We start from the raw sequence: 43,034 nt of genomic DNA, 5'->3' as shown, positions 1-43,034 counted from the left end.
CGATAACAAATCTAAACAACCACCCAACTTCCGCGGGGTGGAGCAGCCCGGTAGCTCGTCAGGCTCATAACCTGAAGGCCGCAGGTTCAAATCCTGCCCCCGCAACCAAAATTCTATAGAAATATCAACGAATTAGCCCGCCAATTGGCGGGCTTTTTTGCGTCTGCAATACCCGGTCCGGAATCATATCGGAATCATCAGGGAGAAAAGTCTGGCGCGTCACGGCGTAGATGGCTTGTCGCGATGAGACCGATTTTCAGGATAGAAAAATATTGACGATGAACCGTCATCGCGGCGCAGCATCGAATCCTTCGGCAGGCTGCCGAAACGCTCGCTATTCGTCAATCCGAGCTTACCCGTTCGTAACGGCGACGATATTCGGCGGGCGTGACGCCGGTCCGGCGTTGAAAGGCTCGGCGGAATGTGTCGATATCGCCGAAGCCGCAAGCGGCGGCGGTCTGTTTAGGGCGCTCGCCGGCTTCAAGCATCCGCCGCGCGGTGTCGATGCGGACGTTTTCCACCCAGGCGGTGGGTGTCATACCGATTTCCTGGCGGAACAACCGCGCCAAATGGCGGGGGCTGAGGCCGGCGCGCGCGGCAAGCGCTGCCAAGCTGGTATCGATGCCCGGATTGGCGATCACCCAGCGCTGGATTTCTTGAAGCGCCGAACGGCCGACGGGATTGGCCTCGCCACGTCGACTGAACTGAAGCTGGCCGCCCGGTCGCTTGAAGAACATCACGAGTTGCGATGCAACTTTTTTGGCGATGTCGTGGCCAAGATCCTCTTCGACCAGCGCGAGGGCCAGGTCGAGGCCGGCGGTAACACCCGCGGCCGTTCGCACCGGTCCATCGCGGGCGTGGAGCGCATCGACCTCGATGCGAACCTCGGGAAAAGCTTGGGCGAGGTGCTCGGCGACCGCCCAATGGGTGGTGATGCGCCGCCCATCAACGAGGCCGGTGGCGGCCAGCAGCATGGCGCCGCTGCACACCGAGCCGAACCGGCGGCTTTTCGGCGCGTTCGTACGAAGCCAGTCGATGATGCGCGGGTCTGCGGGCACGTCGCCGAGATGGGGCGCTCCCGCGATCAAAAGGGTGTCGAAGACGGCAGGCCTATCGAACCCGATAATCTCGTCGGACAGGAGGCGCAGGCCGGAGGAACTGACGATCGGGCCTTCGGCCGTCGCGACGACGCGGGGGACATAGGCCTTTTGACCCGATTGGACGTTGGCTTCGGCAAAGACATCGAGCGGGCCCGCGACGTCGAGCATCTGCACGCCGGGCAAGGCAAGGATGGCGATGGTCCTGGGGGTGGTTGCGCGTTTCCCGGAGGCGTGTCTCATTGTCGGGTCAAATGTCCATTTTCATCGTAACACGACTATAGAGGACGAAGCGACGATTGCCTAGCTTTGGAGAAGCCGCAATCAAGGAGACGAAACATGACCAACGCCATCAAAATTCCCGACAGCAGGCTTGCCCGCGAAGTTACCGAACTCGTCCGCGACACGGAATCCGAGTTGTTGTTCAACCATTCGAGCCGGGTCTATCTGTTCGGCGCATTGGCCGGCGGGCATCGCGGCCTGACCTTCGATTCGGAGTTGCTTTACACGGGGGCGATGTTCCACGACATGGGCTTGACTAAGGCTCATAGCAGCGCCGACGAACGCTTCGAGGTGGACGGTGCCAATGCGGCGCGGGATTTCCTGAAGCGTCACGGCATCGCCCAGGCCGACGTCGACACGGTATGGACAGCGATCGCGTTGCACACGACGCCCGGAATCCCGCAACATATGCATCCGGTGGTCGCGCTGGTGACGGCGGGCGTCGAGATGGACGTGCTCGGCCTGACCTATCACGACTATTCTGATGCCGAGCGCGAGGCGGTGGTGCAGGCCTATCCCCGGACGCAGCATTTCAAGGAGGACATCATCCAGGCCTTCTACGATGGCATAAAGCACAAGCCGGAAACGACCTTCGGCAACGTCAAGGCCGATGTCCTTGCCGACAAGGAGCAGCACTTTCATCGCGGCAATTTTTGTAGCGTCATCCGCGGTTCCCACTGGCAGGACTGAGTTTCTGCGCAAATCGGATGGGCGGCGCATCACTGATCTCTGTCATCCGGTCCCGCGAGAAGCGCGGAGGATCGATCCGTCATGCTTCTTCGATCATCGATCAAGACCGGTGACGCATCATATTGCCACCTTTCCCACGTTCCAACGGGTCGCGTTATCGGACGTTGGATGCGCGTGCCGTGCTTCGCGTGTTGAGAGAGGTGGAGGTTCGTGGGCGCTATGAGTCTACCCGCCGCCTGCGTTCCACGATCGGTAGCGTGTTCTGCTATGCTGTCGGCACGGCCCAGGCGCCGAACGACCTCACCTTCGCCCTTCAGGGCGCCTTGACCAAACCGACCGTCACTCCGAGCAAACCGGGTCCATAACCTGGAGGCCGCAGGGCTCAAATCCCGATCCATCCGTCGTAGTATTCTCTGATTTGCACAGGGGGAGCGATGCTGTTTGCGGAGACGGTGATGGAGATCCGAATTTTGCAGAAACAGGGGAAGGGTGTTCGGGAGATCGCTCGACAGTTGGGGGTGTCGCGCACGGCGCCATCTGCGCGGGGTGGATGCCGGCTATACGCCGCTCCGGCGCGGCGGGATCAGCTGTCGGCATTCAGAACAGAGATTTTTGTTGTGATGGCGCGGTATTCAAGGAACATGTGAACTCTCCACCGTAATATCATCCCGAATGCAAGCGTAAAAAACAACGCGATCGTTTGTTCTGGTGAGAGAATGGTGATGAAATAATGTCTAGTAATAATCCGTATTATAACGAGAATTATCATCATAAAAATAAAATAATTTGATCGTTTTATTTTTATTTCTTTTCCTACTTTCACCAGCCGTGACGTTGACATCATGGGGTAAGCCAGTATGCCTCCGCCAATGACAAATGCAGCTACGGCAAATGTCCAAGAAATGCGAAAGGAAGGAAGAAGGAACATTGAGAATCCCGTCGCCATACCCAAAGGAGGCATGATGATGTTTTTGATTGATACCGTGCTGCGGCTTTCTCGAATGCGCCATGCCACAAGAACGGTCACGCCAATCACAGAGCCGACCATCGACATTCCATCAGGTGCTTGCATCGGGAATTCTCATCCGTTTTTGTGTCGCACAGCCAAGTTCTCGGCTGTCTCTGCTCTCTCTTGATCGTGGACCGGATCCATGGCCTGATCCCGTTACGGCGGTCTTGCTAGTGCCCCACCTGATCGGCCATGGGCACCAGATCCCGATAGACGGCATCCGGAACGTCGCCTTGCCAGTGATGGCTAACCCCGGCAAAAATAGGAATTGCCAAGAGCAGCAGAAGGCTGGCGAAGATCCAGACCGCGTTGCCTGAACGGCTGGGAGCTCGCACGATCCGTAAGGAGAAATTCAAGGCGCCTGGGTGCGGACAGGTGCTCAGGCAACGTAGGCAGGCCGTGCATTCCGCCGAAATGATTTTTGACGAACGATCCACAGGCAATCTGGCCGGACAGGCTCGAGTGCATCTGCCGCAACCTGTGCAGACATTGGCATTGCGGCGAATTTTCATGGGGCTGGCCAGAGACACGATCCCCATCAGGGCGCCATAAGGGCAGAGATAGGTGCACCAGAAATTCGGGATCACCACCGACAAAAACGCCAGGAGAGCCAGCCCTTCCAGCGTTTTTTCACCGATGTGCCGAAAGAAATTCAACATTTTCACATCGGCCAGAATGCCGAAAGGCTGATGCATGAAAATATCGATTCCGCTGGCCGACATGCTCCCGGCTAAGGAGAGAGTAAAGCCCAGCAATAGATATTTGCTCCCCTTCAAGATGCGATCGGGCCAGACTGGCAGGCGAAACGACTTTCCGAAGACTCGCTGGCCGAGCCGCCAAAGATGTTCCGACAAGGTTCCAATGGGACAAAGCCAGGAACAGAAGGATTTCTTCAAAAGAAGACTGATCGTCAGAAAGGCGACGAGAAGAAACATCGCGGCCGGATGAACCGACGGAACACGGCCGGTCGTCAGAAAATATTTCAGATTCAAAAGTCCAGCGATCGGCAACCAGCCGTCGACACCGGCCGGACGGACGGGCGGTGTGCCCACTCCTCTCGTTTCGAAAAAACGAACCCAAAAGTAAAATTGCGTACCGATATAAATATTAATCAATATGAAAAAATATTGGATTGCTGTTCTAATTTTTTGTGTTCTGTTTGGTGTTGCGGACACGGGGCTGATTTCCTTCATGACGATCGCTGACGGATGCCGTGCCGACGATCCATAGTATGTCTGTCCTTAAGAAACCAACGCCCGGCTGGAAATGGCAGGCAAGCCATCCGGGCGGCGGCCTCTTCTTCGGAAAGCCGGGGCGATGGTCTCCATCGATCGGAATGGGGAGCCCGGACCCCGCGATTTGCGGCATTTCGCGTGAGACTACCGACCAGCGATGGGCGGTAGGTCTTAGCTTTCGAAGGGGGCTCCAAGGAGGAGATCGCACACGTTGGGGATTTCGAGACCTGGCACCAAGCGGCGCCCGATGTCCGCCAGACCTGTGCCTATGGCGGTGTACGGCTTCTTCCTGGCGACCTCGGCGAGCGCCTCCGTAAACGCCCTCTTGAAGCCGAGACGCGGGTAGAGTGCGATCGTATCATCGATGAGTTGGGGCGATATCTCGTCCATTCGAAGCCCCATAACGTCGACATGGGCACCGAAATGCACGAGCGCGACTTCGGGTTCCCTGCGCTCGGCGATGTCGGCGGCCGAGTGAAAAGCAATGGCATCCCAGACGATGTCGGTCTTTGCCTTTGGATAGTCATGGGCATGCAGAAATTTACTCGCAGCGTCGGCTCCGTCGACTTCGAAGCGCTTGTCGCCAGCGTGATCCTGCGAAAGCCCCAGATCGTGGAGCAGCGACGCGAGATATACCAGTTCTCGATCGTATTTCATTTCCCGCTTCTTACCGATGAATTCCGCGAACCACCATGTCCGATGGACGTGATGGAGGAGCGCTTTCGAATGGGCTTGCTCGGCGAGCGCGGCGGCTTTGCGGGTGAGTTCCGAATCCGGCGCGATAATGCCTCCGATGGTGACCGGGGTGTTCATCTGTCTGTCCTCTAAATTCCGGCTCATCCGAGCCTGATTATCTCCAGAGACTCGCTCGCCGAATGTTTGGCGGCAATGACATTAGCCCCTCGTATTCTGCCAGCCACTTTACAGGATGCGCCCGAAGCGAAAGCGATGATCCTGTGGAGAGACGCCGTAAGCCTCCACCGCAAGGATGCGGTCGTGCTGCTCGCATCTCCCAATGTATCGGGTCGCGTTCGTTGCCATCGCAACGGATGACGCAGGCCGAAACGATATTGGCAGGATAAGAGGGCTCAGTGTCATTGATGCCAAAGACGCGAGCTTCCTACTCTGGCCACAGATGGCTTTGACGAGCCGGTCGGCTTGTCTGTGCCCGTTGCGGGCACTTTTAAATCCAAAGGAGCAGAGTTTATGACCGATCAAGTGAGTGCGGCGGCAGTCCCCGAGTGGCATATCAAGGGCGATTGGTTCGACGAATGCACATGTAATTCTCCATGTCCTTGCACCTTTGCTCAGCCGCCGACCGGGAACCATTGCGAGGTGTTGTGGGCCTACAGAATTACCGAGGGCCACTACGGCAAGACACCGATGGCGGGTCTCAACGTCGTCCTGCTCTCCGGCTTCGATGGCAACCTCTGGGCCGACACCAAGATCGACTGCGGCTTCTTCTTCGATGCCGCCGCCGATGACGATCAGCGGGACGCTCTCGTTAAGATCTTCACCGGCCAGGTTGGCGGCTGGATGTCACAGTTCGTGCCGGCCCATGTGAAGGGGGTTACCGGTATTGAATTTGCCAGGATCGAGCTTGAGATCGAGGACAATCTTGAACGCTGGAACGTTCGGGTGGACGACCGGGTCGAGGCAGGCGGTGCGCCGATGAGTGGTCCGACCTCCGATCCGACGAAGCTGCTGCAGAGCTTCAATCCGCCCGGAAGCGAGGTCGGCCCGACCGAGGCGCCGGTAACATGGGGTAAGGGCAACGGCGGGTACTGGTCGGCATTGGGCTTTCAAGCAACTATCCCGGCCGGGCAGGCGAGCAAGCATATCCCGTTCGACTGGTTCGGACCCGGCCGATGATAAGATTCGTATTCGCCGCTTCGCGATCGGCCGCGACTGCACTCGGCCGCGGCTCATCGACGCCGGGCTGGGCGATCATTGTGGTGGCGCTCAGCCTTGCGGCCTGGTTCGCTGTGTTGATTCCCATGGCTGACATGGACCATGGCCCAGGCACATCGCTTCACGATCTACCGATGTTTCTCGTCGGTTGGATCGTCATGCTGACGGCGATGATGCTTCCGTCGGAACTCAACTATATAGGCGCCTTTGCCGTGCTACTTCGGGGGCGCGGCAAGCCAACGATCGAGCGGCAAAGGAGGATGCTATCCTTCATTGCCGGATATGGCGTTGCCTGGATCGCTTATGGCCTGTCGGCCTATCTTCTGGACGCAGCAATTCGCGCGGCAGATCTGAAGGTAATGGCCTGGAACCGTGCCGGGCCTTACTTGGCCGGCACGGTGCTTATCGGTGCAGCTTTATACCAGCTATCTCCCCTGAAGCACGCGTGTCTGAAGGGGTGCCGTTCGCCCCTTTCCTTCTTCGCGCGTTATTGGCGAGAAAGCGATTTGGGATCGGTGGCGATGGGATTCCGGCACGGATTAGTGTGCGTCGGCTGCTGTTGGGCACTGATGGGCGTGATGTTCGCTGTCGGCGCGATGAGTCTGAGCTGGATGGCGCTGCTAAGCCTGTTTATGTTCGCCGAGAAGATGCTCCCCAAAGGACGAAAGCTCACCACCCCGATCGCAATCTTTCTTGGGGCGATGGGGCTGTGGATCGCCTTCTCGCCCGAGACGGCCCCTCTCCTCAAAGATCCGATGATGTTCGCCAGCATCTGCAACGGGCGCTGACGGATCGAGGGCCGCGGTACCAGGACCTGACCGGTCGCGTTCGTATCGATCTGGTACTCGGTGTCAAGGCTGGCCGAACGAACTCACTTTGGTTCTTGGGCGTCGGTCGAAATGTGACCCATCGATGCGCCGGGGTGGGGCGAGCCGTACCCCGGCGTTGAGCTTGAAGCGAAAGGCGGAAGTCCCCATTCGAGAGCTGGGGAGAGCCCGTGATCGGATTCGAGGCGCGGGTCACCAATAGGTGAAGCGAGGCCCGCTGGCGCGGCTCTTCGACCGCACGCTGAGCGCCCTGCCTTCATGACATCGCTTTACGCGGGCTTGTACCCAGAGTTGCTGCTCCCGTCGAGCAGACCTCGGACACGCCTGGCCACGGCTTCAACGCGCGCCAAGTTCGCCGCCATCGAGGGAGCCCGTTGGGCCGCCACCGTCGCATATATCTCGGTCGGAGCGATTTCGGGCCTGCCCGCATTGAAAGGCGGCTCCGGTGCGTATTCGAGGTTCAGTTGAACCGCCTGGGCGGCCTTGTCCCCCCGCAACTCGGCAATAAGACTGAGGGCGAAGTCGATGCCTGCAGTGACACCGCCTCCCGTAATGACATTGCCGTCGCGAACGACCCTGCGGCTGTCGGGGACCGCATCGAACAGCGATAGCATCTCACGCCAGGACCAGTGGCAGGCGGCGCGTTTGCCGGCCAGCAGGCCGGCCGCGCCTAGGATCAGCGAGCCGGTGCAGACCGACGTCACATAGGAAGCCGACAGACCCAGCCGTCGTATCTCGGCCATGAAGGTCAAATCCTCCATCGCCAAGTGGCAAGCGCCGCCCGGTACGCAGAGGACATCCGTCCGGTCGATGCTCTGGAGATCGTAGAGATCGGCGAAGGTTAGCCCTTCGGCCTTGATCGCCCTACCTCCCACCGAAGCCGCCATGACCTCGAAATCCGGCACGCGCGTGAAGAACTGGACGGGTCCGGTGAAGTCGAGCTGTGTTACCCCCGCGTAGAGGGGGATCACAATGCGAATTGTGTCGGACATGACGGCTCCAAGATCAGGTTACAGGAATCGGGAATGCGAACTACCCGTTGAAGGGAGGTGGCGCCTTGAGATCGCAGAAGTTCGGAGGGTTAAACCCCGCGACGGTCCGCTCGGCGATATCCTTCTCAAAGGCGAGGTAGGCGGTATGCGGCTTCCTGCGGAGTACGGCGCCGATCGCCTCGATCATGTGGGCTGACGAGTTCATACGCGGAAGCGCCTCGAAGACCTCCTGGAAGACGGCGGCGGGCAGCTTGTCGGCGTTGAAGCCGGCATCCATGAACGTTCCAATATGGACGAGGGCCACTTCCGGACACCGGCGCGCGGCAATCTCCATACTCGCATGAAGTGCGATTGCTTCCCAGACGACGTCGATCTTAGCTTCGGGGTAGGCGCGCTCCCTGAGGATGCGGACGGCTGCGTCGGCACCATCGATCTCGAAGCGCGCTTCGGCCATGTATCGCTCGGTGAGACCGAGGTCGTGCATCATGGCGGCGACGAACAGTAACTCCGAATCGAACGTCAACCCTTTCACCGCGCCCAATCTGCTCCCGAAGAGGAAGCTTCGGGCCACGTGATTGAACAGCGGGGCCGGGCTGACCTCGCGGACGAGCGTGGTGACCGCCTTCGCCAGCTCACTGTCCGGGATCCGGACGCCGCCCAGCTCTCCGGGCAATCGGAATTCGTGTTGCGATGCGCCGTTATCTCCATCGGGGGCCCCATGGGCCGAGTGTTTGCAGTGCGAGCCAGACAAAGTCGTTCTCCTATCGAGTTCGGATGCGGCGGGCCGGGCGATCTCCACGCAGCCGGCGCTGCATAGACGGCAGCCAATGCTTTGGCCCGGTCGCAAAGGGCCGGGACGGCGAGGGGCGATGACGATTAGCGGCTGAAACCGGCCGCAACCCCGTTGATTGCGGACGCCAGTTCTCCGGGCGCCTGGAGTGGGATGAGGTGGCCGGTATGTTCGATGACGACGTATTCGGTGCCGGGATAATATCGATCGAATGCCGTGCGCAGTGCCCCCTCGGTTTCAACGACGTCGTGACTGCCGATGACCACGACAATCGGCGCCACCACCTTCGGCGCCAGATGCGTGATGTCGTAATCCATGCCGGCTTTCAGCCAGGAATCCTTCGCGGCCGGGTCGCCGGCGAGCGAGTTCCTGACCACCAGGTCCTTATGCTCATCTTTGAGTTCGCCATGGGCCAGCGTGGGGAAGACGCTGTACACGCCTTCACGGGAGTCGAGGCACTCCCTTATCTGGGCGCGGGCCTCGGGCGGCGTGTGGAGTGGCGTCGGTGGCGCCGGGGCGACCAGGATGAGCCCAAGCAGGCCGCTTGGCCGCTGCGCAGCGACGATCTGGGCGACCTTGCCCCCCATTGAATGGCCAATCAGGACATAGTTGGTCAGTCCGATCTGCGCGATGAGCGCCAACGTGTCCCTGGCGAGGGCGTCAAGGCCGTAGTCCAGAAGCCCCTTGCCGGACTCACCCCACCCCCGGAAGTCGAAGGCGATGCAGCGATGGTTTTCGGAGAGATGATCGATCGTGTCAGACCACGTCTCCGTAGAGCCTCCCCAGTAATGCAGGAAGACAAGCGTGGGCTGGCCCTCGCCACGGTCCACGACGCTGAGATCCACGCCGTTCACGCGTATGGTGCTCTGCTTACCAATCATTTCGATAACCCTTGTCCTAAAGGTTGGTTCGGAGGGATCCCGGCGGGCCGTCTCTGGCTCAGCCCGCGGTCAGTCCCGGACGCTGTGCACGAAGTCGGCGGCCGCTTTCACGATTTTAGAGCCGCGCGACTCTTGCAGGAAGTGCTGGCCCCTGGGGGCGCCCGCGCGTTGCAACGCATGAACGCGCGGATGTCGGCGCCCGATCTACGCGGGTATGTCCTTCACCACTTCGGTCAGTTTTCCGGAATTGATCTCGTAGAAGAAGCCGTAGAGCTTGATGTTTTTCGGAACTGCCGGGCTTGCGCGAAGCAGCGCGACGTCATGCCTGATCGAGTCTTCGAAGTGTGTAATCGCGAGACTGTCATGATCGAACATTGTCGAGATATCGGCGTGATGGTGATCGTGAAAATCGCCGACGAGCGTGTCCGGTGCGAAAGCGGTCGCGCCGCAGAAGGAGTGATGCACCACGACGACTTTCTGCACCTGGAATAGATAGTCCATGGTGGCGACCGACTGCAGGGCTGAAAGTGCGCGTCCACCCGCGTTCGATAGGGCGAACAGCGTCCGTGTGTGGCCGACCCGATAACCGTCCTCGTTGAGAATGTTCTCTCCTGGGTAGACCTCATCCTCGAAATAAGCGGCGACAGCCTGCGGGATATCAGACGCCCGCGGGTCGAAGCAGTGAATCACGATGGTCTTCATCGGGATAAAGTGGTTGAATCCGTGGAAGTCGGCCCGATCAAACCAGGCGGGATCAAACCATGGCTGCGTTCTGAATTCGAATTCGCTGTATTTCGTCATTCCCTTTACTCCTCTGACCGGCAACTTGCTCTCTTGGGCCGGTTCCAGGACATCTACGAGCACCTCCGAGCATAAGTTTCTCGAGCCATGGCTGAAATGACATTACGCCCTCGATTTCTGCCACACTTCCACAGCCCGAAATCGAGATGAGCTATCTCGCCCGGAATGGCGATCGAGTCGTCTCAATGCCGGCTGCGGCAGCCGATTCAGCAACGCAAAACGGCGCGGCTGAACCGTTTGACGCTGGTGTTATCGGCTGCCAACGCACTGTCGCGTGAGCCGAACAGCACGCCAACGCGAAGAGGACCTGCCCCGTTGGAGACATCAGCCGCGCACGAACGCCAGAAGATCGGGATTGATCGTCTCCGCGTAGGTCGTGAGCATGCCATGCGGAAAGCCGGGGTAGAGCTTCAGGGTCCCATTCTTGAGAAGCTTGACCTGTAGCTCGGCGGCGCCCTTGTAAGGAACGATCTGATCGTCGTCGCCTTGCATACACAACGTCGGTACGTCGATGCTCTTCAAGTCCTCGGTGAGATCTGTCTCAGAGAATGCTTTGATGCCGTCGTAATGAGCTTTGGCGCTTCCCATCATCCCCTGGCGCCACCAATTGTCGACAACCCCGTCAAGAGGCGACGATCCCGGCCGGTTGAATCCGTAGAATGGCTTGGAGGCGATCTCCCGGAAAAATTGAGCGCGGTTGGCGGCCAGGCTTTTCCGCAAGCCGTCAAACACTTCGATCGGCAGGCCTCCCGGGTTATTCGGCGACTTGACCATGATCGGCGGCACGGCAGCCACCAGAACCAGCTTCGAGACCCGTCCCTTGCCGTGACGCGCGACATAGCGGGCCGCCTCGCCACCACCCGTGGAATGGCCAATATGGATCGTATTGTGAAGATCGAGATGTTCGACCACGGCGGCCGCATCGGCTGCGTAATGGTCCATGTCATGGCCTTCGGATATCTGACTGGAACGGCCATGCCCACGGCGATCGATGCCGATCACGCGGTAGCGATTATGGGCGAAGAAAAGCATCTGGGTATCCCAGTCGTCCGAACTGAGCGGCCATCCGTGATGGAAGACAATCGGCTGGCCCTGTCCCCAGTCCTTGTAGAAGATTTCGGCGCCGTCTTTCGTGGTGACCATGCCCATTGTCATATCTCCATGGCTAGCGTTGGAAATGATTGCGTTCGTGCTGGCATGTCCGGAGGCGATGGCAGGAACAGCGACGGCCATCGCAAACGCGATGCTCCCGACGACGACATCGCGGCGTGAGACATTGGCATCACCGACTGGACTATTCTTTTGCATTGCAGCACCTTGGAGCGATAGCCTTCACACGGGCATGCCTTTTCTCAAGTAACCGCAGACTCACTCGTCGAATGGCGCCCAATCCAAAACAACCGGCGCATCTACAATGGTAAGCGGTGATCTATTGTGCGCAATGCGAGAGCAGATGTGGAACCAGTGCGGGTATGGATCCTTGCAGTCCACCTCATGGTTAAGCATTTCGTTGAAGGCAAACTTGAAGTTCAGTCTCGGGTATCGCCGGACCACTTCGGCGACGTCGCCGGGGTCGAGCCGTGCGCCCTGTACGCCGGAGACGTCGTAAGCAAGGCCAAGTTGCATCAAGCGGCTGGTGTCGCCCCTGAATTGATTCATGTCCCAGGTGTGGAGTGCGATGTTGTCCCACACTCTCTGGGCCCGGTCCTCCGACACGCCCCGTTCCATGAGAAAATTCCGAGCCGCTCCCGCGCCTTCAATTTCGAAACGGTGGGGGCCGGAAGCGTGGTCAGTAAGACCAAGGTCGTGAAGCACGGCTGAAAGAAACATCAGCTCGCTGTCGACCTTCTTGCCTTCCTGCCGTGCGAACAGCTCGCCGAACCAATAGCAGCGCATGACGTGGTTGAAGAGCGTGTCATTGGACACCGAGCGTGCCAGCTCCTCAGCCTGACGGGCGATGCTGGAATCCGGAACCTTGATATCTGCGATCATTGCAATGCCTTACAAGGACGTTCATCTCGCTGGTTTCCCTCACGGTAGGAGCCGCCGGCTATCGGCGGCAATGACATTGAGACCTCGTATTCTGCCAAGTTATCGGTGGAGCCGACCGCTGTGCACGGCGGCTAAGATTTTGGCCGATCTTCGATCGACCCGATGTTGTCCGTGGACTGCATAGTTGGCACTTTCCTTTACCTTGCAGATTTCCTTTGATTTCAAGAACGCAGATGAGCGGCTGCTCTCGCCGGATTGTTAAGGATGTTGGCGGAATACGAGGTCTCAATGTCGTTGCTGACATAGGCATACGGCCCGTAGATTGCCGGCAAGTTACGCGGCAATCACTTTATCTCGGTGCACCGTGCTGTAACATCGAGCCGCTTCAGTAAACGCGATTGCGGCAAGGTCGCGCGTTCTATTCACGTCACGAGTAATGGCATGACCAATTTCTACGCAGCGTTTCCGAACGACCCGATGTCGGCGATAGAAGCGTTCCGAGCCGCGATGGTTGCAGGTGATGCCAAGGGGCTTGCTGATGCACATGTCGAGGGCGATGTTGCGATTGTCGACAAAGCGGCCCCCTTTATTTGGAAGGGACCGACTGCGGTGGCGGACTGGATGTTGAGCATGACGCTCTATTTCGAGGAACGCGACATTAGGGAGGGAAGCATTGTCTACCACTCCCCCATCACCAAATTGGTGGATGGCGATCAAGCCTACGCCGTCGTTCCTGCCGTCTGGTCTTACAAGTTGAAGGGCATCCCAATACGACACGCGGCAACGATCACCTTTGCGCTACGCCGCACGCCATCGGGCTGGAAGATTGCCGGCTGGAGCTGGAATCAGGGCGATTAGCGGCGGTTAAGTTCCCAACCTCCAGCCGCCCGAAACATATAGGGCCGCATCGGCCTTTACCTCTGAGCGAACGTAGCTGCGCAACAGCGGCGTGCGTCAATCGCCCGGTTCCAAACCACCTCCAACTGGCTGGACGAATTGCAGCCGGCGGCATAAGATGATGGATGCCCTCGAAAAATGCCACATGCACCGGGAAAATGCTACGCAAGATCGTCATTGTCGCTTACGACCGTGTAAAATTGATGGATGTCTGCGGTGTGGTGCAGGCCTTCAGCGACGCTCGCCAAGAAGATGGTCGTTCTGCTTATCACGTAACTGTTGTGTCCGAAGCCGGCGGCTTCGTCACCACCGATACTGGTCTGAAGTTGGACACCGCGCCGCTAGATCAGGCTGCCCTCCGATCCGTTGACACGCTGCTTGTAGCGGGGTTTGACCCGGCAATTCCGCCCACCTCCACTGCTTCGCTCCGATCTCGTCTCTCTGACTATCTGGACGAGCCGCGTCGGCTGGGCTCCATCTGCACCGGAGCGTTTATCCTTGCCGAACTCGGTGTTCTGGACGGTCTTGAGGCAACCACGCATTGGATCGTTTGTGACAAGCTTAAACAGGAATACCCAGCAATAAAAGTAAAGCCAGACGCAATCTTTATCACTTCCGGCCGCTTGTGGACGTCGGCCGGGGTGTCTGCCGGAATAGATATGTCGTTGGCAATGATTGAGGAAGATTTGGGGCACCTCGCGGCGCTCAATGTAGCCCGTGGATTGGTCCTGTTTCTCAAGCGACCGGGTGGACAATCACAGTTTAGCGTCGAGTTGCGTCAACAGTTGCGGGATGCACGCGGTCGGTTCGATGACCTTCATGACTGGATCCGGAGCAACCTCGATGCGGACCTATCCGTCCTGAGGTTGGCGGAAGTGGCTCGGATGAGCCCGCGTAATTTTGCTCGTGTCTATCTTCGCGAGACCGGGGAAAGCCCCGGGCGGGCTGTTGAGAGGCTCCGCACAGAAGCGGCAAGGCGCCTTCTCGAAGCTGCACACGAACCAATAAAGGTTGTCGCCCGTCGAACCGGCTTTGGCGACGACGAGCGCATGCGTCGCGCATTCGTTAGAGCCTATGGTGTCTCTCCACAGGATTATCGCACTCGCTTCGGGTATCTGAAGAATTAAAGCGTAATCTGCCAGAGATAAGCTCTCGACCTGGCGAGCATGCTACGAAAAAAAGCCTTTACTTGCGCCCAATCACACCATGATCGAGGGAAGCCAATCGGCACGGGAAATATCTGCAAAATAGTTTGTCTGAATTCGAGGGGTACTTGTCATTGCTGCCACACGCGGCTTGGGCGACTTTACGCAGATCAATCTTACGCAGATGGAGCCTCAATGGGGCAGAAAGCTGAAGGATTGCGAATGAACATCGGCACAGGTCCGGCAGATATCGGGCACCGCCTCGTGTCCGGTTTCGAAATTCAAAATGTGTACAACATTATTCTCGGCGCGCCGTTCGGTGACTAAAATCGGCTCCGGCCTATCGTGGCCTGAAAGATGCGTAGATGTCGTATCAAAGACATCTTTTTTGGAGAGTTCGAGCCGGGAAATCATTGAAGTAGAGACTTCATGACCATCGAGCTACGCGACCTTCGATGGGCGATTGTCGCCTATCAGCACCGAAGCCTGCGACGCGCGGCAGAAGCGCTCAACATTCGGCAGTCCACTTTGAGCCGCCGCATCCGAGAACTCGAATACCGTCTCGGGGCAGAGCTGTTTGAGCGCACCAACGGCGGTACCCACGCCACGCTCATCGGCCGAGAATTTCTAGAAATCGCCCGACGCATTGTCAAGGAAACCGATGCTGCCTTTACCCGGCTGAAAGCGATGTCGAACGGTCAGTTGGGCCGGCTGACAGTCGGTGTCTACGTCTCGCTCGCGACAGGAAATCTGAGAGCCACACTGGCCGAATATCACCGCCGTTTCCCTGATGTTGGTGTCCATACCGTAGATGGCGTCCACGATCAGCTGCTTTGCAACATGATCACGAGTACAATCGATGTGGCGATCATGACCACATATTACTCAGACTGGTATGACCGCAAACTGCCGCTGTGGAGCGAGCGGGTGATCGTCGCGCTGCCGGAGAGGCACCCACTCGCTGAGAAGTCAGTGCTTCTATGGACCGACCTCGTCGGCGAGCCGCTCCTCGTTCAGCAGCGCGGTGCAGGTCCGGAGATGCAGAGATTGCTGGCCATCAAACTTGACCCGCTCGGCGTGCAGCATTTTCTGCATCAGGATGTCAGCATTGATCGGTTAATGGGTTTAGTCGGAGCAGGTTTTGGTATCTGCTTGATCCTCGAAGGGGCGACAGGCGCGCGGTACGAGGGCGTGGCTTATCGTGAGGTCCATGATCAAGATGGTCCCACGCGATTCAATTTTGCTGCTTACTGGCGCGAGACGAACAGTAACCCCACCCTCCAACCATTCCTCGATCTCTTGCGTGAGCGTTATCCAGATATCTCTGGTGCCGCCGCTGGGTGAGCGCCGCCTGCTCGACGTGCTTTCGCAAACGCCCGGTCGGTCGCCATGAACCGCTCGATCATTGGCACGATCAGTTTAGCAGGGTCACCTTGTGTCCTGTGCCGCGCGATTTTCCCTGACTAGCAGAGATGCCTCGGTAATCAGCGCGCCAACCAGGTTGGCGAGTTTCGACGTATCGTAGAGGCCGGCCGTTCGGCCCGGTGTTTGTTAGCGCGTCGGTTCCTGGCCGGGGCCGGGGAGAGGTGTTCCGTTGTGGCCGTCGATCTGGAGCCTCAGTCATCAGGTGATCTCGCCGTCGTCTCTCCGACAACCATGCCGCTCAAGGCCGCTCGCAGAGCGGCCACATTTTCCGCACCGTTCAACTGCTGGAATTGTCGCTGGGCTTCCTGCCAAAGAAGGGCCGCTTCGTCGTGAAGACGGCGGCCGGCTTCAGTGAGCTCGATAACGCGGCTGCGGCCATCGGTGGATGAGGGCCGGATTCTGACCAAGCCGTCGCGTTCTAAGAAGCCAACCATCTTGCCCATCGCCGTCCGTTCGATGTCGAGCCGCTCGGCAAGAGGATTGACCGCGGCACTCCCGACCTCGTTGAGAGCCGCCAAGGTGAGGAATTGCGTGATGCGGACACCCACTGGTTCAAGATGGGCATCGTAGAAACGGGAAATCTGCCGGTTCGCCTTCCTCATGGCGAAGCAGTTGCATTGATCGATTGCTAGAGTCTGGCTCACCGGCAACATCCCTTTGCCCTTTCGATTTCTATTGAAGCCCTGCCGGCGGAGTGATGTAGCCGGGTATCTCGGCCGCAAGCGTGCTCTTCAACATCGCCGTTCCCTTGTCGGCCATGATCTCGCTCTTGCCGGCGATCAGGGCGTCGTAGGTCTGGTGCACCACGTCTTCGGGGTTGGCTTTGGGCACGTCAATGCCGTTGGTCAGGTCGGTATCCATGAACCCCACATGCAGGCCGAGAACCTGGATGCCGCGCTCTTGCAGATGCAGGCGAAGTTGGTTCGTGTAGCTCCAGGCGGCCGCTTTTGACGCCGCATAAGGCGTCAGATAGGGCCGCGGAAGCCACACGATATCGGAAAGCACGTTGATGATGGCCGCACGCGGCTTGGCCGATAAAATTTGCTCGAAGGCCTGCGTGACGCGCACCACGCCATAGTAGTTGGTATCGAACATGCGGGCCGATTGCGCTTCGACGTCGGCCGCCAGAGGCCCGTCGATCAGAGCGGCGATGCCCGCGTTGTTGACCAGCAGAGTCGTATCCGCCGCCAGTTCGGCGGCGGCGGCGATCGACGCCTTGTCTGTGACATCGATCCGGACCGGAACGATGCCAGGCTCTTGGAAACCGTTCGTATTGCGCATGCCCGCGTAAACCTTCGCTGCCCCACGGCGACGTGCTTCGCGCGCGAAGGCCAACCCCAGGCCGCGATTGGCACCGGTGATGAAGATGGTAGCGTTTGTGATATCCATGACAAGTCATCCTTCCAAAATACTGGGCTGCGGGCATCCGGCTGCCGCCGTCAGCCCAAGCGCGCCCGGTTCAAAGCAAAAGGCTCTCGGGGAGTTGCTGCGAAAGCGCTTCCCGCAGAGACGCGGCGAGAGACAGCACGGCGCCGAGCGGGCTCATACGAACGCTCACACGCGGTACCGAGCCGTCGGGGTTGTGATCAACGACGACAGCGGCATTCAGGTGTTCCCCGCTCATCAGAACGGCCTCGTATTCGAGGAAAAGCCGCGAATCGACAGTCTGAAGGAACGTGGGTGTCTCCGAGGCGTAGAAGGTCCCGACGGCGTTGACGACGAGCCGGATCTCATCGCGTCCAATGACAGGCCCTCGCAGCACCGAACTGACGAGTTCAGCGTCGGCGGTCAGATCGTCCAGGAATGGATGGCGTTGGCCTTGATCGTTCGACATTGTGCGACCCCCTGGTTTGTCCAAGCCGGTGCTCAGGCAAATACGGCTCGATTCCTGGCGATGAATTGCGGCACGGAAAGCGCCGACGTTCCGGTGATCCTCTCGACGGCATCGTTGGTGCCCGAAAAGATTCCGTCACGGTAGTTCTGGGCGACCTCGACAAGATGCTGCGTCAGGAACAGCGGAAACTTGTAGAAGGTCTCCATCTTGCCTCGGAACTCGTCGATGGACGTTGGTGCGTACTCGATCTTCGCGCCGAGGACCTCGCTCATGGCGGCGGCAATCTCGGTGTGGTTCATTTCGACCGGGCCGGTGAGCGTGTAGGTTTTGCCCGCATGGCCTTCCGGATTGGCCAGGACATGGGCGATGACACGTCCCTGATCGTCGGTTGCGATCGGCGCGTGACGCCCGTTCCCGAAGGGAAATTCGATCTTCCTCTTGGCCCAGATCTCCTTCGCGAAATGCGGATAGACGAGCCAGTCCGCAAAGAAGGTGGGGCGGAGATGCGTCGTCGCCACGCCCGACCAGTCGAACACCCGTTCGGAAATCCAGTGATCCTGGGCGGCATGGCTCGCCGATTCTCGCCGCGCCGAGATCTGCGACATGTTGACGATCGCGGTGACGCCGGCTTCCTTTGCCGCCTGGGCGAAATAGGCCGCGGCGCCGATGATTCCGGGCGCGATCGGGTGAAGGAAATAGGCCGACCTGATGCCTTCCATGGCAACGCGGATGTCGTCGATGTCGGTGAAATCGCCGACGGCGATATCGACCCCGCGTTTTCTGAGGGCGGCCGCCCGCTCGTCATCAGAGCGCACGTAAGCTCGCACGTGCTCGCCCATCTTCAGCAACTCGTCGATGGCTGCGCCCCCGGTCCGCCCGGTCGCGCCACTGATCAGAATGTCTGCTTCGCCCACGGGTTTACTCCTTTCTAAAATATAAGAGCATATGCTCCTAATCTCATATGAGAGTATATGCTCGTATCGTCAAGGGGCGGTGATGATGTCGTGTCCGACGATCGAACAAGCTATTGCATCGATAGCGGCGGGTCTCCAACTTGGAAAGCGCAGCGGTCAGCGATCCCAGCAAGCTCGCCGCCGCGATCAAGGACATCGAAGGGTTCGTCGACGATCCACTATTCCGCACCAAGATCGGCAAGGAATACCGTCTTGATCAGATCGACGAGGCCATGGCCTATGAGGCAGCGCCGGGCGCAAGGGCCGTGCTTGTCTCCTGATTGGCGCGGAACCGACCTTCACGCCGTTTAGCGACGCGCCCAACTCCTATGCGGCCAAAGGAACCTCCGCTTCCGGCTCTTTGGCTGGATAGGCGAGAGCCTGGGCTCAGGCGACCGGCCGAAGCGCTGAACATTCGATGGCCGAGCTGAATCTAGATCAGATCCGTGTAGGCGCCGAGAGGTCAGGGTAACGCTGCTCTCAGCATGTCGAGGAATGGCCGGAGAGTCGGCCGCAGATGGATTCCTGCCGGCGAGGCAACCAAGCCGCGAGCGATATCCCGCTGTGCGCCTAGCCCATGCTGCTTCCGCCATCGACCGCGTAGATCGAGCTGGTGATGAATTCGCATTTCGTAAGAAGCACGATCACCTCCGCGACCTCGTCAGCTCGCCCGACCCTGCCGACGGGCAACTTCGCAGCGTTGCTCGAGAAAAAAGCTTCTCTGGTCTCGGTCGGCATGAAGTCCCATAAAGGTGTGTCGATGAGCCCAGGGCTCACGGCATTTACCCGGATCGGAGCGAGCTCAAGCGCCAGAGTGGGGATGGCGGCCTCAATCGCGCCATTGACAACGGCAGGGCCTACAGCGCTGCGGATGGCGGAGCGAGCTGAGCCAGCGGACACAAAAGTGATCGATCCGTTGGGGCGCATGTGGCGAGCAGCGACTTGGGCGACCAGGAGTTGCGCGAGGGTTTTCTCCTCGAATGCGGCCCTAACCTCGCCAAGGTTGAGATCCCGGAACAGACCTATTCCCGTGCTTCCGGCTACGCAGATCACAACGGTGTCGACCAGACCCGTCGTCTCGAACACCTGCGACACGGCGTCAGCGTCCCGGGCGTCGGCCACCGCAGTCGTGACCTCGCCAATGCGCGTGGCGGCCGCAGCAAGTCTGGTCGCATCCCGCCCGACGATGGTTACACGGCTTCCAGTTTCTGTCAGCGCCCGTGCCGTTGCTTCCCCTATTCCTAAGCTCCCACCAAACACGACAGCGATTTTGGGCTCAGTCATCTCAGCGTCCTTTCAGCATTCGTGGCTACCGTGCTCAGACATAGCGGGCGATGAGGTTGAGCGAAATACGAAAGTCCGCCAATATATATCGAGATCTTGCCAATTCGTGGGAGCACGACCCTTTGCCGATCCTGCGTCAATTGAATGACCTGACTGACCTCATGCCCACGGTCGATTCTGCGCGCCGGGACGTCGTGACGGTCGGCGTCGGGATGGTCACTGACGAGCTGGAACTGGAGCATCATTCCCACCGGAAGGCCGAGCTCCTATTGGGGCTCTCAGGCGTCTTTCGCTGTGAAGTCGAGGGCGGCATCTGGATCGTGCCGCCGCAGAGCGCGCTTTGGGTTCCGGGCGGAATGGTGCATCGGATCGCGGCCTCCGGGAACATCGATAGCTATGCGGCCTTCGTCCAACCGGCGGCAGACGCGAACCTGCCGACGACGTGCTGCACTATCGCCGTCAGTCCACTGCTGCGCGAACTGATTGTCCGAAGCGCGCAGTTCCCGGCGGATCATGAGGTGGACGGAATAGAATCGGGTGTCGCGGCCTTGCTGCTTCATGAGGTTTCGACCGCGCCGCTCGGCAACCTTCACCTGCCAATGCCAACCGATCCCAGGCTTCGTTCGATCTTCCAGGACATGATGACGGATCCATCTGACCGCGGAACTCTCGAGTCGTGGGCAAAACGTGCCGGACTCAGTGTTCGCTCGCTCGAGCGCGTAATCGCCGCTGAGACTGGCATGAGCTTCGGCCGTTGGCGGCAACAGTTGAGCATCATTCTCGCGGTGCAATGGCTGGCGAGTGGCGCGTCCGTGAAGCAAGTCGCTGGCGACCTCGGATACGAGAACGTCAGCAGCTTTGTCACAATGTTTCGAAAGGCGCTCGGCGTCTCGCCAGCCCGTTATATGGCGGAACGCTCAAGCAGACATTGAGCACTCACCTGTCGTCGGAGAACCATCGTCGCGGATTATAAAATTGCGGCTCGGTGTGAATGCCGAGCGGCATTCGTCAAGGGGCATCGGACCTGCGGGTCGCATCGGATCGCGTCAGCCTGTTCAAAGCGCTGGGCGGCGGTTGGGACGAAAGCGGCGCGGCGGTCACGTCGGCCATCGGCACGGAGCAAACCGCTCTAGTGGATTTCGCGGTACGAAATTATTCATTTTATTCCTCGTCATTTCTGATCGTTCAGTCTCCTCGTAATCTGAACTCGAGATCGGATTGAAACACGCGCGCCGCAAGTGATTCTGCTGGACGTTCCTCGGCATAGGAACGGCGGCGCCGATCTTCATCATCATTTCAAGCGCCATCTTGCGCACCTGATCACCACGACTGAATTCGTTCAAGGCCAACGCCCAAATCTGGAGAGGGAAAACCGTATGACTATCACCACGCTTGACCCGAAAACTGCCCTGATCGTCATCGATCTGCAGAAGGGCATCACCGCGCATCCCTGCGTCCATCCAATCCCCGAAATCGTGCAGAACGCCGCAGCGCTCGCCAGCGCCTTCCGTCACCACGGTCTCCCCGTCGTGCTCGTCAATGTGGCCGGCACTGCGCCGGGCCGGACCGAGCAGGCGCTCAGCCAAGGACCGCGCCCCGCCGATTGGGCCGAGCTGGTCCCAGAGCTCAGCCGGCAGCCGCAGGACCATGGGGTGACAAAGCGAACGTGGGGTGCGTTCACCAACACCGATCTCGAAGACTATCTGAAGCGCGAGGGCGTGACTCAGGTGGTCGTCGCCGGCATCGCCACCAGCATCGGGGTCGAATCCACCGCGCGTAATGCCTATGAATTGGGGTTCAACGTGACACTCGCCGTCGATGCGATGACCGACCGGAACGCCGACGCTCACGCCAACAGCGTCACCTATATTTTCCCGAGGCTCGGCGAGACGGGAACGACGCAAGAGATCATCGGTCTTCTTGAGACAGGGGCGGCCTGAGAATGGCCTGGCGCGATGACATCTCCTCTGCGGTTGGCCGAATTTGTCTTGGCAAAGCAGTCCCAGCCGCCATCGCCACCAGTCAATCTCCATAATGTGAGGAAAGACGATTATGGATATCACGATAACAATCAAAGACCTGATCGAAGACGTCGTCGCCGCCAACCGTATTCTGGCCGCCGAAAATGTCGTCGACGCTTTTGGACATGTCAGCGCCCGCCATCCCGAAAAACCTCGCCATTACTTCATCGCCCGCGCTCTACCGCCGGAATTGATCACCGCGGAAGACATCATGGAAATCACCCTCGACGGCGAGGTCGTGAACGGGGATACGCGTAAGCCCTATCTTGAGAGACACATCCACGGTGCGATTTACGAGGCGCAGCCGGACGTCAAATCCGTTGTCCACAGCCATAGCCGCAGCGTCATTCCCTATAGCGTTACCGATGAAAGGCTGCGCCCCATCGTGCACAGCTGTGCGACCATCGGCGGCCATATACCAGTATGGGACGCGCAGGCGACGTTCGGCGACACCAACATGCTGATCTCCAGCATGGCAATGGGTCGGGATTTTGCGAAGGTCCTGGGGCAGAACAACGCCGCCCTCATGCGCGGCCATGGCTGCACGGTCATCGGCCGCTCGGTTCGCGAAGCGGTCTATACCGCGGTGTATCTGGAGGTGAATGCCGGGCTGCAAATGCAGGCAAGCCGTTTCCCACCGGTTAAATTTCTCACCGAAGGTGAGATCAAAATCATCTGTCAACGCCTGGCCGATGCCAAGCCCAACGAAGGCTACGACCGGGCCTGGGAATATTGGTGCCGTCATGCTGGCATTGAAGCCCGCACCCGCACACCGGATTCCATTTAAACCATGTCTAATATCGGTCGGCCAGACTTGGCCTATCGCCGCGTCGTCGCTCTGACGGGGACGCTGTTCCTATCCTATCTCGCGGTTGCCATGTCGCTCCCCGTGGTGCCGGTCTACGTCGTACAGGGACTACGCCTTGACAACACCTATGGCGGACTTGCCGTCGGGATCGCTTTTCTCTCGACAATCCTGACGCGCCCTCATGCCGGCGCGCGCGCCGACCTGCTGGGCGGCAAGGTCTCCATGCAGCGCGGCCTGATCGTGTATGCGGCGGCCGGGCTGATTTGTCTTCTGGCGAGTTGGCCCCGGTTGTCCGTGGCGGGTGACTATGCCGTGCTCATTGCTGGACGGCTGCTGTTGGGGCTTGGTGAGAGCCTGACGATGGTGGGGATGATCAACTGGAGTATCGGTCTGATGGGCCCTGCGCGCTCCGGCAAGGTCATGTCGCTCGTGGGAATGGGCATGTACGGCGCTTTTGCCGCAGGTGGACCGTTGGGTCTGGCGCTGCTGCACCGGTTGGGCTTCGCCGGGCTGATGGGCGTCTGCACGGTGTTGCCGTTGCTGGGTCTGATCGCCATTCATCGGTTTCCGGCCGTGGTGCCCCCTGCCGGTCGGCGCGAGTCCGTCTGGCGGATCATCGGTCGGATCTGGCGGGCGGGCGTCGTCGTTGGGCTCGGCGGAATCGGTTTTGCGGTTCTGGGCGCTTTCTTCGCCCTTTATTTCCTGAGCCGTGGTTGGCCGTATGCGGGGCTCGGGCTGACGTTCTTCGGCGTCGGCTTCGTTCTGGTCCGGCTGTTCTGCGGCCACCTGCCGGACCGGATCGGTGGAACACCGGTGGCCATCGCCTCCCTCTCCGTGGAAGCCTGCGGCCAATATCTGCTATGGCTGGCGCATGGGCCGTGGCCGGCGTTGGTGGGTGCCTTCTTGACCGGGCTCGGTTGCTCGATGGTGTATCCGGCCATGGGTTCCGAGGTCGTAAAGCAGGTGCCGGCGCACCTGCGCGGTACGGCGATGGGCGGGTTCGTCGCTTTCCAGGATCTCGCTTATGGCGTCACCGGGCCGTTGGTCGGTTTGCTGGCCGATCGCTCGGGATATTCGGCGGTTTTCCTGATTGGCGGCCTCGCCGCCACGCTCGGTCTCTTGAGGGCGATCCGGGCGCACCAACTTGCGCGGGCGATCCCTACCTGACGCAGGATCGCCGGCCGTAGATGTAGGGATCGAAAGCAGCCGAGGTGCCTACCCGCCCGTCAATTATTCGTACTGGTTCAGCGTCATGCGATCCGCCGCGATCAAGGAAGGTCTGCGCAAGTGAGAATTCGTTGCGTCTGGGCCCCTCCATCGACGGCAACCAGAATGCTTGTAATGGTCATTTAGCTCTTGCACAACACGTTGCAGACGGAAAGTACCAAACTGGCGCCCAAGGCGCGCGGCGCCGCCGTGGCACTGCTCGCGGCATCCCTCTACGTCGGCCAGGGTCTCGGTCCAATCATATCCGGTCATATCTCGGCCGCAGGCGGTTATGCCGTGATGTTCTCGGTAAGCGCGGCGGTCATGGCGGCGCTCGGCGTCACATCGTCCTCGCTGCTTCGACGGCACTGAGTACGCGGGCGAACGCCGAAAAAGCCTGCCTGGGACGCATCAGTGGCCGTCGGGGACGGTCAGGACCGGGCAAGTGGTCACGTCAAGGAGTTCGACACAGACGGACGGATCGAGCAGATGCGCCCAGAAGGATAAATATCGATGGCCGATGACGATCAGCCCGCAGTTAAATTCTTTCGCGGTCGATGCGATGATTTGAGCCGGGGAACCATCGACGACGTGGCCGGCGGCCTCAAGGCCGCTGGCGCCAAGAATGTCCTGGGCATCGTGGATGACCCTCTGCGCCTGATCCTCGATGGTTCTGAAGATCGGATCATCGGTCCCTTCCATCAGAGGGATATTGGCAACACACAAGACGTGGACAGCTGCCCCCAACGCCAGAGCAATCGTCGCTGTGCAAGACAGAATCCGTTGCGTCTGGGGACCCCCATCGATGGCAACCAGAATGCTTGTAACGGTCATTTATCCCTCCGCAGATGAAATTTCCCTCCGGTGACCGGCTGTCCCGAGTTTCCAGTATCCCTTCGCGCAGATGGCGCCAGGAGAAATGCGACGATCGACCAGGAGGTGGGTGAGGACGGCGCGAACCATGAAGGATTCTCCCGCCAGCCAGATCCGGCAGTCGCCCGGTTCGAACGACAGGGCTTGCACCGCAAGCTCGATTCGCCCGGTCGTTCCCGGCGCTTCCGTGCCGGAATGGAGCCAATGCACGCGGAGCGTTGCAGCGCTTGCAAGCGGCTGCTCCTCTAAGGAATCCGCGACTTCGGCGACGACATCCGCCTCGGCCGTTGCGGGCAGCGCCTCGGCGATTGAAGCAATGGCCGGAAGCGCGGTGGCATCGCCGATCAGAAGATAGCGGGGAACCTTCGGATCAATCGCATAGCCGCCTCGCGGACCGGCAAGCATAAGGATCTTCCCCGGTCTTGCGTGATTTGCCCAACGCGATGCGGGACCGGAGTCGCCATGGAGAACAAAATCCAGATCCATCCGACCATTCGTAGAGTCCAGATGGCGAATGCTGATGGCCCGCCCAACTCGTCTCTGGCCGGATGGAGCCGGGAAGAAGACCTTCATCCATTGCGCGGGAACGCCCCCGACCATGCTGCGTAAGCTGCCCGCGGCGACGGTGATCCGGCGTATCAACGGGCTTAAGGTTTGGATTTTGGTGACTTCGACCGGGATGGGGGAATGTTGGTTTTTTCGGGCGACCATGTGGCTCTCCCGCTTTCAGGATGCGTTGCGGGGCACGCTGGCGAACCAGACGATGGCCAACGCGGCCATGAAGGCGACGGCGGAGAACAGGAAGAAATCATTGAGCGACAGCATGTGGGCCTGTACGTCGAGCTGATGGGCAACGACACCCCACGCCTGGTCTTCGCTCACCCCCCCTTGACGCAACCGGGCGATGGTTGCCGCCGTCTGCTCGTTGAAGGGGGTCAGCTTTTCGATCAGGTGAGTCTGATGGAAGCGCGCCCGCTGGTCCCAGAAAGTCTGGGCCAGCGAGGCCAGCAGACTGCCCGCCATGGTACGGATGGCGGTTTGCAGACCGGTGGCGGAGGCGACCTTTTCCAAAGGAAGGCCGGCCAGCGAGATGCTGACCAGTGGCGTGAAGAACAGCCCAATGCCGACACCCTGGCCCAGGCAGGCCAGCGTGACGATGCTGGCGTCGATCTGGGTGGTCATGGTGGCGCGCCACCAGGCGACCACGGCGAAGGCAAGAAAGGCAACGCTGGCGAACAGCCGGGCATCGGCCTTACGGATCCATTGCCCGAGGAAGGGTGCGACCAGGACGCCGAACAGCCCCATCGGCGCGGTGACCAAGCCAGCCCAGGTCGGGTTGTAATCCATGTTGGTTTGAAGCCACAGCGGCGTTAAGACCAGCGCCGCGAAATAGAGCCCGAAGCCGACCGTCACGGCGACGGTGCCGACAGCGAAGTTTCGATAGGCGAGGAGCCGGAGATCGACGATCGGGTGCTCCTCGCCCAGTTCCCAGATGACCAGAACAATAAAGCCGATGGCGGAAACGATTGCGGTGGTGCAGATGAAGGGGGAGGACAACCAGTCCAAAACCCGACCACGGTCCAAGGTGACCTGCAGGCAGCCAACCGCCACCGCAAGGAGGAGGAGTCCTTGCACGTCGACCGGTAGCTTGAGCGTCGGCGTTTCGCGACCGCGTAAGAGAGCGAAGGTGGAGAGGACGACGAAAACGCCGACCGGGGCGTTGACCAAGAAGATCCACGGCCAGCTATAGGTGTCGGTGATCCAGCCGCCGAGCACCGGGCCGAATGCGGGGCCGGCCGTGGCCGTCATGGACCACATGCTGATCGCCAAGGCCCGACGCTGAGGGGGGAAGACGGCGACCAGCAGGGCCTGGCTGAGTGGCAGAAGCGGTCCGGCGACGGCGCCTTGCAGCACGCGGAAAAGAAGAAGGGACTCGAACGAACCTGCCAGCCCGCACAAGATCGAAGCGAGTGTAAAGGCGGCAACGGACGCGAGAAAAAGCCGAACCTGACCGAAACGACGTGACAGCCAGCCGGTCAAGGGGATGCAGATGGCATTGGCGATGGCGAACGACGTGAGGATCCATTCGCCCTCGTCCGTACTCACGCCCAGATTGCCGGAGATGGTCGGGATCGATACGTTGGCGATGGTAATGTCCACCACCGCCATGAAGGATGCCAGTCCCAAGCTCAAGGCAGCAAGCGCACGGGGAGTTCCGGAAAGCGGGACAACCGGCTCTTTCTCAGCGGCCATCATCGATCTCCGATGTTGGCCGCGATAATCTCATCCACCCGCGCGTCGGCCGCCGCTGACTGCGCTTCGTAGAGGGCTGCATCATCGTCCTTTTGCGGTTTCCGTTCGCTCGCGGCCCCGGGGTCGCAGGCACCGGCGTCGATCTCGACGGTGGTGGACATCCCGATGCGCAGTGGTGCACGGAAGAGTTCCTTGGGGTCGAGCCCGATGCGGACAGGCACCCTTTGCACCACCTTGATCCAGTTGCCGGTGGCGTTCTGTGCCGGCAGCAGGGCGAAGGCGGAACCGCTTCCGGCTTCGATGTCCTCGACGCGGCCGTGGTAGGCCACCTGGCTGCCATAGACATCCGCCGTCACCGTGGCCGGCTGGCCGGAGCAAACGCCCCTGAGCTGGATTTCCTTGTAGTTGGCATCGATCCACAACCGATCGAGTGGCACCACCGCCATCAGTCGGTCGCCCGGCGCGACGCGGCGGCCAAGCTGGACCGATCGCTGCGCCACCATGCCGGAGACCGGGGCGACAATGCGGGTTCTCTCCAGGGACAGCACCGCAGCGCGGACCCGTTCGGCGGCGGCTTTGACGGATGGGTGGGTGTGCAGCGTCGCGCCTTCGATCTGGGCGTGTGCGCGCGCCTTGCCCTGGATCGCCGATGCCAGCGCCGCCTCGGTGGCGGCGGTGGCGGCTTCGCCGATATGGACGGCGTCCTCGGCGTGGCGAACCTCCTCACCCGTGACGGCGCCCGTCTTGGCGATGGCCTGACGCTCGCGGAAATCGGCGCGAACTTTCGTCAGATCGGCGCGGGCCTTGGCCAGATCAGCCTGACGGGTCCGGATATCGGCGTCGAAGCGCGCATCGTCCGCATAGAGCCCCCTGACCGAACGGACCGCCTGGCCAAGCTGGGCTTTGGCCGCCGCCAGCTCGGTCTTGGCGTCGGTCGGGTCGATCTCCACCAGGAGTGTGCCCGCCTCGACCCGGTCCGTATTGTCGACCAGGACGCGGATGACGGTCCCGGAGATTTGCGGGGTGACGGAGACGATGTGGCCGCCGACATAGGCATCGTCCGTCGTGCGGATGGCGCTGCTATTCAGGAAGGTCCAGCCGCCCCAAACCGCGGCGGCCAGAGCGGCGGCGGCGGCCGTCCAGATCAATCGCCTGCGGCGGACGGCGGCACGATTGTCCGCGGGGGGAATAGGAGAAGGTTCGGTCATTTGATTTATTTCCCTTGTGCGAGCGTCGATCCGGTTGCGACGCGTCCGGCCGAAAGCGATGAGGACGGAGTCCAGGCGCCGCCAAGAGCGCGAATGAGGGTCGTCTGGGCGATGGCGACGCGCGCATCGGCTTCGGCGACGCGGCGTTCGCTCAGCAACAGGGCGGTTTCGGTGGCCAGGCGGTCCATGGCATCGGAAAGGCCGTGCCCTTCACGGATTTTCTGGAGGTCGACGACGCGACGCCAATGGTCCTTGGCCGCGTCCGCCTCCGCCTTGCGGGCATGTTCGGATTTCAGCGTGGCGATGCCGTCGGCGACTTGCCGGAGCGCAGCGACGATCGTTGCCTGATAAGCGCTGACCGCGGCGTCGTAGTCGGCGGCGCGGCCAGAAAGGTTGCTACGCAGCCGTCCGCCGTCGAAGATCGGCAGGGTGATCGCGGGACCGGCTCCGGCGGCCACGCTGCCGGGCCGCAGGAGATGGCCGAGATCGAGGCTCTCGAAGCCGGCGAAGCCAACCAGGTCTACATCGGGGTAAAAGGCCGCCCGGGCGACGCCGATATCGTGCGCGGCGGCCTCGACATGCGCGCGCTCCGTCGCCACGTCGGGGCGGTAGCCGAGCAAGGTGGCTGGAATGCCCGACAAGGGCGCGGGGTCGGCGATGGTGGCCAGCGCCGGGCGGGCGATGGTGTCTGCGAAGCCGGGGTCCTTGCCGAGCAGGGCGGCGATCTGATTGCGGCAGCGGATGATCTCTCCATCAAGCCGGGCGATCTCGCTCCGCGTCTCGGTGATCGCGTCTCTCGCCTGAACGGCATCGATGTCGGTGACGAGGTGGGCTTTCTCTCGGATCGCCAGCAGGTCGGTCACTCCCTGACGCCGGGTAAGCCCTTCGCTGGCAATGTCGCGCAGCTTATAAGCGGCATCGAGCTGCACATAGGCCTCGACCACGGCCGAGCGGAGGAGCAGCAAGGCGTCGGAGGCCTCCGCCTTGGCGGCGTTCACTCGCTCGTCGGCTGCGGCGGTGGCTTCCTTCCATTTGCCCCAAAAGTCGAGGTGGTAGCGTGTATTGGCCAGCAGTTCCCCCTCGTCCCCGGCGTCACCCGCATAGGGCTTGCCATAGACGTAATGATCCGGGAAATATTCCCCGATCACTCGGCCGGAGCCGGTGACCGACGGCCGCTCATCCGCTTTTGCGTTGCCTCGCACTGCTTCGGCATGGTGGATCCGCGCCGCGGCCGCCAAGACGGACGGGGATTCCTGGGCGGCGACTGCCATCAGCTGATCCAGTTGCGGATCGCCGAATACCCGCCACCAGTCCAAAGAGCGCGTTCGTAGGGTGGCCGGCTGAGCCGCTTCCTCGATCGTCGAACCCGCATTCAGGAGACTGAGATTGGGCGATTGCAGAGCCGGTTGGATGTCACCGCCGGTGGCGCAGGCAGACAAGACCAGCAGAACCCCGCAGGAGAGAAGCCGGCTGCGTAAGGGCAAAGGTGACGAACCGATCATCATGATCCCCGATTTAAATGTCGGGAACGTTATGACAGGTCGCGTAACCGTTCAGAAATGACGGCGATTCGAATAAATCATTTCAAAAAATGAAATCAACGTAACTCGGCGCAAATGGAGCGCACGCTTTCACGAAGAAAGCGATGGGCGGAATCGCTATCCAGACGAGGATGCCACGCCTGGGCAATGACCACCGTTTCTAGGGGCAATGGCAGCTCAAAGGTCTTCAGGTTCATGCCGAGATCGACGACTCCACGCAAAACATGCTTAGGAACGAGTCCGATGAGGTCGGACGTCGGCAAAGCGAACAGGGCCGATTGAAAGGAGGGAACGATCAGTGCAATTCGTCGCGTCAAGCCCAGGGTTTGGAGAGCCCGGTCAATGGGACCCGTCGTCCGGCCGCGTCGCGAAACGCCGATCTGGCCGAACTGAACAAAGCTTTCCGGCGTGATGGTGTCCGCGAGAATGGGGTGCCCAGAGCGAACGATGCCGACGACATGGTCACGAAAGATCGTTTGCACCCGAATTTCAGGGCCCATTTCTCGCAAGGCGGCAATATCGAGGTCGACGCGCCCTTCGCGCAGAGCGTCGTCATCTTTTTCGCCTTCGGGGGCGAAACGAAGGACGACTTTTGGTGCCTTGGCCGCAATCCTCGCCGTCAGTCCGGCGGCCAATGCGCCAATGACCCCTTCGCCGGCCCGAATGGTGAAACGGCGGTCCAGCGTCGAGAGATTCAAAGGGCCCTCCGGACGCAAGACGCTGGAGGCCTGCTCGACGGCGTCGTGGACTCTTTGACGAAGAGCCAGGGCCCGTTCCGTGGGGACGAGTTGCCGGCCGGCGCGAACGAGAACAGGATCACCCACCGTTTCCCGGATGCGAGCCAATGTCCGGCTCATCGAAGGGGAGCTTATCCCCATCCGCTCGGCGGCGCGCGCAACACTGCATTCTTCGATCAGAACATCGAAGGCGATCAGCAGGTTGAGGTCCGGGATCGTCATCTTGCATACGCCTTTCGTCGCTATGGGGATTGATGGATTTCATAATACGAAATTATTCATTTGATTCATCGTCATTTCTGATCGTGCACCCTCCTCGTAGTCTGAATTGGAAATTGGAAGCAGTCGGTTTCGGTCCTGGCACCGAAATGATTTGAGCAATCAAATGCTGGTGGTGAGAATGGAATTCGTATCAAAGGCGACGCTGAAATCGACTTTAGACAAGAGTCAGGGAAGGACAAGCATTAAGGTCGCCGTATTTTCGGCGACGTCGATCACGCCACATATACGACGGCTCACTTTTGTTGGAAACGCCCTGGAGATTTTTGCAAAAGGGGGGCCAGCACAGTGGGTCAAGGTTTTCGTTCCGGCTGACGGCGGCAGTCGTTCCATCGGACGAGCATATACTGTGCGGCGATGGGAACCAGAAACCCACACCCTCACCATCGATTTTACTCTGCATGAAAATCCCGGCCCGGTGTCGGCATGGGCCGCCAGCGCAGCTGCTGGGGATGAGGCGGAGATCGCGGGCCCCAGATTGAGTCATTTGTTGCGACCGGTGGCCGAATGGCGACTCTTTGCAGGTGACGAAACTGCCTTGTCGGCCATCGCATCCATCCTCGAAGCCCTGCCTCCAACGGACCAACCTCTCGTCTTCATTGAAGTGCCAACTCCGGCGGATCGGCAGTCCCTTACCGCTCCGCACGGTACCCGAATCCAATGGCTGATTCGCTCGGAACAGAGCGCGTCACCAGGCGAACTGCTGGTCGATGCCGTGTGCAGCAAGCTTTTTCCTTCTGGCGACGGACAGGTTTTTCTGGCCGGCGAGGCTCGATCCGTCCGCCTCATGAAAGATTACGCGGCCTGTCTGATCAGCTCAGACAGTATCGATGCCAAAGGATATTGGTCCATCGGGCGATCAGATTATCGAGATTAGCCATTAACATGATGAAAATTCGTTATAAAATTCGACAATAGAGGTCAATCATGCAGAGCAATCATTTTATGACTACTGCTTGTGTCTTGGTTCTTCTGGCTGTTTTGGGTGCATGCACTTCGACGCAGACGGCAACCGATGGCGGGATCGGTGAATGTGACAATGCCGCAAACCAAGGGCATGGCACCTGCTCTTCCCAGATCGACCCTGCAGCAAGGGTAGGGGCTGCCGCTGCCTATAGCGGGGCTCGCTGAACGTCTCTGACGTTAAGGCGTCCCCATCCGAAGGCAAGGCATCGAACATTTGGGGACAACATTGCTTCAATGGCGGTTTCGCAATGTTTGAGCTTCGCGAACTTAGATGGGCGATAGTGGCATCGCAATGCCGTAGCCTTAGGCAAGCGGCCGCTATTCTCAATATTCGCCAATCGACGCTTAGCCGATGCCTTCAGGATCTCGAATATCGAGTGGGCATAGATTTGTTCGAACGCACCCAGGCCGGCACCTTTCTCACGCCTGCGGGGCAAGAACTTATCAGGGCCGCTCAATGCATAATTGATGACGCAGACCGAACTTTTAGCAGACTGAAACTGAGGCGGAGGGGAATGGGTGGAGATCTTTCCATCGGTTTGTATACCGCCCTTTCCGCGGGAAATTTGCATGCCACTCTGGCCGATCATCACCGACGTTTTCCGGATGTTGAAATCCACCTTGTGGATGGTCCGCGACGTCACCTGCTGTCAGATCTTGCCGCTGGCATCATTGATACCGTGATTCTGACCACTGAAGGCGCCGCCTGGAATGACCAGACGCTTCCGCTGTGGAGTGAACGCGTCGTTGTCGCACTGCCCGACCGGCATCCCCTTGCCGCGCAGCCCCTGGTACAGTGGAGTGATCTACGGGAGGCGCATTTTCTCTTTAATCAACGTGAACCTGGGCCAGAATTTGAGCACCTCCTCGTGACCAAACTCGGATATCAGGATGGTTTGTGGATTACGCGTCACGATGTCGCTCTCGACCGTCTCCTGGGCCTCGTCGGAATAGGACTGGGTGCTACGTTGGTCGGAGAAGGGGCGACCGGCGCCGCCTTCACCGGTGTAACCTATCGGGTGGTTCATGAAGAGAGCCGTCCGACACGCATCAATTTCATAGCTTGCTGGCGACTGGCCAACAGCAATCCAACCTTGGCCTCGTTCCTCGCCATGCTCCGGGAACGTTATCCGGATTTGGCCGATCCGTCCGCCCCTGCCGATACCTGAGGAGCCACTATCCTGCGCAATTTCGCGAAAACCCGATCTGTTACCATGAAACGCTGCACCATCGGCACGATGAGCTTCGCTGGATCAGACACCGCTTGGCCTGTGGTTCGGCCGAGCACTTCGGCGTAAGAGGCCAAGTCGTGGAATACCGTCGCCGGTAGTTCGATCGTCACCTTGATCGGTTTGTCGTCCAGAATATTCGCCAGTTTCAATTTGGCCATAGGTCAACCTCCATATGACTCGAGTATCAAGTCGCGGGTTACGAGGACCCGCACCGGGAAGCCGGGGCGGATGGTCAGCGTCGGCTGGATATTGAGTTGGCGCTGGATGATCTGCTGGCCGGTCTGGCTGATGCTGTTGGAGGCGCCTTGGCGCAGAGCGCGAATGATGGCGTCATCCTGGCTGGAGGATCCCGACTCGGCGCCGACGCTTAACAGGGTCGAGAGCAAGGCTCCTTTGAACAGCGAGCCCCAATGGTAATCGACGTCGTCTTCAAGCCCAGCATAGCCCTCGGTGTCAGCACCGGGCTGGCGCTCCAGCACTATTGATTTGCCGTTGGGCATGATGAGGCGCGTCCACACCAGCAGCACGCGGGACTGGCCGAACGCTACCGAGCTGTCGTACTGGCCGATCAATCGCGCCCCTTGAGGGATCAGCAGGAACCTTCCTGTCGGGCTGTCATAGATGGTTTCGGTGACCTGGGCGGTGATCTGGCCCGGCAGATCTGAGCGGATACCGGTGATCAGCGCCGCCGGGATCACGGTGCCGGCTTGTATAATAAAAGGTGATGCTGGGGCTGTCAGACGGTCGGGGGCGAGGGTGCGCCGATCGACGGTGCCAGTCATGAAGGCCGTTTTGCGGTCCTGCATATTCTGGGCGGCGCCGGCATCGATGGGGGGCGTAGTTCCCGGCGTGGTCGCCGTGGTGCTGGTGGTTTGTGGTGACTGGACCGCGCTCTCCGCCTGTCGTCCGGTCTGGGCGAACAGCCGGCTGATGCGGGCGGCCTCGGTTTCCTGGGCGAGACGTTGTTCGGCTTGGTTGGGACCTTGTGTTGGCACCGTTACCGGCTTGCCCTGGTTCTGGGCATTGAGGATCGGCTTGCCGAGGTCGCCCGGCAGTGCCGGGCCGAGTGCTGGCGGCGAGCCCGATTTGGGCATGCCGGTGTAATCCTGCGGCAACCCGGCCAGGCCTTCGGCCGCCGGGCGGCTCTGGGTTCCCAGCAGTTCCTCCGGCGATGCGGAGTTTTTGTGGCTTTGCAGGCCATATCCCAGCGCGGCGGCGATGGCCAGGGCGGAGATCCCGCCGAGAGTCATCAACACTTTGCGCGATAGTCGAGTCACACGCGGACGTTCGGCCTGCAAACGCAGATTCGGTTCGGCGGTCGGTGGTACAGGCGCTTCCTGTGGCGCTGTGTTTTCTTCTCCGGTCATGATTTCGGCTTTCCGTCGGTGCGGGTTATGCGGATACGTCGCGCGCTATCCTCATCGCCCATGCGCAACTCGGCGGCGGGGAACAGTCGGTCGACGATCATGTAGTTGCGGCGGATCCGGTAATTGACCAGTTCCGAGCCACCGGCCGGGCCGACGACGAACAGCGGCGGCATCTCGCCCTGGCGGATGCCCGACGGGAACTCGATATAGACCTTCGATCCATCGTCGAAGGCCCGCAGGGGCTTCCAGGGTGCGTTGTCGCCATCGATGGCGTAGCGGAAATTCAGTGCCGCGATGTCAATGCCGGAGGCAATCGGGGCAGCCACCTCGGCGTCTTTGTTCTGGCGATGCAGGGCAATGAGCTGGTCTTCAGGGTATTGCCAGGAGACCGAGGCCATGTAGGTCCTGGCCGTCGAACGCAGTTCCATCAGGTAGGTCCGCCGGTCGGTGTTGATCACCAGATTGGTCTGCAAGCTGGGCCGGGTCGGCTTAACCAGGATGTGGATCTTTTTGGTCGTTCCCGTTCCGCTTTCGGTGTCGCCGATAATCCAGCGGGCCGTATCGCCGCTGGCGACCGGGCCGGAGCCGACCAGTTGCTCGCCCTCCTGGAGCATAACGTCAGTCACCTCGCCGGGGGCGGTGTAGACCTGATAGAGAGCACCGGCGGAATAGGGATAGACCTGGACCGCATTGATGAAGCCGTCGCGGACCGGCTGCATGCGGGCGGCGGCGTTGGCTTGGCTGACCCGCACGGTGGGGTTGGCCGGTTCTTTCGGCGCCTTCGCTTCGACGATGGGTTTCAGTTGGCCGGGCAGTGGCAGAGGCTCGGGGACCGGAACCACGGTGACCGGGGCCGGTGGGTCGGCGGTCTTCGTCGCCGGAGCCGCGTTGTCGTACTGGATTTCCGGCGGCGGTACCTTCGTCGCGCAACCGGCCAGAGTCAGGGCGGACAGCAGCAAAGCCGGAAGCAAGGTTTTACGGAAAGGGTTCATTGTCCCAGCTCCTTCGACCAGTTGATGGCAGAGACGTAAACACCGAGCGGGTTCTTCCGCAGCCGGTCGGCGTCATGGGGTACCTGGACCAGCACAGAGAGAATCGCTGACCACCGTGCGGTCTCGGCGAGTGCGCCGTCCTGGTAGCGGCGCTGCACCCAAGCAACGCGGAAGCTGGTGGGCGAGGCGCGGATGACGCTGGAGACGTCGACGGCGATTTGCTGGCGGCCGACCTTGGCGAACGGGTCATCGGCGCGGGCGTAGTCGTTGAGCGCCGCCGCACCGGCGGTGTTGGTGAAGTCGTAAGCGCGGAGCCAGTTCTGGCGAACGATGATCGGATCGGCAGAGATGCTCCGTACGTCCTCGATGAAGCGGGCGAGATACCAGGCGATCTGCGGATCGGACGGCTGGTAGTCGGCCTGGGCGGGCGCGACGGCCTGGGCTTCGCCCAGCTTGTCGACCTGCACCACCCAGGGAACCACGGTGCCACGCGCCGACTGCCAGATCAGTCCGCCGGCCAAACCAGCGGAGAGGATCAGAGACCCGAACGCCATCAGCCGCCAATTCTTCGCCTGGACCCGGGCCGAGCCGATGCGCTCGTCCCAGACCTGGGCGGCTTTCTGGTACGGGGTCTCGGGTTCGGGGGTGCGGCCGTAGCGGGCCGAGGATCGTTTGAACATCACTAACCCCTTTCGGAAAGATCGACGGAGTGACCGCCACCACCGCTGTCGCCCGAGCGGACGGCATGGGCGACGACGGATACGCCATGACCCATGGACTGGCCGCGCCGCATGCGTTTGGCCCAGTCCGGGGCCGAGGATCCGCCGCCAGCGGCGGACGCGGTATTTCCTGTCGTGGCCCCCGCGGTGGTGCCGTGGGTCGAACTGCCGCCTGTGGTGGTAAAGGCAGCGCGGGATCCGGCCTGGAAACGGTCCTTCAGGCTGCTGGCAGTACCGGCGGCGGCACGCTTGATCGGCGCGGCGGCGGCATTTCCAGCGGCCTTGCCGACGCCGGCCAGACCGGAGGCGACACCCGCCATACCAGATTGGCCAGTCGAAGCCAGGCCATAAGATGTCGAGGCGGCACCCGCCATCTGCGCGGTTCCCCCGGCTGCCGCCGCGGTCGCGCGGCCGGCCCCGATCAGGGCAGCCCCGCCTCCGGCCACAGCGGCACCCGCGCCGAGAGCGACGCCGGCAACGGCGAGACCTGTCCCAACGGCGGCCCCAGCCCCGAGTTGCGGTGCCCCGGAGACTAGCCCGGTGGCGATGCCGGGACCGAAGATGCCTAACCCCAGCAGAGCGAGCGCGGCGAGAACCACGGACAGGGCCTGTTCGATGGTCGGTTGGTTGGCGCCATAGCCAGTGGTGAACTGCGAGAACAGCCCGGTGCCGATACCGACAATCACCGCCAGCACCATGACTTTGATGCCGGAGGCGACGATGTTGCCCAAGACCTTTTCGGCCAGGAAGGCGGTCTTGTTGAAGAGGGCGAAGGGGATCAACACGAAACCGGCCAGCGTGGTCAGCTTGAACTCGATCAGAGTGATGAAGAGCTGGACGGCGAGGATGAAAAAGGCGATCAGCACGATCAGCCAGGAGACCATCAGCACGGCGATCTGGATCGCATTGGTGAAGATAGCGACCGGCCCGACCAGTTGGGCGGCGGCGTCCAACAGCGGCTGGCCTGCGTCCAGTCCAACCTGAGCCAGCCGGCCGGGGCGGAGGAATTCAGCGGTCGTGATCGATGAGCCGCCAGCCAGCAGGCCGAGACCGGCAAAGCTGTTGAACAGGATCTTGGCGAGGCCGTTGAAGTTGCCGATGAGATAAGCGAAAAAGCCGATATAGAGCGTCTTCTTGACCAGCCGCTGAATGACGTCCTCGTCGGAGCCCCAGGCCCAGAACAGGCCGGCGAGCGTGATATCGATGACGATCAGCGTCGAGGAGAGGAAGGTGATTTCGCCCTTCAAGAGACCGAAGCCGCTGTCGATATAGGTGGTGAAGGTGTTGAGGAAGGTGTCAATGACCCCGACGTTATTCATGACTCCCTCACTCGCCAAACATCGTCACGTCATGGGGGACGTAACCGCTGCGGGTGGAGAACTGCTGGTACTGCACTTGGCCTTGCGATTCTGTGCTGGCGTTGCGGGCCTGCTCCAGGGCATCGGCACGGGCCTTGGCCGCCAGCAGGGCGGTGAGGTCGGAAAGCTGCTGGGATTGGAGGGCAAGGATCTGGTTGCCGGCTTGAGCAGCTTGCAGGGCTCCGGCGGATGACTGGCTGGATGTGACCAGCGTGGACATCGCGTTGGTGTTGGAATCGATGTTGCCGACGACCCCGGCCTGGGTCTTCAAGGAATCTTCGAAGGCGCCGACCGAGGTTTGCCAGCGGCTCTGGGCGTTGGCGACCAAGGTGGCGTTGGAGGATGACAAGGATGCCGAACCGTAGGAGCCGGAGAAGGCGGTTTCGACCTGCTGGACGTCGTAGGCGATGTTCTGGGCCTGAGCGATCAGTCCTTGCGTCCGCTGGACCGAGGATTCGAGTTGGGACAGCGTCGAAGTTGGCAGACTTTCCAGATTCTTGGCCTGGTTGACCAGCATCTGCGCCTCATTGGTGAGGCTCTGGATCTCGTTGTTGATCTGCTGCAGCTCGCGGGCCGCAGTCAGCACATTCTGGGAAAAGTTGGCGGCGTCGAATACCGCCCATTGCGCCAGGGCGGCTGGTGGCAGCGCCACAGGCGATGCCACCAGCATCGCGACGACAGAAATAATCACCGGGGTTCGGGGCCTGAAGGCCCCGAGCGGGCACGGGCGGCAGCCCGACATGGTGCGTTTCATGGCGACGCCTCCAGGTTGGTCAGGTCGGGGATGAGATCGGCCGCCCAATCGAGGCGGCGCTCGCGCAGCCAGGCGGCGGCAAAGTTCTCGCGGCCGGTTTCTGCGAGGACGCGTTCCATGGCGGCATGGTCGGCCTTGGCCGACGCGGCGCAGAACGCCAGCGCCACCGGCCCCAGGCCAAGTTCGAACAGGCGGTTACCGCGCCGGGATTGGACGTAGTAGTCGCGTTTGGGGGTGGCCCGGGCGACGATCTCGATCTGGCGGTCGTTGAGCCCGAAACCGCGATAGATGGCGGTGATCTGCGGCTCGATGGCGCGTTCGTTGGGTAGGAAGACGCGGGTCGGGCAACTTTCGACGATGGCCGGAGCGATGGGGCTGTTGGCGATGTCGGAGAGCGACTGGGTGGCAAAGACGACGCTCGCGTTCTTCTTGCGGAGCGTCTTCAGCCATTCGCGGAGTTGCTGGGCGAAAGCCGGATCGTCGAGAACCAGCCAGCCTTCATCGATGATCAGCAGGGTAGGGCGACCATCCAGGCGGCCTTCGATACGATGAAAAAGGTAGGTGAGCACGGCGGGAGCGGCGTCGGAACCGATCAGTCCTTCCGTCTCGAAGGCTTGAACATCGGCCTCGCCGAGGCGCTCGGTCTCGGCGTCGAGCAGCCGGCCATAGGCGCCGCCGATACAATAGGGCTGGAGGGCCTGCTTCAGGGCGGCGGATTGCAGCAGCACGGCGAGGCCGGTGATGGTCCGCTCATTGACCGGCGACGAGGCCAGGGACTCCAGCGCCGACCACAGATGCTCCTTGACGGCGGCATCCGCCATCACCCCTTCCCGGGCCAGGATCGCCGCCACCCATCCCGCCGCCCAGGCCCGCTCGGCCGGATCGTCGATGCGGGCGAGCGGCTGCAGGGAGACCGTGCCACCACCTCCCAGGTCGTGCCAGTCACCGCCCATGGCCAGCGCCGCGGCGCGGATCGAGCCGCCGAAATCGAAGGCGAACACTTGGCTTCGCAGATAGCGCCGGAACTGCAGGGCCATCAGGGCGAGCAACACCGACTTGCCGGCGCCAGTTGGACCGACGATCAGGATGTGGCCGACGTCGCCGACGTGAATGCAGAAGCGGAACGGCGTCGAGCCTTCGGTCTTGGCGAAGAACAGCGGCGGGGCATCGAGATGCGCATCCCGTTCCGGCCCGGCCCAGACGGCGGAGAGCGGAATCATGTGCGCCAGGTTCAAGGTGCTGACCGGCGGCTGGCGGACGTTGGCGTAGACATGGCCGGGAAGCGAGCCGAGCCAGGACTCCACCGCGTTCAGTCCTTCCGCCATGCAGGTGAAGTCGCGGCCCTGGATCACCTTCTCGACCAAGCGCAGTTTCTCGGCCGCCAGTCCGGGATCGTCGTCCCAGACGGTGACAGTGGCGGTGAGGTAGGCCTCGCCGACGTCGTCGGCGCCCAGTTCCTGCAGAGCCGCGTCGGCGTCGGCCGCCTTGTTGGCGGCATCGGAATCGACCAGCACCGAGGCCTCGTTGGTCATCACCTCCTTGACGATGGAGGTGATCGACTTCCGCTTGGCGAACCACTGGCGGCGGATCTTGCTCAAGAGCTTCACCGCCTCGGTCTTGTCGATCAGGAGTGCGCGGGTGGACCAGCGGTAGGGGAAGGCCAGTCGGTTGAGTTCGTCGAGGATGCCGGGATGGGTGGCGGTGGGGAAGCCGACCACTGACAGGGTGCGCAAATGGACGTTGCCGAGCCTCGGCTCCAGCCCGCCGGTGAGCGGCTGATCGGCCAGCAGAGTGTCGAGATACATCGGGATCTCGGGGACCCGGACCCGCTGGCGCTTGGTGGAGACGGTCGAATGCAGGTAGGTGAGCGTCTCACCATCATCCAGCCAGGCCACCTCGGGCACGAAACCCTCGACCAGTTGCAGAACGCGGTCGGTGCGATCGATGAAGCCGCGCAACAGTTCGTGCGGATCGACGCCGGTCTTCACCTTCCCCTCATAGAGCCAGCTTTCCGCCCGACTCACGTCCTCGGCCGGCGGCAGCCAGAGGAAGGTCAGGAAATAGTGGCTGTCGAAATGGACGCCGGCCTGCTCGAAGCCATCCTGGCGTTCCAGATCCACGAGGGCCGAGGCCGGATCGGGGAATTTGCTCTCCGGGTAATCGGTGGCCGGCAGCCGATCGGCCTCGACGAACAGCGCCCAACCGGATCCCAGGCGGCGCAAAGCATTGTTGAGCCGGGCGGTGACGCCGACCAGTTCCGCCGGGGTGGCGGAATCGAGGTCGGGACCGCGGAATCGCGCCGTCCGCTGGAAACTGCCGTCCTTGTTGAGCACCACGCCCGGCGCCACCAGGGCCGCCCAGGGCAGGAAGTCGGCGAGGCCGGCGGGATGGCCGCGATATTCGGCGAGGTTCAGCATCGCTCACGCTCGCAAATAGGCTGGATAGCGGAGATGTCGGCGGACCACCTCGACGAACTGAGCGTCGTGTTTGGCCGCCCAGACGGCGGTGCCATGGCCAACCACCCACAGCACCAGGCCGGGAATCCACAGGCGCAGACCGAGGGCGATGGCGGCGGCCAGGGTGCCGTTGGCGATGGCCACGGTGCGTGGTGCGCCGCCCATCAGGATCGGCTCGGTCAGGGCCCGGTGGACCGGAACCGAGAAGCCGGGGACGGGATCGTCCATCACACCAGCGCTCCGCCGCTGAACGAGAAGAACGAGAGGAAGAAGCTCGACGCCGCGAAGGCGATGGAAAGGCCGAAGACGATCTGGATCAGCCGGCGGAAGCCGCCCGAGGTGTCGCCGAAAGCCAGGGTCAAACCGGTGACGGTGATGATGATGACGGAGATGATCTTCGCCACCGGTCCCTGCACCGAGTCCAGGATCTGCTGGAGCGGTGTTTCCCAGGGCATCGACGAACCCGACGCATAAGCCGACGGGGCCAGAGCCAGGGTGACGAAAGTAATAGCGGATACCGTTTCAAGGTGACGGCGGACACGAAGGGCGAGCCGGATCATGGCTGTTCTCCTGCGGGGGTGACGCGATAATCGGTGGTCTGGGGATCAAGGCCGGCGACGACGGCCAGTTCGGCGAGGTGACGCTGCCGCCCTCGGCCAGCCAGTACGGCGATGACATTGATGGTCTCGGCGATCAGCGCTTTGGGCACGGTGACCACTGCTTCCTGGATGAGCTGTTCCAGGCGGCGCAACGCGCCGATGGCGGAGCCGGCATGGATGGTGCCGATGCCGCCGGGATGGCCGGTGCTCCAGGCTTTGAGCAGGTCGAGCGCTTCCGATCCCCGTACCTCGCCGATGGGGATGCGGTCGGGCCGCAAGCGAAGTGAGGAACGGACCAGATCGGAGAGCGTGGCGACCCCATCCTTGGTGCGCAAGGCCACCAGGTTTGGAGTCAGGCATTGCAGCTCGCGGGTGTCCTCGATCAGCACCACGCGGTCCGACGTCTTGGCGACTTCGGCCAGCAGAGCGTTGGTCAGGGTGGTCTTGCCGGTCGAGGTGCCGCCGGCGACCAGGATGTTGCGGCGGTCGGCGACGGCCTGGCGTAGCAGTACCGCCTGTGCGGCGCTCATGATGCCGGCGGCGACGTAGTCGTCCAAAGCGAACACGGCGACCGCCGGTTTACGGATGGCGAAGCAGGGCGACGTCACCACGGGCGGCAGCAAGCCCTCGAACCGCTCGCCGGTCTCGGGGAGTTCGGCGGAGACGCGCGGAGACCCGGCATGCACCTCGGCGCCGACATGGTGGGCCACCAGACGCACGATGCGCTCGCCGTCGGCCGGCGACAGGGTGGCGCCGGTATCCTCCAGACCACCCGACAGCCGGTCCACCCACAACTTGCCATCGGGATTGAGCATCACCTCGACGATGGCGGGATCTTCCAGGAAGGCGGCGATGGCTGGTCCCAGCGCCGTGCGCAACATGCGCGCACTGCGGTGGAAAGACTCAGACTGGAGAGCGGCGACCGCCATGATTATCCCCGTTTACGGCCGATCCACACTCTTGGGATCGGCGATGGGGATAATTAGAAGAAGCAGGAATTGCCCTGCTGCAACAAGCTTTTAGAGGCCGTAGGGGATGGGCGTGGAGGGGGATAAAAATACTGACAGGGTACGATCGGCAGGGAAGAGGATTTCCGTCAGCGGCGGAACGGAAGCACGTTCCCGTTATCGAGGAAGGCGCGCATTCCTTCTTCGGCCACTGTGCGGCGAAATTCAACAAGCGCGGCATCATCGCTGGAAAAGAGATTATCCCAGACGATGGACGTTCCCGCCTCGTTAACGACTTCGAGGGACCAGTCCGTCTCATTTTCCAGGCGCACGATATGCACGTCGACCGTCACGCCGTCCTTGGTGACCGGACCGGACAATCCCGAGGTCACCAGATTGGGTTCGCGTTCCTGCATCGTCCTCTCCCTCGTTGCTCTGATACCCGCCGGGTGTCCAGTCAGGCTCAATCGCGCCATATCCTTTGCGCGGGCAACGGTACGATAAGGCTCCCGAGTGGCGCAACCGCCTTCATGTCTCCGGCTCCACGTCCTGCGGGATTTCCTGCCGCAGTTTCGGTCCGTCGGCCAGCCGTCGCCCCAGTGCGGTGACGAAGGCATCGTAGCGCTCGCCGGCTTTCGCCCGTGCCGCCTGCGCGGCGGGCTCCGGCAACGGG

The 43,034-nt window shown here is 61.1% G+C and carries 51 protein-coding genes, 1 tRNA gene and 1 pseudogene (1 of these 53 running past the window's edge); 19 read left to right on the top strand and 34 right to left on the bottom strand.

What is annotated here, in order from left to right; genetic code table 11:
• Positions 1 to 31: 31 nt before the first annotated feature.
• A tRNA-Met gene (locus CWS72_RS19285) sits at positions 32 to 108 on the top strand.
• 233 nt (positions 109 to 341) lie between these two features.
• On the opposite strand, the gene CWS72_RS19280 is transcribed toward CWS72_RS19285, so the two are convergent.
• Positions 342 to 1,340 carry a GlxA family transcriptional regulator gene (locus CWS72_RS19280; protein WP_101252265.1) on the bottom strand — a complete coding sequence of 333 codons (999 nt, stop codon included), beginning with the start codon at positions 1,338 to 1,340 and terminating at the stop codon, positions 342 to 344.
• A 96-nt stretch (positions 1,341 to 1,436) separates the two neighbouring features.
• On the opposite strand from CWS72_RS19280, the gene CWS72_RS19275 reads away from it, so the two are divergent.
• Both CWS72_RS19275 and CWS72_RS28840 read left to right on the top strand, forming a co-directional pair.
• A complete protein-coding gene (locus CWS72_RS19275; protein ID WP_101252264.1) occupies positions 1,437 to 2,069 on the top strand; it encodes an HD domain-containing protein in 633 nt (210 codons plus the stop codon).
• A gap of 122 nt (positions 2,070 to 2,191) precedes the next feature.
• Entirely contained in the window at positions 2,192 to 2,434 is a 243-nt protein-coding gene (locus CWS72_RS28840; RefSeq protein ID WP_420824077.1) for a phage integrase central domain-containing protein, read from the top strand.
• 218 nt (positions 2,435 to 2,652) lie between these two features.
• Here CWS72_RS28840 and CWS72_RS19265 read toward each other — a convergent pair whose 3' ends face one another.
• From CWS72_RS19265 to CWS72_RS19255, 3 genes are all read right to left on the bottom strand, one after another.
• Positions 2,653 to 3,141: a CcdC family protein gene (locus CWS72_RS19265; RefSeq protein ID WP_101252263.1), complete on the bottom strand. Its 489-nt coding sequence runs from the start codon at positions 3,139 to 3,141 to the stop codon at positions 2,653 to 2,655.
• A gap of 107 nt (positions 3,142 to 3,248) precedes the next feature.
• Positions 3,249 to 4,271, bottom strand: a complete 1,023-nt coding sequence (locus CWS72_RS19260) for a 4Fe-4S binding protein (RefSeq protein WP_101252262.1) — start codon at positions 4,269 to 4,271, stop codon at positions 3,249 to 3,251.
• Positions 4,272 to 4,484: 213 nt separating this feature from the next.
• Complete coding sequence (locus CWS72_RS19255; protein WP_101252275.1) at positions 4,485 to 5,126, bottom strand: HD domain-containing protein; 642 nt, start codon at positions 5,124 to 5,126, stop codon at positions 4,485 to 4,487.
• Between the two features lie 393 nt (positions 5,127 to 5,519).
• Between CWS72_RS19255 and CWS72_RS19250 the strand changes: the two genes are divergently transcribed.
• Together CWS72_RS19250 and CWS72_RS19245 are read left to right on the top strand one after the other, a co-directional pair.
• Positions 5,520 to 6,185, top strand: coding sequence for a DUF1326 domain-containing protein (locus CWS72_RS19250; protein ID WP_101252261.1), 666 nt, complete (start codon positions 5,520 to 5,522; stop codon positions 6,183 to 6,185).
• The gene (locus tag CWS72_RS19245; protein WP_101252260.1) at positions 6,182 to 7,012 is read left to right on the top strand and encodes a DUF2182 domain-containing protein; all 831 of its coding nucleotides are present in this window, start codon (positions 6,182 to 6,184) and stop codon (positions 7,010 to 7,012) included. The genes CWS72_RS19250 and CWS72_RS19245 overlap by 4 nt, the downstream gene beginning before the upstream one ends.
• 308 nt (positions 7,013 to 7,320) lie before the next feature.
• Here the strand turns inward: CWS72_RS19245 and CWS72_RS19240 are convergent, their stop codons facing one another.
• The 6 genes from CWS72_RS19240 to CWS72_RS19215 all read right to left on the bottom strand — a co-directional run bounded on the left by CWS72_RS19240 (position 7,321) and on the right by CWS72_RS19215 (position 12,507).
• Positions 7,321 to 8,043, bottom strand: coding sequence for a DJ-1/PfpI family protein (locus CWS72_RS19240; RefSeq protein WP_101252259.1), 723 nt, complete (start codon positions 8,041 to 8,043; stop codon positions 7,321 to 7,323).
• A gap of 40 nt (positions 8,044 to 8,083) precedes the next feature.
• The gene (locus tag CWS72_RS19235; protein ID WP_101252258.1) at positions 8,084 to 8,716 is read right to left on the bottom strand and encodes an HD domain-containing protein; all 633 of its coding nucleotides are present in this window, start codon (positions 8,714 to 8,716) and stop codon (positions 8,084 to 8,086) included.
• A 203-nt stretch (positions 8,717 to 8,919) separates the two neighbouring features.
• Positions 8,920 to 9,714, bottom strand: coding sequence for an alpha/beta fold hydrolase (locus CWS72_RS19230; RefSeq protein ID WP_101252257.1), 795 nt, complete (start codon positions 9,712 to 9,714; stop codon positions 8,920 to 8,922).
• A 204-nt stretch (positions 9,715 to 9,918) separates the two neighbouring features.
• On the bottom strand, positions 9,919 to 10,515 hold the full coding sequence (locus CWS72_RS19225) for a carbonic anhydrase (RefSeq protein WP_101252274.1): 597 nt from the start codon (positions 10,513 to 10,515) through the stop codon (positions 9,919 to 9,921).
• A gap of 324 nt (positions 10,516 to 10,839) precedes the next feature.
• Positions 10,840 to 11,664, bottom strand: coding sequence for an alpha/beta fold hydrolase (locus CWS72_RS19220; protein ID WP_199175803.1), 825 nt, complete (start codon positions 11,662 to 11,664; stop codon positions 10,840 to 10,842).
• A gap of 219 nt (positions 11,665 to 11,883) precedes the next feature.
• Entirely contained in the window at positions 11,884 to 12,507 is a 624-nt protein-coding gene (locus CWS72_RS19215; protein WP_101252255.1) for an HD domain-containing protein, read from the bottom strand.
• Positions 12,508 to 12,948: 441 nt separating this feature from the next.
• On the opposite strand from CWS72_RS19215, the gene CWS72_RS19210 reads away from it, so the two are divergent.
• The 4 genes from CWS72_RS19210 to CWS72_RS19195 all read left to right on the top strand — a co-directional run bounded on the left by CWS72_RS19210 (position 12,949) and on the right by CWS72_RS19195 (position 15,893).
• On the top strand, positions 12,949 to 13,365 hold the full coding sequence (locus CWS72_RS19210) for a Cif family virulence factor (RefSeq protein ID WP_101252254.1): 417 nt from the start codon (positions 12,949 to 12,951) through the stop codon (positions 13,363 to 13,365).
• 197 nt (positions 13,366 to 13,562) lie between these two features.
• The gene (locus tag CWS72_RS19205; protein WP_101252273.1) at positions 13,563 to 14,531 is read left to right on the top strand and encodes a GlxA family transcriptional regulator; all 969 of its coding nucleotides are present in this window, start codon (positions 13,563 to 13,565) and stop codon (positions 14,529 to 14,531) included.
• A 213-nt stretch (positions 14,532 to 14,744) separates the two neighbouring features.
• Positions 14,745 to 14,876, top strand: coding sequence for a hypothetical protein (locus CWS72_RS28655; RefSeq protein WP_274540611.1), 132 nt, complete (start codon positions 14,745 to 14,747; stop codon positions 14,874 to 14,876).
• Positions 14,877 to 14,978: 102 nt separating this feature from the next.
• Positions 14,979 to 15,893 (top strand): LysR family transcriptional regulator, encoded by a 915-nt coding sequence (locus tag CWS72_RS19195; RefSeq protein ID WP_101252252.1) that lies wholly within the window; start codon positions 14,979 to 14,981, stop codon positions 15,891 to 15,893.
• On the opposite strand, the gene CWS72_RS19190 is transcribed toward CWS72_RS19195, so the two are convergent.
• From CWS72_RS19190 to CWS72_RS19170, 5 genes are all read right to left on the bottom strand, one after another.
• Positions 15,860 to 16,003 (bottom strand): DUF2274 domain-containing protein, encoded by a 144-nt coding sequence (locus tag CWS72_RS19190; RefSeq protein ID WP_199175807.1) that lies wholly within the window; start codon positions 16,001 to 16,003, stop codon positions 15,860 to 15,862. The two genes, CWS72_RS19195 and CWS72_RS19190, sit on opposite strands and share 34 nt — an antisense overlap.
• A gap of 162 nt (positions 16,004 to 16,165) precedes the next feature.
• On the bottom strand, positions 16,166 to 16,618 hold the full coding sequence (locus CWS72_RS19185; RefSeq protein WP_199175801.1) for a MarR family winged helix-turn-helix transcriptional regulator: 453 nt from the start codon (positions 16,616 to 16,618) through the stop codon (positions 16,166 to 16,168).
• 28 nt (positions 16,619 to 16,646) lie between these two features.
• The gene (locus CWS72_RS19180; RefSeq protein ID WP_101252250.1) at positions 16,647 to 17,363 is read right to left on the bottom strand and encodes an SDR family oxidoreductase; all 717 of its coding nucleotides are present in this window, start codon (positions 17,361 to 17,363) and stop codon (positions 16,647 to 16,649) included.
• 70 nt (positions 17,364 to 17,433) lie between these two features.
• Positions 17,434 to 17,808, bottom strand: a complete 375-nt coding sequence (locus CWS72_RS19175) for a hypothetical protein (protein ID WP_101252249.1) — start codon at positions 17,806 to 17,808, stop codon at positions 17,434 to 17,436.
• Between the two features lie 32 nt (positions 17,809 to 17,840).
• Complete coding sequence (locus CWS72_RS19170) at positions 17,841 to 18,722, bottom strand: NmrA family NAD(P)-binding protein (protein WP_101252248.1); 882 nt, start codon at positions 18,720 to 18,722, stop codon at positions 17,841 to 17,843.
• 140 nt (positions 18,723 to 18,862) lie between these two features.
• On the opposite strand from CWS72_RS19170, the gene CWS72_RS19165 reads away from it, so the two are divergent.
• Positions 18,863 to 19,042 (top strand): hypothetical protein, encoded by a 180-nt coding sequence (locus CWS72_RS19165; protein WP_101252247.1) that lies wholly within the window; start codon positions 18,863 to 18,865, stop codon positions 19,040 to 19,042.
• A 289-nt stretch (positions 19,043 to 19,331) separates the two neighbouring features.
• On the opposite strand, the gene CWS72_RS19160 is transcribed toward CWS72_RS19165, so the two are convergent.
• Positions 19,332 to 20,045, bottom strand: a complete 714-nt coding sequence (locus CWS72_RS19160) for an SDR family oxidoreductase (RefSeq protein WP_101252246.1) — start codon at positions 20,043 to 20,045, stop codon at positions 19,332 to 19,334.
• Between the two features lie 122 nt (positions 20,046 to 20,167).
• On the opposite strand from CWS72_RS19160, the gene CWS72_RS19155 reads away from it, so the two are divergent.
• From CWS72_RS19155 to CWS72_RS19130, 6 genes are all read left to right on the top strand, one after another.
• On the top strand, positions 20,168 to 20,977 hold the full coding sequence (locus CWS72_RS19155) for an AraC family transcriptional regulator (RefSeq protein WP_199175799.1): 810 nt from the start codon (positions 20,168 to 20,170) through the stop codon (positions 20,975 to 20,977).
• A gap of 59 nt (positions 20,978 to 21,036) precedes the next feature.
• Positions 21,037 to 21,267: a hypothetical protein gene (locus CWS72_RS19150; protein WP_101252245.1), complete on the top strand. Its 231-nt coding sequence runs from the start codon at positions 21,037 to 21,039 to the stop codon at positions 21,265 to 21,267.
• A 154-nt stretch (positions 21,268 to 21,421) separates the two neighbouring features.
• A complete protein-coding gene (locus CWS72_RS19145) occupies positions 21,422 to 21,985 on the top strand; it encodes an isochorismatase family protein (protein WP_101252271.1) in 564 nt (187 codons plus the stop codon).
• A 112-nt stretch (positions 21,986 to 22,097) separates the two neighbouring features.
• Entirely contained in the window at positions 22,098 to 22,853 is a 756-nt protein-coding gene (locus CWS72_RS19140) for a class II aldolase/adducin family protein (protein ID WP_199175797.1), read from the top strand.
• A 3-nt stretch (positions 22,854 to 22,856) separates the two neighbouring features.
• Entirely contained in the window at positions 22,857 to 24,041 is a 1,185-nt protein-coding gene (locus CWS72_RS19135) for an MFS transporter (RefSeq protein WP_101252244.1), read from the top strand.
• A 189-nt stretch (positions 24,042 to 24,230) separates the two neighbouring features.
• Positions 24,231 to 24,452 carry an MFS transporter gene (locus tag CWS72_RS19130; RefSeq protein WP_146002812.1) on the top strand — a complete coding sequence of 74 codons (222 nt, stop codon included), beginning with the start codon at positions 24,231 to 24,233 and terminating at the stop codon, positions 24,450 to 24,452.
• 39 nt (positions 24,453 to 24,491) lie between these two features.
• On the opposite strand, the gene CWS72_RS19125 is transcribed toward CWS72_RS19130, so the two are convergent.
• The 6 genes from CWS72_RS19125 to CWS72_RS19100 all read right to left on the bottom strand — a co-directional run bounded on the left by CWS72_RS19125 (position 24,492) and on the right by CWS72_RS19100 (position 30,914).
• Positions 24,492 to 24,914 carry a universal stress protein gene (locus CWS72_RS19125; protein WP_101252242.1) on the bottom strand — a complete coding sequence of 141 codons (423 nt, stop codon included), beginning with the start codon at positions 24,912 to 24,914 and terminating at the stop codon, positions 24,492 to 24,494.
• The gene (locus CWS72_RS19120; RefSeq protein WP_101252241.1) at positions 24,915 to 25,664 is read right to left on the bottom strand and encodes a siderophore-interacting protein; all 750 of its coding nucleotides are present in this window, start codon (positions 25,662 to 25,664) and stop codon (positions 24,915 to 24,917) included.
• Positions 25,665 to 25,679: 15 nt separating this feature from the next.
• The gene (locus CWS72_RS19115; RefSeq protein WP_241911810.1) at positions 25,680 to 27,206 is read right to left on the bottom strand and encodes a DHA2 family efflux MFS transporter permease subunit; all 1,527 of its coding nucleotides are present in this window, start codon (positions 27,204 to 27,206) and stop codon (positions 25,680 to 25,682) included.
• On the bottom strand, positions 27,206 to 28,414 hold the full coding sequence (locus CWS72_RS19110) for an HlyD/EmrA/EmrK family protein (protein WP_101252239.1): 1,209 nt from the start codon (positions 28,412 to 28,414) through the stop codon (positions 27,206 to 27,208). The genes CWS72_RS19115 and CWS72_RS19110 overlap by 1 nt, the downstream gene beginning before the upstream one ends.
• 5 nt (positions 28,415 to 28,419) lie before the next feature.
• Entirely contained in the window at positions 28,420 to 29,919 is a 1,500-nt protein-coding gene (locus CWS72_RS19105) for an efflux transporter outer membrane subunit (RefSeq protein WP_101252238.1), read from the bottom strand.
• Positions 29,920 to 30,011: 92 nt separating this feature from the next.
• Entirely contained in the window at positions 30,012 to 30,914 is a 903-nt protein-coding gene (locus CWS72_RS19100) for a LysR family transcriptional regulator (protein WP_101252237.1), read from the bottom strand.
• A 151-nt stretch (positions 30,915 to 31,065) separates the two neighbouring features.
• On the opposite strand from CWS72_RS19100, the gene CWS72_RS19095 reads away from it, so the two are divergent.
• From CWS72_RS19095 to CWS72_RS19090, 3 genes and pseudogenes are all read left to right on the top strand, one after another.
• Positions 31,066 to 31,848 (top strand): siderophore-interacting protein, encoded by a 783-nt coding sequence (locus tag CWS72_RS19095; RefSeq protein ID WP_146002811.1) that lies wholly within the window; start codon positions 31,066 to 31,068, stop codon positions 31,846 to 31,848.
• A gap of 337 nt (positions 31,849 to 32,185) precedes the next feature.
• A pseudogene (locus CWS72_RS28835) lies at positions 32,186 to 32,362 on the top strand (helix-turn-helix domain-containing protein); the annotation flags it as partial.
• Between the two features lie 90 nt (positions 32,363 to 32,452).
• Complete coding sequence (locus tag CWS72_RS19090) at positions 32,453 to 33,106, top strand: LysR family substrate-binding domain-containing protein (RefSeq protein ID WP_241911809.1); 654 nt, start codon at positions 32,453 to 32,455, stop codon at positions 33,104 to 33,106.
• Here CWS72_RS19090 and CWS72_RS19085 read toward each other — a convergent pair.
• The 12 genes from CWS72_RS19085 to CWS72_RS19030 all read right to left on the bottom strand — a co-directional run.
• Positions 33,064 to 33,327: a DUF2274 domain-containing protein gene (locus CWS72_RS19085; RefSeq protein ID WP_101252234.1), complete on the bottom strand. Its 264-nt coding sequence runs from the start codon at positions 33,325 to 33,327 to the stop codon at positions 33,064 to 33,066. The genes CWS72_RS19090 and CWS72_RS19085 overlap by 43 nt on opposite strands.
• 3 nt (positions 33,328 to 33,330) lie before the next feature.
• Positions 33,331 to 34,419, bottom strand: a complete 1,089-nt coding sequence (locus CWS72_RS19080; RefSeq protein ID WP_476718211.1) for a TraB/TrbI/VirB10 family type IV secretion system protein — start codon at positions 34,417 to 34,419, stop codon at positions 33,331 to 33,333.
• A 113-nt stretch (positions 34,420 to 34,532) separates the two neighbouring features.
• Positions 34,533 to 35,528, bottom strand: coding sequence for a P-type conjugative transfer protein TrbG (gene trbG, locus CWS72_RS19075; RefSeq protein ID WP_101252232.1), 996 nt, complete (start codon positions 35,526 to 35,528; stop codon positions 34,533 to 34,535).
• A complete protein-coding gene (gene trbF / locus CWS72_RS19070; protein WP_101252231.1) occupies positions 35,525 to 36,208 on the bottom strand; it encodes a conjugal transfer protein TrbF in 684 nt (227 codons plus the stop codon). The genes trbG and trbF overlap by 4 nt, the downstream gene beginning before the upstream one ends.
• A 2-nt stretch (positions 36,209 to 36,210) precedes the next feature.
• Positions 36,211 to 37,566 carry a P-type conjugative transfer protein TrbL gene (trbL, locus tag CWS72_RS19065; protein ID WP_101252230.1) on the bottom strand — a complete coding sequence of 452 codons (1,356 nt, stop codon included), beginning with the start codon at positions 37,564 to 37,566 and terminating at the stop codon, positions 36,211 to 36,213.
• A gap of 7 nt (positions 37,567 to 37,573) precedes the next feature.
• Complete coding sequence (gene trbJ / locus CWS72_RS19060) at positions 37,574 to 38,359, bottom strand: P-type conjugative transfer protein TrbJ (protein ID WP_101252229.1); 786 nt, start codon at positions 38,357 to 38,359, stop codon at positions 37,574 to 37,576.
• The gene (gene trbE, locus CWS72_RS19055; protein WP_101252228.1) at positions 38,356 to 40,776 is read right to left on the bottom strand and encodes a conjugal transfer protein TrbE; all 2,421 of its coding nucleotides are present in this window, start codon (positions 40,774 to 40,776) and stop codon (positions 38,356 to 38,358) included. The genes trbJ and trbE overlap by 4 nt, the downstream gene beginning before the upstream one ends.
• Positions 40,777 to 40,779: 3 nt before the next feature.
• Complete coding sequence (locus tag CWS72_RS19050; protein ID WP_101252227.1) at positions 40,780 to 41,043, bottom strand: VirB3 family type IV secretion system protein; 264 nt, start codon at positions 41,041 to 41,043, stop codon at positions 40,780 to 40,782.
• Entirely contained in the window at positions 41,043 to 41,375 is a 333-nt protein-coding gene (locus CWS72_RS19045; protein WP_101252226.1) for a TrbC/VirB2 family type IV secretion system protein, read from the bottom strand. The genes CWS72_RS19050 and CWS72_RS19045 overlap by 1 nt, the downstream gene beginning before the upstream one ends.
• A complete protein-coding gene (gene trbB / locus CWS72_RS19040; protein ID WP_101252225.1) occupies positions 41,372 to 42,343 on the bottom strand; it encodes a P-type conjugative transfer ATPase TrbB in 972 nt (323 codons plus the stop codon). Before trbB ends, CWS72_RS19045 begins: the two co-directional genes overlap by 4 nt.
• A 167-nt stretch (positions 42,344 to 42,510) precedes the next feature.
• Positions 42,511 to 42,777 (bottom strand): hypothetical protein, encoded by a 267-nt coding sequence (locus CWS72_RS19035; protein WP_101252224.1) that lies wholly within the window; start codon positions 42,775 to 42,777, stop codon positions 42,511 to 42,513.
• A gap of 112 nt (positions 42,778 to 42,889) precedes the next feature.
• Positions 42,890 to 43,034, bottom strand: the 3' end of a protein-coding gene (locus tag CWS72_RS19030) for a CopG family transcriptional regulator (RefSeq protein ID WP_101252223.1). 281 nt of this gene lie beyond the right edge of the window; only the last 145 of its 426 coding nucleotides appear in the window; its start codon lies off the right edge, out of view; it ends in the stop codon at positions 42,890 to 42,892.

Origin of the sequence: Telmatospirillum siberiense, assembly GCF_002845745.1 — a bacterium.
Lineage (GTDB): Bacteria > Pseudomonadota > Alphaproteobacteria > Rhodospirillales > Magnetospirillaceae > Telmatospirillum > Telmatospirillum siberiense.
Note: the sequence above shows the minus strand (reverse complement) of the source record. Positions and strands in the feature narration are given on the sequence as shown.

What these genes read in the sequence shown, in the direction of transcription:
- CWS72_RS19280 (WP_101252265.1), bottom strand. Translation starts at nt 1,340, where the DNA reads ATGAGACACGCCTCCGGGAAACGCGCAACCACCCCCAGGACCATCGCC.
- CWS72_RS19275 (WP_101252264.1), top strand. Translation starts at nt 1,437, where the DNA reads ATGACCAACGCCATCAAAATTCCCGACAGCAGGCTTGCCCGCGAAGTT.
- CWS72_RS19265 (WP_101252263.1), bottom strand. Translation starts at nt 3,141, where the DNA reads ATGCAAGCACCTGATGGAATGTCGATGGTCGGCTCTGTGATTGGCGTG.
- CWS72_RS19260 (WP_101252262.1), bottom strand. Translation starts at nt 4,271, where the DNA reads ATGAAGGAAATCAGCCCCGTGTCCGCAACACCAAACAGAACACAAAAA.
- CWS72_RS19255 (WP_101252275.1), bottom strand. Translation starts at nt 5,126, where the DNA reads ATGAACACCCCGGTCACCATCGGAGGCATTATCGCGCCGGATTCGGAA.
- CWS72_RS19250 (WP_101252261.1), top strand. Translation starts at nt 5,520, where the DNA reads ATGACCGATCAAGTGAGTGCGGCGGCAGTCCCCGAGTGGCATATCAAG.
- CWS72_RS19245 (WP_101252260.1), top strand. Translation starts at nt 6,182, where the DNA reads ATGATAAGATTCGTATTCGCCGCTTCGCGATCGGCCGCGACTGCACTC.
- CWS72_RS19240 (WP_101252259.1), bottom strand. Translation starts at nt 8,043, where the DNA reads ATGTCCGACACAATTCGCATTGTGATCCCCCTCTACGCGGGGGTAACA.
- CWS72_RS19230 (WP_101252257.1), bottom strand. Translation starts at nt 9,714, where the DNA reads ATGATTGGTAAGCAGAGCACCATACGCGTGAACGGCGTGGATCTCAGC.
- CWS72_RS19225 (WP_101252274.1), bottom strand. Translation starts at nt 10,515, where the DNA reads ATGACGAAATACAGCGAATTCGAATTCAGAACGCAGCCATGGTTTGAT.
- CWS72_RS19220 (WP_199175803.1), bottom strand. Translation starts at nt 11,664, where the DNA reads ATGGGCATGGTCACCACGAAAGACGGCGCCGAAATCTTCTACAAGGAC.
- CWS72_RS19215 (WP_101252255.1), bottom strand. Translation starts at nt 12,507, where the DNA reads ATGATCGCAGATATCAAGGTTCCGGATTCCAGCATCGCCCGTCAGGCT.
- CWS72_RS19210 (WP_101252254.1), top strand. Translation starts at nt 12,949, where the DNA reads ATGACCAATTTCTACGCAGCGTTTCCGAACGACCCGATGTCGGCGATA.
- CWS72_RS19205 (WP_101252273.1), top strand. Translation starts at nt 13,563, where the DNA reads ATGCTACGCAAGATCGTCATTGTCGCTTACGACCGTGTAAAATTGATG.
- CWS72_RS28655 (WP_274540611.1), top strand. Translation starts at nt 14,745, where the DNA reads ATGGGGCAGAAAGCTGAAGGATTGCGAATGAACATCGGCACAGGTCCG.
- CWS72_RS19195 (WP_101252252.1), top strand. Translation starts at nt 14,979, where the DNA reads ATGACCATCGAGCTACGCGACCTTCGATGGGCGATTGTCGCCTATCAG.
- CWS72_RS19180 (WP_101252250.1), bottom strand. Translation starts at nt 17,363, where the DNA reads ATGGATATCACAAACGCTACCATCTTCATCACCGGTGCCAATCGCGGC.
- CWS72_RS19175 (WP_101252249.1), bottom strand. Translation starts at nt 17,808, where the DNA reads ATGTCGAACGATCAAGGCCAACGCCATCCATTCCTGGACGATCTGACC.
- CWS72_RS19160 (WP_101252246.1), bottom strand. Translation starts at nt 20,045, where the DNA reads ATGACTGAGCCCAAAATCGCTGTCGTGTTTGGTGGGAGCTTAGGAATA.
- CWS72_RS19150 (WP_101252245.1), top strand. Translation starts at nt 21,037, where the DNA reads ATGCCGAGCGGCATTCGTCAAGGGGCATCGGACCTGCGGGTCGCATCG.
- CWS72_RS19145 (WP_101252271.1), top strand. Translation starts at nt 21,422, where the DNA reads ATGACTATCACCACGCTTGACCCGAAAACTGCCCTGATCGTCATCGAT.
- CWS72_RS19140 (WP_199175797.1), top strand. Translation starts at nt 22,098, where the DNA reads ATGGATATCACGATAACAATCAAAGACCTGATCGAAGACGTCGTCGCC.
- CWS72_RS19135 (WP_101252244.1), top strand. Translation starts at nt 22,857, where the DNA reads ATGTCTAATATCGGTCGGCCAGACTTGGCCTATCGCCGCGTCGTCGCT.
- CWS72_RS19125 (WP_101252242.1), bottom strand. Translation starts at nt 24,914, where the DNA reads ATGACCGTTACAAGCATTCTGGTTGCCATCGATGGGGGTCCCCAGACG.
- CWS72_RS19120 (WP_101252241.1), bottom strand. Translation starts at nt 25,664, where the DNA reads ATGGTCGCCCGAAAAAACCAACATTCCCCCATCCCGGTCGAAGTCACC.
- CWS72_RS19115 (WP_241911810.1), bottom strand. Translation starts at nt 27,206, where the DNA reads ATGGCCGCTGAGAAAGAGCCGGTTGTCCCGCTTTCCGGAACTCCCCGT.
- CWS72_RS19110 (WP_101252239.1), bottom strand. Translation starts at nt 28,414, where the DNA reads ATGACCGAACCTTCTCCTATTCCCCCCGCGGACAATCGTGCCGCCGTC.
- CWS72_RS19105 (WP_101252238.1), bottom strand. Translation starts at nt 29,919, where the DNA reads ATGATGATCGGTTCGTCACCTTTGCCCTTACGCAGCCGGCTTCTCTCC.
- CWS72_RS19100 (WP_101252237.1), bottom strand. Translation starts at nt 30,914, where the DNA reads ATGACGATCCCGGACCTCAACCTGCTGATCGCCTTCGATGTTCTGATC.
- CWS72_RS19090 (WP_241911809.1), top strand. Translation starts at nt 32,453, where the DNA reads ATGGGTGGAGATCTTTCCATCGGTTTGTATACCGCCCTTTCCGCGGGA.
- CWS72_RS19085 (WP_101252234.1), bottom strand. Translation starts at nt 33,327, where the DNA reads ATGGCCAAATTGAAACTGGCGAATATTCTGGACGACAAACCGATCAAG.
- CWS72_RS19080 (WP_476718211.1), bottom strand. Translation starts at nt 34,419, where the DNA reads ATGACTCTCGGCGGGATCTCCGCCCTGGCCATCGCCGCCGCGCTGGGA.
- trbG (WP_101252232.1), bottom strand. Translation starts at nt 35,528, where the DNA reads ATGAACCCTTTCCGTAAAACCTTGCTTCCGGCTTTGCTGCTGTCCGCC.
- trbF (WP_101252231.1), bottom strand. Translation starts at nt 36,208, where the DNA reads ATGTTCAAACGATCCTCGGCCCGCTACGGCCGCACCCCCGAACCCGAG.
- trbL (WP_101252230.1), bottom strand. Translation starts at nt 37,566, where the DNA reads ATGAATAACGTCGGGGTCATTGACACCTTCCTCAACACCTTCACCACC.
- trbJ (WP_101252229.1), bottom strand. Translation starts at nt 38,359, where the DNA reads ATGAAACGCACCATGTCGGGCTGCCGCCCGTGCCCGCTCGGGGCCTTC.
- trbE (WP_101252228.1), bottom strand. Translation starts at nt 40,776, where the DNA reads ATGCTGAACCTCGCCGAATATCGCGGCCATCCCGCCGGCCTCGCCGAC.
- CWS72_RS19050 (WP_101252227.1), bottom strand. Translation starts at nt 41,043, where the DNA reads ATGGACGATCCCGTCCCCGGCTTCTCGGTTCCGGTCCACCGGGCCCTG.
- CWS72_RS19045 (WP_101252226.1), bottom strand. Translation starts at nt 41,375, where the DNA reads ATGATCCGGCTCGCCCTTCGTGTCCGCCGTCACCTTGAAACGGTATCC.
- trbB (WP_101252225.1), bottom strand. Translation starts at nt 42,343, where the DNA reads ATGGCGGTCGCCGCTCTCCAGTCTGAGTCTTTCCACCGCAGTGCGCGC.
- CWS72_RS19035 (WP_101252224.1), bottom strand. Translation starts at nt 42,777, where the DNA reads ATGCAGGAACGCGAACCCAATCTGGTGACCTCGGGATTGTCCGGTCCG.